General features: G+C 69.4%; 49 protein-coding genes and 1 tRNA gene (1 of these 50 running past the window's edge). 12 read left to right on the top strand and 38 right to left on the bottom strand.

Features of this window, described 5'->3' with window-relative positions; all coding sequences use genetic code 11:
- Nucleotides 1–101: 101 nt before the first annotated feature.
- The 14 genes from K3888_RS11305 to rho all read right to left on the bottom strand — a co-directional run bounded on the left by K3888_RS11305 (nucleotide 102) and on the right by rho (nucleotide 13,798).
- Nucleotides 102–476 (bottom strand): F0F1 ATP synthase subunit epsilon, encoded by a 375-nt coding sequence (locus tag K3888_RS11305; protein WP_230930371.1) that lies wholly within the window; start codon nucleotides 474–476, stop codon nucleotides 102–104.
- A gap of 9 nt (nucleotides 477–485) precedes the next feature.
- A complete protein-coding gene (atpD, locus tag K3888_RS11310) occupies nucleotides 486–1,934 on the bottom strand; it encodes a F0F1 ATP synthase subunit beta (protein ID WP_230930372.1) in 1,449 nt (482 codons plus the stop codon).
- Between the two features lie 3 nt (nucleotides 1,935–1,937).
- The gene (locus tag K3888_RS11315; protein WP_230930373.1) at nucleotides 1,938–2,924 is read right to left on the bottom strand and encodes a F0F1 ATP synthase subunit gamma; all 987 of its coding nucleotides are present in this window, start codon (nucleotides 2,922–2,924) and stop codon (nucleotides 1,938–1,940) included.
- A gap of 55 nt (nucleotides 2,925–2,979) precedes the next feature.
- Nucleotides 2,980–4,617 (bottom strand): F0F1 ATP synthase subunit alpha, encoded by a 1,638-nt coding sequence (gene atpA, locus K3888_RS11320; RefSeq protein WP_230930374.1) that lies wholly within the window; start codon nucleotides 4,615–4,617, stop codon nucleotides 2,980–2,982.
- 104 nt (nucleotides 4,618–4,721) lie between these two features.
- A complete protein-coding gene (locus K3888_RS11325) occupies nucleotides 4,722–5,540 on the bottom strand; it encodes a F0F1 ATP synthase subunit delta (RefSeq protein WP_230930375.1) in 819 nt (272 codons plus the stop codon).
- A gap of 14 nt (nucleotides 5,541–5,554) precedes the next feature.
- Nucleotides 5,555–6,127, bottom strand: a complete 573-nt coding sequence (locus K3888_RS11330) for a F0F1 ATP synthase subunit B (protein WP_230930376.1) — start codon at nucleotides 6,125–6,127, stop codon at nucleotides 5,555–5,557.
- A 31-nt stretch (nucleotides 6,128–6,158) separates the two neighbouring features.
- Nucleotides 6,159–6,404: an ATP synthase F0 subunit C gene (locus K3888_RS11335; protein WP_230930377.1), complete on the bottom strand. Its 246-nt coding sequence runs from the start codon at nucleotides 6,402–6,404 to the stop codon at nucleotides 6,159–6,161.
- A gap of 100 nt (nucleotides 6,405–6,504) precedes the next feature.
- Nucleotides 6,505–7,296, bottom strand: coding sequence for a F0F1 ATP synthase subunit A (gene atpB / locus K3888_RS11340; protein WP_230930484.1), 792 nt, complete (start codon nucleotides 7,294–7,296; stop codon nucleotides 6,505–6,507).
- A gap of 205 nt (nucleotides 7,297–7,501) precedes the next feature.
- Nucleotides 7,502–7,957, bottom strand: a complete 456-nt coding sequence (locus K3888_RS11345; RefSeq protein ID WP_230930378.1) for a Cg1360 family ATP-synthase-associated protein — start codon at nucleotides 7,955–7,957, stop codon at nucleotides 7,502–7,504.
- A gap of 10 nt (nucleotides 7,958–7,967) precedes the next feature.
- Complete coding sequence (locus K3888_RS11350; protein ID WP_230930379.1) at nucleotides 7,968–9,128, bottom strand: glycosyltransferase family 4 protein; 1,161 nt, start codon at nucleotides 9,126–9,128, stop codon at nucleotides 7,968–7,970.
- 2 nt (nucleotides 9,129–9,130) lie between these two features.
- On the bottom strand, nucleotides 9,131–9,784 hold the full coding sequence (locus K3888_RS11355) for an L-threonylcarbamoyladenylate synthase (RefSeq protein ID WP_230930380.1): 654 nt from the start codon (nucleotides 9,782–9,784) through the stop codon (nucleotides 9,131–9,133).
- On the bottom strand, nucleotides 9,781–10,707 hold the full coding sequence (prmC, locus tag K3888_RS11360; RefSeq protein WP_230930381.1) for a peptide chain release factor N(5)-glutamine methyltransferase: 927 nt from the start codon (nucleotides 10,705–10,707) through the stop codon (nucleotides 9,781–9,783). The genes K3888_RS11355 and prmC overlap by 4 nt, the downstream gene beginning before the upstream one ends.
- Nucleotides 10,708–10,712: 5 nt before the next feature.
- A complete protein-coding gene (gene prfA / locus K3888_RS11365; protein ID WP_372459565.1) occupies nucleotides 10,713–11,786 on the bottom strand; it encodes a peptide chain release factor 1 in 1,074 nt (357 codons plus the stop codon).
- A gap of 8 nt (nucleotides 11,787–11,794) precedes the next feature.
- Nucleotides 11,795–13,798: a transcription termination factor Rho gene (gene rho, locus K3888_RS11370; RefSeq protein WP_230930485.1), complete on the bottom strand. Its 2,004-nt coding sequence runs from the start codon at nucleotides 13,796–13,798 to the stop codon at nucleotides 11,795–11,797.
- A gap of 502 nt (nucleotides 13,799–14,300) precedes the next feature.
- Between rho and K3888_RS11375 the strand changes: the two genes are divergently transcribed.
- Complete coding sequence (locus K3888_RS11375; protein ID WP_230930383.1) at nucleotides 14,301–15,956, top strand: AMP-binding protein; 1,656 nt, start codon at nucleotides 14,301–14,303, stop codon at nucleotides 15,954–15,956.
- A 98-nt stretch (nucleotides 15,957–16,054) separates the two neighbouring features.
- Here K3888_RS11375 and thrB read toward each other — a convergent pair whose 3' ends face one another.
- From thrB to argS, 5 genes are read right to left on the bottom strand one after another with little or no spacing between them, the layout of a single operon-like run.
- Nucleotides 16,055–17,017 (bottom strand): homoserine kinase, encoded by a 963-nt coding sequence (gene thrB / locus K3888_RS11380; protein WP_230930384.1) that lies wholly within the window; start codon nucleotides 17,015–17,017, stop codon nucleotides 16,055–16,057.
- A complete protein-coding gene (thrC, locus tag K3888_RS11385; protein WP_230930385.1) occupies nucleotides 17,014–18,096 on the bottom strand; it encodes a threonine synthase in 1,083 nt (360 codons plus the stop codon). The genes thrB and thrC overlap by 4 nt, the downstream gene beginning before the upstream one ends.
- Nucleotides 18,093–19,445 carry a homoserine dehydrogenase gene (locus K3888_RS11390; RefSeq protein WP_230930386.1) on the bottom strand — a complete coding sequence of 451 codons (1,353 nt, stop codon included), beginning with the start codon at nucleotides 19,443–19,445 and terminating at the stop codon, nucleotides 18,093–18,095. The genes thrC and K3888_RS11390 overlap by 4 nt, the downstream gene beginning before the upstream one ends.
- A complete protein-coding gene (gene lysA, locus K3888_RS11395) occupies nucleotides 19,442–20,860 on the bottom strand; it encodes a diaminopimelate decarboxylase (protein ID WP_230930387.1) in 1,419 nt (472 codons plus the stop codon). Before lysA ends, K3888_RS11390 begins: the two co-directional genes overlap by 4 nt.
- The gene (gene argS, locus K3888_RS11400; protein WP_230930388.1) at nucleotides 20,857–22,509 is read right to left on the bottom strand and encodes an arginine--tRNA ligase; all 1,653 of its coding nucleotides are present in this window, start codon (nucleotides 22,507–22,509) and stop codon (nucleotides 20,857–20,859) included. Before argS ends, lysA begins: the two co-directional genes overlap by 4 nt.
- Nucleotides 22,510–22,699: 190 nt before the next feature.
- Between argS and K3888_RS11405 the strand changes: the two genes are divergently transcribed.
- Nucleotides 22,700–22,772, top strand: a tRNA-Arg gene (locus tag K3888_RS11405).
- 80 nt (nucleotides 22,773–22,852) lie between these two features.
- Here K3888_RS11405 and K3888_RS11410 read toward each other — a convergent pair.
- The 5 genes from K3888_RS11410 to K3888_RS11435 all read right to left on the bottom strand — a co-directional run bounded on the left by K3888_RS11410 (nucleotide 22,853) and on the right by K3888_RS11435 (nucleotide 31,033).
- A complete protein-coding gene (locus tag K3888_RS11410; protein ID WP_230930389.1) occupies nucleotides 22,853–23,332 on the bottom strand; it encodes a MarR family winged helix-turn-helix transcriptional regulator in 480 nt (159 codons plus the stop codon).
- 75 nt (nucleotides 23,333–23,407) lie between these two features.
- On the bottom strand, nucleotides 23,408–26,080 hold the full coding sequence (locus K3888_RS17700) for an AAA family ATPase (protein ID WP_269075107.1): 2,673 nt from the start codon (nucleotides 26,078–26,080) through the stop codon (nucleotides 23,408–23,410).
- Nucleotides 26,077–27,264, bottom strand: coding sequence for a metallophosphoesterase family protein (locus K3888_RS11425; RefSeq protein WP_230930390.1), 1,188 nt, complete (start codon nucleotides 27,262–27,264; stop codon nucleotides 26,077–26,079). Before K3888_RS11425 ends, K3888_RS17700 begins: the two co-directional genes overlap by 4 nt.
- A gap of 50 nt (nucleotides 27,265–27,314) precedes the next feature.
- Nucleotides 27,315–28,073: a hypothetical protein gene (locus K3888_RS11430; protein WP_230930391.1), complete on the bottom strand. Its 759-nt coding sequence runs from the start codon at nucleotides 28,071–28,073 to the stop codon at nucleotides 27,315–27,317.
- Nucleotides 28,070–31,033, bottom strand: coding sequence for a DEAD/DEAH box helicase (locus K3888_RS11435; RefSeq protein ID WP_230930392.1), 2,964 nt, complete (start codon nucleotides 31,031–31,033; stop codon nucleotides 28,070–28,072). Before K3888_RS11435 ends, K3888_RS11430 begins: the two co-directional genes overlap by 4 nt.
- 157 nt (nucleotides 31,034–31,190) lie before the next feature.
- On the opposite strand from K3888_RS11435, the gene K3888_RS11440 reads away from it, so the two are divergent.
- Nucleotides 31,191–31,907 carry an HNH endonuclease family protein gene (locus K3888_RS11440; RefSeq protein ID WP_230930393.1) on the top strand — a complete coding sequence of 239 codons (717 nt, stop codon included), beginning with the start codon at nucleotides 31,191–31,193 and terminating at the stop codon, nucleotides 31,905–31,907.
- A gap of 53 nt (nucleotides 31,908–31,960) precedes the next feature.
- Here K3888_RS11440 and K3888_RS11445 read toward each other — a convergent pair whose 3' ends face one another.
- The 5 genes from K3888_RS11445 to K3888_RS11465 are packed head-to-tail and all read right to left on the bottom strand — an operon-like array spanning nucleotide 31,961 to nucleotide 38,475.
- Nucleotides 31,961–34,030, bottom strand: a complete 2,070-nt coding sequence (locus K3888_RS11445) for a DEAD/DEAH box helicase (protein WP_230930394.1) — start codon at nucleotides 34,028–34,030, stop codon at nucleotides 31,961–31,963.
- Between the two features lie 54 nt (nucleotides 34,031–34,084).
- Entirely contained in the window at nucleotides 34,085–35,320 is a 1,236-nt protein-coding gene (locus K3888_RS11450) for an MFS transporter (RefSeq protein WP_230930395.1), read from the bottom strand.
- The gene (locus K3888_RS11455; RefSeq protein ID WP_230930396.1) at nucleotides 35,317–36,651 is read right to left on the bottom strand and encodes a M20/M25/M40 family metallo-hydrolase; all 1,335 of its coding nucleotides are present in this window, start codon (nucleotides 36,649–36,651) and stop codon (nucleotides 35,317–35,319) included. Before K3888_RS11455 ends, K3888_RS11450 begins: the two co-directional genes overlap by 4 nt.
- Entirely contained in the window at nucleotides 36,648–37,820 is a 1,173-nt protein-coding gene (locus K3888_RS11460) for a type III PLP-dependent enzyme domain-containing protein (RefSeq protein WP_230930397.1), read from the bottom strand. Before K3888_RS11460 ends, K3888_RS11455 begins: the two co-directional genes overlap by 4 nt.
- 16 nt (nucleotides 37,821–37,836) lie before the next feature.
- A complete protein-coding gene (locus K3888_RS11465; protein WP_230930398.1) occupies nucleotides 37,837–38,475 on the bottom strand; it encodes a TetR/AcrR family transcriptional regulator in 639 nt (212 codons plus the stop codon).
- A gap of 143 nt (nucleotides 38,476–38,618) precedes the next feature.
- Here K3888_RS11465 and K3888_RS11470 point away from each other — a divergent pair, with 143 nt between their 5' ends.
- From K3888_RS11470 to K3888_RS11480, 3 genes are all read left to right on the top strand, one after another.
- Nucleotides 38,619–39,953 (top strand): D-arabinono-1,4-lactone oxidase, encoded by a 1,335-nt coding sequence (locus K3888_RS11470; RefSeq protein WP_230930399.1) that lies wholly within the window; start codon nucleotides 38,619–38,621, stop codon nucleotides 39,951–39,953.
- 116 nt (nucleotides 39,954–40,069) lie between these two features.
- Entirely contained in the window at nucleotides 40,070–40,765 is a 696-nt protein-coding gene (locus K3888_RS11475) for a hypothetical protein (RefSeq protein ID WP_230930400.1), read from the top strand.
- A 127-nt stretch (nucleotides 40,766–40,892) separates the two neighbouring features.
- The gene (locus K3888_RS11480) at nucleotides 40,893–44,666 is read left to right on the top strand and encodes a multifunctional oxoglutarate decarboxylase/oxoglutarate dehydrogenase thiamine pyrophosphate-binding subunit/dihydrolipoyllysine-residue succinyltransferase subunit (RefSeq protein WP_230930486.1); all 3,774 of its coding nucleotides are present in this window, start codon (nucleotides 40,893–40,895) and stop codon (nucleotides 44,664–44,666) included.
- 114 nt (nucleotides 44,667–44,780) lie between these two features.
- Here the strand turns inward: K3888_RS11480 and K3888_RS11485 are convergent, their stop codons facing one another.
- Nucleotides 44,781–45,695 (bottom strand): glycine betaine ABC transporter substrate-binding protein, encoded by a 915-nt coding sequence (locus K3888_RS11485; protein WP_230930401.1) that lies wholly within the window; start codon nucleotides 45,693–45,695, stop codon nucleotides 44,781–44,783.
- A 142-nt stretch (nucleotides 45,696–45,837) separates the two neighbouring features.
- Between K3888_RS11485 and K3888_RS11490 the strand changes: the two genes are divergently transcribed.
- On the top strand, nucleotides 45,838–46,911 hold the full coding sequence (locus tag K3888_RS11490; RefSeq protein ID WP_230930402.1) for a magnesium and cobalt transport protein CorA: 1,074 nt from the start codon (nucleotides 45,838–45,840) through the stop codon (nucleotides 46,909–46,911).
- 15 nt (nucleotides 46,912–46,926) lie between these two features.
- Here the strand turns inward: K3888_RS11490 and K3888_RS11495 are convergent, their stop codons facing one another.
- Genes K3888_RS11495 through K3888_RS11505 form a run of 3 tightly spaced genes read right to left on the bottom strand, consistent with a single transcriptional unit; the run spans nucleotide 46,927 to nucleotide 49,069 of the window.
- Nucleotides 46,927–47,532, bottom strand: a complete 606-nt coding sequence (locus K3888_RS11495; protein ID WP_230930403.1) for a suppressor of fused domain protein — start codon at nucleotides 47,530–47,532, stop codon at nucleotides 46,927–46,929.
- Nucleotides 47,532–48,038: a YflT domain-containing protein gene (locus K3888_RS11500; RefSeq protein ID WP_230930404.1), complete on the bottom strand. Its 507-nt coding sequence runs from the start codon at nucleotides 48,036–48,038 to the stop codon at nucleotides 47,532–47,534. Before K3888_RS11500 ends, K3888_RS11495 begins: the two co-directional genes overlap by 1 nt.
- 20 nt (nucleotides 48,039–48,058) lie before the next feature.
- Complete coding sequence (locus K3888_RS11505) at nucleotides 48,059–49,069, bottom strand: HpcH/HpaI aldolase/citrate lyase family protein (RefSeq protein ID WP_269075108.1); 1,011 nt, start codon at nucleotides 49,067–49,069, stop codon at nucleotides 48,059–48,061.
- A 69-nt stretch (nucleotides 49,070–49,138) separates the two neighbouring features.
- Between K3888_RS11505 and K3888_RS11510 the strand changes: the two genes are divergently transcribed.
- From K3888_RS11510 to K3888_RS11525, 4 genes are all read left to right on the top strand, one after another.
- On the top strand, nucleotides 49,139–50,455 hold the full coding sequence (locus K3888_RS11510) for a magnesium transporter MgtE N-terminal domain-containing protein (protein WP_230930405.1): 1,317 nt from the start codon (nucleotides 49,139–49,141) through the stop codon (nucleotides 50,453–50,455).
- Nucleotides 50,452–51,003, top strand: a complete 552-nt coding sequence (locus K3888_RS11515) for a DUF1003 domain-containing protein (protein WP_230930406.1) — start codon at nucleotides 50,452–50,454, stop codon at nucleotides 51,001–51,003. Before K3888_RS11510 ends, K3888_RS11515 begins: the two co-directional genes overlap by 4 nt.
- Before the next feature lie 88 nt (nucleotides 51,004–51,091).
- Nucleotides 51,092–52,219 carry a lytic transglycosylase domain-containing protein gene (locus tag K3888_RS11520; protein ID WP_230930407.1) on the top strand — a complete coding sequence of 376 codons (1,128 nt, stop codon included), beginning with the start codon at nucleotides 51,092–51,094 and terminating at the stop codon, nucleotides 52,217–52,219.
- 39 nt (nucleotides 52,220–52,258) lie between these two features.
- Entirely contained in the window at nucleotides 52,259–53,398 is a 1,140-nt protein-coding gene (locus K3888_RS11525; RefSeq protein WP_230930408.1) for an Mrp/NBP35 family ATP-binding protein, read from the top strand.
- A gap of 78 nt (nucleotides 53,399–53,476) precedes the next feature.
- Here K3888_RS11525 and tatB read toward each other — a convergent pair whose 3' ends face one another.
- From tatB to sigE, 4 genes are all read right to left on the bottom strand, one after another.
- Complete coding sequence (tatB, locus tag K3888_RS11530) at nucleotides 53,477–53,971, bottom strand: Sec-independent protein translocase protein TatB (RefSeq protein ID WP_230930409.1); 495 nt, start codon at nucleotides 53,969–53,971, stop codon at nucleotides 53,477–53,479.
- Between the two features lie 66 nt (nucleotides 53,972–54,037).
- Entirely contained in the window at nucleotides 54,038–55,588 is a 1,551-nt protein-coding gene (locus tag K3888_RS11535; RefSeq protein ID WP_230930410.1) for a S1C family serine protease, read from the bottom strand.
- 10 nt (nucleotides 55,589–55,598) lie between these two features.
- The gene (locus K3888_RS17885; protein ID WP_295650443.1) at nucleotides 55,599–56,069 is read right to left on the bottom strand and encodes an anti-sigma factor family protein; all 471 of its coding nucleotides are present in this window, start codon (nucleotides 56,067–56,069) and stop codon (nucleotides 55,599–55,601) included.
- 121 nt (nucleotides 56,070–56,190) lie between these two features.
- A complete protein-coding gene (gene sigE, locus K3888_RS11545) occupies nucleotides 56,191–56,814 on the bottom strand; it encodes an RNA polymerase sigma factor SigE (RefSeq protein ID WP_230930411.1) in 624 nt (207 codons plus the stop codon).
- 196 nt (nucleotides 56,815–57,010) lie between these two features.
- Between sigE and K3888_RS11550 the strand changes: the two genes are divergently transcribed.
- On the top strand, nucleotides 57,011–57,619 hold the full coding sequence (locus K3888_RS11550) for an O-methyltransferase (protein ID WP_230930412.1): 609 nt from the start codon (nucleotides 57,011–57,013) through the stop codon (nucleotides 57,617–57,619).
- A 40-nt stretch (nucleotides 57,620–57,659) separates the two neighbouring features.
- On the opposite strand, the gene glgC is transcribed toward K3888_RS11550, so the two are convergent.
- Nucleotides 57,660–57,671, bottom strand: the 3' end of a protein-coding gene (gene glgC / locus K3888_RS11555) for a glucose-1-phosphate adenylyltransferase (protein WP_230930413.1). Its footprint extends 1,215 nt past the window's final position; the window shows 12 of its 1,227 coding nt (coding positions 1,216–1,227); its start codon lies beyond the right edge, outside the window — the gene reads right to left on this strand; its stop codon occupies nucleotides 57,660–57,662.

Below are 57,671 nucleotides of genomic sequence, written 5' to 3' on the forward strand. Positions count from 1 at the left end.
GAGCAGGACGACGACACCGAGGACAACCTCGATGGGAGCCGTCAATCTGTTCAACTCCTTCCGGTGGTCGCGGCCGTTGTGACGGTCGAGACCTGGTGGGGCTAGGCGCCCGCTTTCTCGATGGCGCGAAGACGGCCCCGAGCAGCGGCTGCGGCGGCGGCGTCGTCGCCCGCATCCGCAAGCGCCTGCTCCGCGGCCGAACGGTCGATCGACTCCGACCAGGCCGCTGCTTCTCCGAGGATACTCACCTTGTTGGCGGTCACCGAGAGGAACCCACCCTCGACGGCGGCGACCTTCTTGCCCTCGTCGGTGTACACGGTCACGGTGCCACCGGTGTCCAGCTCGCCGAGCAGCGGCTCGTGACCGGCCTGGATACCGATCTCGCCCTCGGTGGTCTTGGCGACCACCATGCTCGCGGTCCCCGACCAGAAACGACGCTCGACAGTGACGAACTCGACTTCGATGTCAGCAGCCATGTTCTACGGTCACTTCCCCGCGAGCTTCTTCGCGGCGGCCTCGACGTCGTCGAGCCCGCCGATGCCGTTGAACGCCTGCTCGGGCAGGTGATCGAGCTCGCCCTTGCACAGCTTGTCGAAGGCCTCGATGGTCTCGGACAGCGGAACGACGGAGCCGACCTGACCGGTGAACTTCTCAGCGACGAGGAAGTTCTGACCCAGGAAGCGCTCGAGGCGGCGGGCACGCTGGACGGTGACCTTGTCCTCCTCGGAGAGCTCGTCCATACCGAGGATCGCGATGATGTCCTGGAGCTCCTTGTACTTCTGGAGGATCCGGATGACTTCCTGCGCGACGCGGTAGTGGTGCTCACCCACGATGCCGGGCTCCAGGATCCGCGACGTCGAGGTCAGCGGATCCACGGCCGGGTAGATGCCCTTCGAGGCGATGGAGCGGGAGAGCTCCGTGGTCGCGTCGAGGTGGGCGAACGTGGTCGCTGGCGCCGGGTCGGTGTAGTCGTCCGCGGGGACGTAGATCGCCTGCAGCGACGTGATCGAACGACCACGGGTCGAGGTGATCCGCTCCTGCAGCTGGCCCATCTCGTCCGCCAGGGTCGGCTGGTAACCGACAGCCGAGGGCATGCGACCGAGCAGGGTCGAGACCTCGGAACCGGCCTGCGTGAAGCGGAAGATGTTGTCGACGAAGAGCAGGACGTCCTGGCCCTGCACGTCGCGGAAGTACTCGGCCATCGTCAGCGCCGAGAGGGCGACGCGCATACGGGTCCCCGGCGGCTCGTCCATCTGGCCGAACACAAGGGCCGTGTCCTGGAGCACGCCCATCTCTTCCATCTCGAGGAAGAGGTCGGTGCCCTCACGAGTACGCTCACCGACGCCGGCGAACACCGACGTGCCGGAGAACTCACGCGCGATACGGGTGATCATCTCCTGGATCAGAACGGTCTTGCCGACGCCGGCACCACCGAACAGACCGATCTTGCCGCCCTTGACGTACGGGGTCAGCAGGTCGATGACCTTCACACCGGTCTCGAGGATCTCGGTCTTGCCCTCGAGCTGGTCGAAGGCCGGCGGCTCACGGTGGATGCCCCACTGCTCGCCGTCCCGGCCGGTGCCGGGAGCGTCCAGACAGTCGCCGAGGGCATTGAAGACGTGGCCCTTCACGACGTCACCGACGGGGACGGAGATCGGCTTGCCGGAGTCCACGACCTCGGCACCACGGACGAGACCATCGGTGGACTGCATCGAGATGCAGCGAACCATGTTGTCGCCGAGGTGCTGGGCGACCTCGAACGTGACGGTCTTGGCGACCGCCTCGAGAGTGATCTCCGCGGTGAGGGCGTTGAAGAGGGCCGGGAGGGCGCCACGCGGGAACTCCACGTCGACGACCGCACCCAGGACGCGGGCGACCCGGCCGGTGAGACCGGCCGTGCCCGTCGTGCTCTGATCGGTAACAGCTGTGGTCATTACTTAGTCACTTCCTGCGCTCGCGGCGAGCGCGCCAGCGCCACCGACAATCTCGCTGATTTCCTGGGTGATCTGTGCCTGGCGGGCCTGGTTCGCCTCACGGCTGAGGCCCTCAACCAGTTCTGTCGCGTTGTCCGTGGCGGACTTCATCGCGGTACGACGAGCCGCCGATTCCGACGCCGCCGACTCCAGCAGCGACGCGAACGCCCGGGTCGACATGTACCTCGGGAGGAGGTTGTCGAGCAGGGTGTCGGCGTCGGGCTCAAAGGTGACCTCGGGCTTGAACTCGGTCCTTGACGTATCCAGCATGTCCTCGCCGAGATCCAACTCCTCGATCTCGACCTGGGTCTCGATCGGGGCCAGACGACGAGCCCTCGGCGTCTGGGTGAGCATCGACTTGAACTGGGTGTAGACGATATGGACCTCGTCGACGCCCCTACGGGTGGTGTCGCCCGTGTAGTCCTCGCCGAGGAACTCCGACGCGTCGAAGGTGCCCTCGCCACCGGCCGCGAACGCGGTCGACAGCAGCTGGAAGGCCGGCCGGGCCTCCTGGTAGTCGGGCTTCTGCGAATGGCCGTGCCACGCGCCCGCGATCGCGATCTCACGGAACGTGTAGTACACGATGCCCTTGTTACCCAGCACGTAGATGTCGACCTCGCGGCCCTCACCCTCCAGGAAGGCGATGAGCTCGGAAGCCTCCTTGAGCACGTTGTGGTTGTAACCACCGCACATGCCGCGGTCGGAGGTCACGACGAGGATCGCGGAACGCTTGGCGTTCTCGGGCTCGTTGAGCATCCGGTGCTGCACCGACGACGCGCTCGCGAGGTCGGTCAGGATCGCGGTGATCTGATCCGCGAACGGCTGGGCCTCGGCGACCCGGGCCTGGGCCTTGGAGATCTGCGAGGTCGCGATCAGCTCCTGGGCCTTGGTGATCTTCTTGGTCGAATTGACGGACTTGATCCGGTCGCGAAGTTCACGCATATTCGCCATGGTTTCAGATCACACTCCTCTCGCCCTTGAATCGGATGGCTGTCATCTCGAGGCCTCAGGCCTTCTTCTTGGTGACCGTGAGGGTCTCGCGGTCGATCTCGTCCTCGGAGAGCGCCTCGGCCTCGGGCTCGTTGACCACGCGGGAGCCGTCGGAGGCCACGAAGCCCTCCTTGAACTCGTTGGTCTTGGCCTCGAGAGTCGCCTTGGACTCGTCGGACAGGGCCGCGCCGCCGTCGATCTGGGTGAACACGTCGGCAGCTCCGTGGTGCAGCTGCTCCAGCAGCTCGGCCTCGAAGCGACGGATATCAGCGACCGGGACGCTGTCGTAGAAGCCCTCGCCGGCGAGGTAGATCGAGACGATCTGGTCCTCGACGGAGACAGGCGAGCTCTGGTCCTGCTTCAGGATCTCGACCAGACGCTGACCGCGCTCGAGCTGGGCCTTGGAGGCCGCGTCGAGATCGGACGCGAAGGTCGCGAAGGACTCGAGGTCACGGAACGCGGCGAGATCGAGACGCAGCGAACCGGAGACCTTCTTCATGCCCTTGGTCTGGGCGGCGCCACCGACTCGCGAGACGGAGATACCGACGTTGACCGCGGGGCGCACACCGCGGTTGAACAGATCAGACTCGAGGAAGACCTGGCCGTCGGTGATCGAGATGACGTTGGTCGGGATGAACGCCGAGACGTCGTTCGCCTTGGTCTCGATGATCGGAAGACCGGTCATCGACCCGCCACCCATCTCGTCGGACAGCTTGGCGCACCGCTCCAACAGGCGGGAGTGCAGGTAGAAGACGTCACCCGGGTAGGCCTCGCGACCCGGCGGGCGGCGCAGCAGCAGCGAGATCGCGCGGTAGGCGTCGGCCTGCTTGGACAGGTCGTCGAACACCACCAGAACGTGGGCGCCGCCGTACATCCAGTGCTGCCCGATCGCGGAGCCGGTGAAGGGGGCGAGCCACTTGAAACCAGCGGAATCGGAGGCCGGGGCGGCCACAATGGTGGTGTAGTCCATCGCGCCGTGCTCCTCGAGGGTCGCCTTGACGCCCGCGATGGTGGAGCCCTTCTGACCGATCGCCACGTAGATGCACCGCAGCTGCTTGGTCTTGTCGCCGGACTCCCAGTTGGCCTTCTGGTTGAGGATGGCGTCGATGCAGACCGCGGTCTTACCGGTCTTGCGGTCGCCGATAATCAGCTGACGCTGGCCGCGGCCGATCGGGGTCATGGCGTCGATGGCCTTGATGCCGGTCTGCATCGGCTCCTCGACGGGCTGACGCTCGAGCACCGAGGGCGCCTGGAGCTCGAGGGCGCGGGTGCCCTCGGCCTCGATCTCGCCCAGGCCGTCGATCGGCTGACCGAGCGGGTTGACGACACGGCCGAGGAAGCCGTCGCCGACGGGCACGGAGAGGACGTCACCGGTACGACGAACCTCCTGGCCCTGGGCGATCTCGTCGAAGTTACCGAGGATGACCGCACCGATCTCGCGGTCCTCCAGGTTCAGCGCGACGCCGAGGATCCCGCCGGGGAACTCCAGCAGCTCGTTGGCCATCGCCGAGGGAAGGCCGCTGATGTGCGCGATACCGTCACTGGTATCGACGACAATGCCGACCTCTTCCTTGGTCGCGTCGGTCGAAACAGTTGAGGTGTAGTTCGCAATCGCGCTGCGGATCTCGTCGGAGGAGATCGTCAACTCCGCCATGTCATTCCTGCTCTCAAAGTCGGGATGTGCTTTATAGGTTGTGCGTGAGCCACTACCGCGGGATCACGGCCGAGTCGCAGCTCGTCGTGTGACCGGCGAACCGGTCAGCGGAGGCTTCGCCGGAGTGCGTCGAGCCGGCCCGCCACGCTGCCGTCGATGATCTCGTCACCCACCCGGACGACCACTCCGCCCATCAGGGCCGGGTCGATCTCGTTGTGGACCGCGATCTCGCGACCGTAGATCGACCGGAGTCGACCACCGAGGTCCGTCGTCTGCTGCTCCGAGAGTGCCTCGGCACTGGTGACCACGGCAACGGTGCGGCCACGGAGTTCTGCGGCCTGCCCGGAGATCTCCATGAGATCGTCCGCCGGCATGCCCGTGGGCCGGGCGATCGCCTGGGACGCCAGAACCTCGGTTACCGCGGTCACCTTGCCGTACAGCACCTGCGCGAGCAGGGCCCGCTTGGCGGAAGCCTCGGCGGTGCGATCGGCAAGTGCCTGTTCGAACTCGGTGTCGCCCGCGACGATGCGGCCGAGCCGGAAAAGCTCGTCCTCGACCGTCTGGAGCTGGCCCTGCTCGTCAGCGGAGCGCATGAGCGCCTCGCGGCCGAGCGTGATCAGGCCCTCCCGCAACTCGCGCGGGTTGGACCAGTCCTGAGAGACCGCAGCGAGCAGCAGATCGAGCGTGGCCTGGTCGATCTTCCACCCGAACACCCCGCGAACGAGGTCCTGCCGGGCCTCGACCGACGCCGAGGTATCGGCCACCGCGACCCGCAGGGACCGGTTGTCCTCGAGGACGTCGACGACCTGGAAAAGCTCCTGGCCCACCTTGGCGCCCGTCGCACCCCCGGCCGGGTTGGCGGCCAGAGCGGACTTCAGGGCGTCGCGCGTGCTGTCGAGCGCCTCACGACTCGCTGCGTGCATGGACTCCACTTCCCTTAGTTCTTGCCCACGCCGGGGACCCGGTCGAGGTCTGCCAGAAAGCGGTCGATGGTGCCGGAGCGGCGGACCGAATCAGACAGCTGCTCACCCATGAGCCGCTCGGCGAGGTCGACGGACTGACGCCCGAGGTCAGAGCGCAACTCGGTGATGATCTGCTGGCGCTGGGCCGTGAGCTGCTGCTCACCCGCGGCGACGATGCGCTCGCGCTCGGCCTCGGCCTCTGTCTTCATATCCGAGAGGATCTGCTGGCCCTGCGCACGCGCGTCGTCGCGGATCTTGGCCGCTTCGCTGCGCGCCTCCGCGAGCTGGGCCTTGTACTTGGCCAGCTCTTCCTTCGCCTCGGCCTGGGTCTGCTCGGCACGACGCAGACCGCCCTCGATGCGCTCCTCACGCTCGTCCATTACCTGCTGGAACTTCGGGAGGATGAACTTCCAGAAGAGCCAGAGAATGACCGCGAGCGGGATGAGCGACCAGACGATGTCATACAGCGGAGGAATGAGCGGGTTGACGCTCTCCTCCAGGGGGAGAGTCTCCCCTTCGGCCGCCAAGATGGCGATGACGTTGTTCATGGTGCGTCCCTAGAGGTCGGTGTGTCGTCGATCAGAACAGGAAGCCGGCGACGATACCGATCAGGGCGAGCGCCTCGGTGAAGGCGATGCCGAGGAACATCGTGGTGCGGAGGGTGCCGGCCATCTCGGGCTGGCGGGCCATGCCCTCGACGGTCTTGCCGACGAGGATGCCGATGCCGATGCCGGGGCCGATCGCGGCGAGGCCGTAGCCGATGGCGCCATAGCCCTCGTTCGTGATGGTCTGCTCGGCGGCCTGGGCGAGAGTGACGATGTCCATGGGGTTTCCCTTTCAGATGGCCGGCCCGGGGTGTTCCGAACCGGTCGGACGTGATGTGTCGGGTTGACAGGTGGTCGTGTCAGGCCTCGCGGCCCGGGTTCTAGTGGTTATCAGCGTGCAGCGAGCTGTCGATGTAGACCGCGACCAGCAGGGCGAAGATGTATGCCTGCAGGAAGATCACGAGGAGCTCGAACAGCGTGAACGCGACGGACAGCACCGAGATGCCGGCGGACAGCAGGGTCCAACCATTCAGCTGCCAGAAGAAGAAGTTCGTTGCGCTGAAGAGCAGCACGATGATGAGGTGACCCGCCAGCATGTTGGCCATGAGACGGATGGTCAGCGTGACCGGGCGCAGGATGAACGTCGAGAGGATCTCGATCGGGATCAGCAGGATGTGCAGCGCCGGCGGCACGTTGGGGATGACCACGCTGGCCTTGATGTAACGGAGGAACCCGTACTTCTTGGCACCGGCGTAGATGAAGGTGATATAGCCCAGAGCCGCCAGAACAATCGGAAAGCCGATACGAGCGTTCGGCGAGATGTTGAGCCCTGGCAGCACCGTCGGAAGGTTCATCGCGAGCACCGCGAAGAAGATGGTGGCGATGACCGGCAGGAAGCGACGTCCCTGCTCCTTGCCCAGGATCTCCTCCGCCACGTGGACGCGGACGAAGTCCAGGCAGATCTCGGCGAAGTTCTGCACACCGCTCGGGATGAGCCGCGGATTGCGCATGGCGAACATGAAGAACGCCATGAGAACGACTGCCATGAGGATACGGACGAACATCAGGCGATCCATGACGAAGGCGTCCGCGGCGAAGCCAGTGAACCACTGGTCGACAGGGAAGAACTCTTTGTCGATGTCAGGGGCGTGGAACTCGCCCTTGAAGGCCAGAAGCGTGGTACTCAGTGTGTTCTCCCCTGGTCGTGTAGGGCGGCTGGCGCCCGAGCGCGTGCAGTACGAGCGGCCCGGTGCTCGCGGCCGATTCGGGTCAGCGCGCGAACGTCTGCCGGCCGTGAAGTGGCCTGGCGACGTGCTCGTCTCACCGTCGAAGAGAATAACATCCCGGTCTCGAAAGCCGCATGTCAGGGGGACCCGGTCAGATCACGGTCGGGTCGGCGGGCTCGATGTAGGGCGTCCGGGTCTTGAGGATGCCCCACGTCTCGGCCGCCAGGACGACGACCAGAGCGGCGATGATGGTGACCGCGAACGCCGGGCGTGAGTAGAAGTCGAACCGCTCGATCACCGCCACCACACCGATGGCGACGACGAGCTTGAGCAGCCAGGTGCCGAGAAGAATGGCCGCGGTGGTCTGCGGCGCCGTCCGCGCGGTGGCCATGACCACCACTGCGGTGGTGAGAACGAAGGCCCCTCCGATGCCGGCGCCCATCACCGCGCCCCACAGGCCCGGTACTCCGTCGACCAGGGTCCACGCGATGACGCTGGTCACCGTGAGGACGACGAGTGCGAGCCCGCCGAGTCGGACGGCGGTGCGTAGGCCGGCGTTCTGGGGGCCGGGTCCGGGCTGATCGGGCGTCGCAGGAGTGTCGCTCATGACCAGCAGCCTAGCGGGACGCCCCGTCACCACCCGAGTTGTCCTCGACCCGCGCACTTCGCAGCCGCGGCACGAGCGTGGCGACGAGCACCATGAGGAGGCCGGCCGCCACGAGCGGCACGATCACCTCCGTCGGGAGCATGGTCGCGCCGACCGCGCCGAAGGCGATCAGGGACACCCAGGCGTAGATGACGAGCGCGACCCGGCGGTGCGAGTGGCCCAGCGCCAACAGCCGGTGGTGCAGGTGCATCTTGTCGGGCGCGAACGGGCTACGCCCCGCTCCCACCCGGCGGATGATCGCCATCACGAGATCGAGCATCGGCACGAACATCGCGGCGGCCACGACGATCATCGGAGAGAGCAGGACGATCATCTCCTGCGGCCCGTACAGGCTCTGTGAGATCTTGCCCGAGGCACTCGTGGACGCGGCGGCCAGCACGAGCCCGATGAGCATCGAGCCCGAGTCCCCCATGAAGATCCGGGCGGGCTGGAAATTGTGCGGCAGGAAGCCCAGCAGCGCCCCGGCCAGGACAGCGGTGACGAGCGCGGGCGGATATGCGCCGACGGTGCCGCCCTGGTCGAGCATGATCCCGACCGAGAACACACAGATCGCGAGCGCGGCGATCGTGCCGAGTCCGGCGGCGAGACCGTCCAGGCCGTCGACGAAGTTCATCGCGTTGACGATCGCCAGCGTGAACACGACCGTGAGCAGCCCGGCCTGGAGTTGGTCGAGCACGAGGATGTTGCCGTCTCCGAAAGGCAGGTACACCAGCGTCCACGACACGCCCATCGCCACGAGCACCCCGGCGGCCGCAGCCTGTCCGGCGAGTTTGGTGACCGCGCCGAGGCCGAGGATGTCGTCGACGATGCCGAGTAGGACGATCACCCCGCCGGCGAGGACGGTCGCCTCCACGTCCGGCGCGAACGGCGGGAACGCGCGATTGAGGGCGGGTAACTGCGCGGCGAGATAGACCGCGACCAGCATTCCGGTGAAGATCCCCACGCCACCGAGCCGCGGTGTGGGTACCAGGTGCACATCGCGCTCACGCGGGTAGGCGAGCCCGCCGATAGCGGGCGCCACCCCCCGCACCAGGCCGGTGACGACGAAGGTGACGAGGCCGGCGGTGACCCCGATGAGCAGGAGCTCCCGGAACGGGATCCCGACGCCCACGGCTAGCCGCGCAGCTGCGCCGGGTCGATGTCGAGGACCTCGCCGACGCGCTCGGCGGTCACGGCGCCCTCACGCACGATCCTGGGGCCGGGCCCGGTCAGGTCGACGATGGTCGACGGCCGGCCGATCGAGCACGGCCCGCCGTCGAGGTACACCGCGACCGAGTCGCCGAGCTGCTCGCGCGCCTGGACGACGGTGGTGGCGGGAGGCTGCCCGGAGACGTTGGCGCTGGACACCGCGAGCGGCCCGACCTCACGCAACAGTTCGATCGCCACCGGGTGCAGGGGCATCCGCAGCATGACGGTGCCCTGGGTGTGCCCGAGGTTCCAGCCCAGAGACGGGGCCTGGTGGACTATGAGGCTCAGCCCTCCGGGCCAGAACGCACGGATGAGATCACGCGCGGCGGCCGGGGTGCTCACCACGAGCCCGTCGATGGTCTCCCACGATCCGACCAACACCGGCACCGGCATGTCCGGCCCACGGCGCTTGGCCGACAGCAGCAGGTTGACCGCGTCCGGATCGAAGGCGTCGGCGGCGATGCCGTAGAGCGTGTCCGTGGGGGTCACGACGAGCCGTCCCGCGCGCAGGGCCCCGGACGCGGAGCTCAGGCCGACCTCTCGGCCGGTCTCCTCGGTGCAGTCGTAGGTGATGGTCACCGGGTGATCCCCTTCTGGGCTGTCGGGTCGTAGTCGGCTCCGTCGTGGCGCGTCGCGGTGACGAACCGCGGCCGTCCGGCGAGGTCGGTGTGCTGTTCCACGGTACCGAAGCCGCCGCGGCGCCCGACGACCGCCGCGACCTCGGCGCCGGTCGTGTCGTCGTGCTCGACGGCCAGGTGGCCGCCCGGGGCGAGCAGGCTCGCCGCGAGGTCCACGAGAGGCACGACGACGACGAGGCCGTCCGTCCCCCCGAACAGCGCCGTCGTCGGCTCGTGGCCCAGGACCTCGGCGGGCAGGTCGTCGGTCAGCGGGATGTAGGGCGGATTGGAGACCACGGCGGCCACGCGGCCCCGAAGCCGTGGCAACAGGTGGGGATCCGTGGCGTCGCCGTGATGGATCTCGATCGGCGTGTCCCCCGCGTCTGCGCGGGCGGCGGCGTTGCGGCGTAGCCAGTCCAGCGCCGCCTCGTGCAACTCCACCGCGTGCACCCGGGCGTCGGGGCGGGCGTGGGCGATCTCGAGGGCGATCGTGCCGCTACCCGCGCACAGATCCACCACCACTGGCCCCACTCCCCCGGTCGGCGCCGGGAGACGGGCGAGGATCCATTCCACGAGGAGTTCGGTTTCCGGGCGCGGGATGAACACACCCGGCCCGACGGACAGCTCGAGTCGTCCCGACGGGGCGGTCCCGAGCAGATACTGGAGGGGGACGCCCCGGCCCGCGCGCGCGGCGACGATCCGATCGACTTCTGCGATGGCGGCCTCGTCGAGCCCATCGGCGAGCATGAGCCGCGACCTGTCGACGCCGAGTACGTGTGCACAGATGAGGCGGGCCTCCACCCCGGCGGAGTCGATTCCCGCTCCGGCAAGCGCCGCCGCCGCGGCGCGCACGACACCGGCCACGGGGACCGGCCGCGGGTCCACGGTGGTCAGGCCTCGTCCATCCGACGTCGACGCTCTTCGTCGGCGAGCGCGTCGAGCACCGCGTCCATGTCCCCGTCGAGGACCGAATCGAGGTTATGCGCCTTGAAGCCGACCCGGTGGTCGGCGATCCGGTTCTCCGGGAAGTTGTAGGTGCGGATGCGCTCGGAGCGGTCGACGGTGCGCACCTGTGTCGCGCGCCCCTCGGCGGCCTCGGCCTCGGCGGACTCCTCGGCAGCGGCCTGGAGCCTCGCGGCCAACACCTGCATGGCGCGCTGCTTGTTCTGCAACTGGCTGCGTTCGTTCTGACACGTGACGACGGTGCCGGTGGGCAGGTGCGTGATGCGAACCGCCGAGTCGGTGGTGTTGACGCCCTGCCCGCCCTTGCCGGACGAACGGTAGACGTCGATCCGCAGCTCCGACTCGTCGATCTCGACCGGACCGACATCCTCTGGCTCGGGGAACACCAGCACGCCGGCGGCCGACGTGTGAACCCGCCCCTGGGACTCGGTCACCGGAACACGTTGGACACGGTGCACGCCACCCTCGAACTTCATCCGCGACCACACGCCGTCACGTGACGGCTGCTTGGCGCGGATGGAGAACGAGGCATCCTTGTAGCCCCCGAGATCGGACTCGGTCACGCCCAGTACCTGAACGATCCACCCCTGCTTCTCCGCGTAACGCGTGTACATGCGGGCCAGGTCCGCGGCGAACAGCGCGGACTCCTCGCCGCCCTCCCCCGACTTGATCTCCATGAGCACGTCATCGGCGTCGTGGGGGTCGCGCGGCGCCAGCAGATCCGCGAGCCGGATCTCCAGTTCCGCGGCCTCTGTGTCCAGTCGGTCTGCCTCGTCAGCGAACGAGGAGTCGTCGTCGGCAAGCTCCCGCGCTGCGGCGGCGTCGTCGCGCGTCGAGACCAACGACCGGTAGCACTGGACGACAGGGGTCAGCTCGGCGAACCGTTTACCGACACGGCGAGCGGCCGCGGCGTCCTCGTGCAGTGTCGGATCCGAGAGCTGCGCCTCGAGGCCGCCGTACTCGGAGAGGACGTCATCGATCGACGACGGCGTACGTCCCACGCCATCGCTCACTCCTCGTCCTGGGGCAGCGTCGGCGTGGTCTTGGCCACCTGGAGGAGGAACTCGTAGTTCGTGTTGGTCTTACGCAGCTGCGACATGAGTAGGTCGATGGCCTGGTGCGTGTCCAACCCCGACAGGACGCGGCGGAGCTTGTGCATGATGCCCGCTTCTTCCGGGCTCATCAGCAGCTCCTCCTTGCGGGTGCCCGAGGGGCCCACGTCGACGGCCGGGAAGACGCGCCGCTCGGCGATCCGACGGTCGAGCTTGAGCTCGGCGTTACCGGTGCCCTTGAACTCCTCGAAGATCACCGTGTCGCCGGCGGAGCCGGTCTCGACCATCGCAGTGGCGATGATCGTGAGCGAGCCACCGTTCTCGATGTTCCGGGCCGCGCCGAGGAACCGCTTGGGCGGGTACAGCGCGGTGGAGTCCACACCACCGGACAGGATCCGGCCCGAGGCGGGCGAGGAGTTGTTGTAGGCGCGGCCGAGGCGCGTGATGGAGTCGAGGAGGACGACGACATCCTGCCCCAGCTCGACCAGACGCTTGGCGCGTTCGATCGCCAACTCGGCGACCTGCGTGTGGTCCGACGGCGGGCGGTCGAAGGTCGAGGCGATGACCTCACCCTTCACCGAACGCTGCATGTCGGTGACCTCCTCCGGGCGCTCGTCGACGAGTACCACCATGAGGTGGCATTCCGGGTTGTTGGTCGCGATGGCGTTCGCGATGTTCTGCAGGATCGTGGTCTTACCGGCCTTCGGCGGCGACACGATCAGTGCGCGCTGTCCCTTACCGATCGGCATGATCAGGTCGATCACGCGGGTGGAGATGATGTTCTTCTCGGTCTCCAGGCGCAGCCGCTGGTTGGGGTACAGCGGCGTGAGCTTGGAGAAGTCCACGCGGTTGCGGGCCTGATCGATCGGGCCACCGTTGACGGTGTCGATTCGGACCAACGGATTGAACTTCTGGCGGTTCTTGCCGCCTCCCTGGTTTCCACCCTGGTTTCCCCCCTGGCCGTCGTTCTGGCCGTCGCGCGGCATCTTGACCGCACCGGTGATCGCATCGCCGCGGCGCAGACCGTGCCGACGGATCATGTTCATGGAGACGTAGACGTCGTTCGTCCCGGCGAGGTAACCGGACGTGCGGACGAACGCGTAGTTGTCCAGCACGTCCAGGATGCCCGCGACCGGCTGGAGGACGTCGTCCTCCCGCACCTCGGTGTCGCCGTCGTTCTGCCGGTTCCCACCGCGGTTCCGCTCGCGCCGGCGCCGGCTACGACGCCCGCGGCCGCCACCGTCGTCGTCGCGGTTGTTGCCGTCTCCCCGGGGGCCGTTGCCGTCGCCCTGGTTACCCGAGCCCTGGCTGTTCGCAGCCTGCTGGTCGCGGTCGTCGTTGTCCCGGTTACGGCCGCCCTGCTGATCCCGGTTACGGCCGCCCTGGTCGCCGCCCTGCTGATCACGGTTACGGCCGCCCTGGTCGCCGCCCTGCTGATCACGGTTGCGACCGCCCTGCTGGTCGCCGCCCTGCTGATCACGGTTGCGACCGCCCTGCTGATCGCGACTCTGCTGGCCCGGGCCCTGGTCGTCCCGGCCCTGACCGCCGCGACGCTGACGTCCGCCCTGGTCGCGCCCCTGGCGCTGGCCGCCGTGGTTACCGTCCTCGCTGCGCGAACGATCGGAGTCCTTTCCCGAGTCGCCGTGGGTCGACGCCTCCGCCGACCGGCGGTCCCCGTCGCCTTCAACGGAGCGCTGCTGCTGCGGGTCTGACGTCTGCGACGACGCCGCGGGCGGGGTCGCCTCGGTCGTGTCCCCGCCGCGGGAGTCGGCGCCGCCACCGGAGGATTCGGCTGTACCGGACGTCCCGGTCGACGCCTTGGCAGGGGCCGCGGCCTGAGCCTTGGCCGGGCCGGGCCTACGTGCGCCCTCGATCATGGCGACGAGTTCGCCCTTGCGCTTGCCCGACAGGCCCTTGAGGCCCATCTGCTGCGCGAGTCCCTTGAGGTCGGCGAGGCGCATCGCGGACAGCGAGGCGCCCTGAGGCGGTGTGGAGGTGGTTTCCGTCGAGGTCACGGGGATCCTTTCTGGGCCCGGAGCCGGGGCGGTGTGGACCGCCTCGCATCGAGCAGGTGTCCGGGATCCGGAGTCGGCGTCCCGGGTGGCCGCGTGGGCCTCTCCGCACTTGCGGCAGAGCCACATACGGAGTGTTCGTCTGAGGGGGATCCTCGTGGGGGACGAGCCGCCCACGCGGGAGGATCCCTGATCGCCATATCGCCATTCGGCCGTTGCCTACCGGGAGCCACCCTGTGACACCCGAGCGAAGACGGACGACTGTGCAGGATCCCGGGACGCGGGAACGACCGAGCGTCCGTGGCTGACAGACAGCATACTACCTGCGGGCACACACGTACATGTCCCCCTCCGCGCGTCACGACCGCCACCCCCTCGAGTCGGAGCCGGGCGGTAACGTACAGCACACCGATAACGCGTCCGGCAGGAACCGATCAGCAGGAGGTGGCCCGTGTTCGGAACGATGCTCGACACCCCACTTCTCGTCTCACGGATCCTCGAGCACGCGGCGGAACGCCACGGCGGCTCCACCATCACGGGGTTCGGGAGCCGGCTGGAACCCCACCCTGTCAGGTTCGATGTGGTGGCTGCCCGCGCCGCCGCCACCGCGCACGCGCTGTCCGCCCTCGGGGTCGGGATCGGTGACGTGGTGGGGATCCTCTCGGAGAGCCGTACGGAGTACGTCGAAGCCGTCTTCGCGCTCCCCGCGATGGGTGCGGTGGCGATGCCGGTCAACACCCTCCGCTCAGCGGATTTTAAGATCTCCGCGCTCGGGGAGAACAGGGTGTCGGTGATCCTCGTGGACCCGGAGATCCTCTCCCCTGTCCTCGAGATCGTGTCGGGTGTGGCGAGCCTGCGCCACGTCGTCGTCATGGACAGTCACGTACCCTCCGACCTCCCCGGCACGCACCTCGAGGTCCACGCACTCGAAGCCCTCCTCGACGGGCGACCCACGGCCTACCCGTGGCCTGATCTCGACGAGCGGACCGCGGCGGCCATCGCGTACACCTCCGGCACCACCGGCAACTCCAAGGGTGTCGCGTACACGCACCGGTCGATCTGGCTCCACTCCATGCAGATCTGCATGGCCGAGAGCGCCGCGCTCCGCAGCGGCGACACCGTGCTGAGCACGGTCCCCATGCATCACGTCATGTCATGGGGGATGCCGTACGCCGCATTCATGTCCGGGGCCAGCCTGATCACCGCTCGGCCGCGACCCGGCGAGGCGCTGCACACGGGTGCCGACCTCGCCAACCTCCTGGGCACGCATCGCCCCAACAAAGTCGTCACCACCCCGGCCGCGCTCCAGCAACTTCTCGGCAGGCTGGAGACTCATCCGCAATCGCTCTCCCACCTGACCGAGATCGTCGTGGGCGGGTCCGGCGTACCGGAGGCGTTGATCGATGCCTTTGTCGAGCGTCACGGTGTCCCCCTGATCCAGGCCTACGGGCTCACCGAGACCAGCCCCATCGCCGCCTTCGCCCGGCCCGACCCCCACTCCTCGGCCACCCACCGGCGCGCCCAGATTCTCGGGCAGGGCCGCTTCTCTGCGGGCGTGCAGTCCCGCGTGGTCGACGGGGACCGGGTACAACCCAACGACGGGTGGTCCGTCGGCGAACTCCAACTCCGCGGCCCGTGGGTGACCGCCCGTTATCTCGACGACGCGGCCCCTGAGCGGTTCGTCGACGGGTGGCTGCGGACCGGCGACATGGCCAGCATCTCGCCCAAGGGGTACCTCGCCGTGGTGGACCGGGTCGACGACACGATCGCCTCGGGCGGGGAACTGATCTCCAGCATCGAACTCGAGCACGCGGTGCTCCGGGACGAACGGGTGGCGGACGCCGCGGTGATCGGTGTGCCCGACGAGCGCTGGGGCAGCCGGCCCCTCGTTCTGGTGCGTCTCAAACCCGGGGTGACGGCTCGCGCGCGCTCGCTCTGGGAGGGGCTCGAGGGCGTGCTCGAGATGTGGAAGCGGCCGGATCGGTGGGCGTTTGTCGATGACATCCCCAGGACCACGGTCGGAAAGTACGACAAGATCCGGATCCGCGCGCGGCACGCGTCCGGCGATTACGAGATCACCAGGATCACGCCCGGGTCCACGCGGTGAGGACGACGCCCGCCCGGGATCACCCGGCGGGGCGTACGTACATCACTGTCCTCGGTGCCGAAGCACCCGGGCCGTCTCGTCATTCCGACCCGGCGCTCTCACTCGGCGGCGACCACCCGGGCGCCGTCGGCGATCCGTAGATCGAGTACCCGCCACCCCTGCGCCTCGGCGAGGTCGCGTAGATCCGAAGGGAGGCCGGACGTGCCGAGCACCAGCACGGTGGGGCCTGCGCCGGACACCGTCGCGGCGAATCCCCGCTCGCGAAGCCGCGTCACCCACTCCGTGGTCGCGACCAGCGCCGGCGCGCGGTACGACTGGTGAAGTCGGTCCTCGGTCGCCGCCACGAGGAACTCGGGGTGGGACGCGAGCGCCACGGACATCAGCGCGGCGCGGCTGGCGTTGAACGCCGCGTCCTCGTGCGGCACCGTCGCCGGGAGCAGTCCCCGGGTCTGGGCGGTCGACGACGTCTCTGACGGCACCAGCACCGTCGCGACGATCGACGGATCGACCTCCATGCGAACCGCACGATAGGTCACCGCGGTGGCCGAACGCTCGGTCCACGAGACCACGACGCCGCCGAGCACGCTGGCCGCGGCGTTGTCCGGATGTCCCTCGAACTCGCTGGACAACTGGACCAGGTGCTCGGCCGTGAGGGCGCCGTCCATGAGGCCGTTGGCGGCGACCAGGCCACCGACCGCGGCGGACGCCGACGACCCCAGCCCCCGGGAATGCGGGATGGCGTTGTGGCACGAGATCCGCACGCCCGGCACCCCCACGCCCCCGGCCCGCAGTCCCGCCTCGACGGCCTTGGCGACCAGATGAGACGCGTCCTCGGGAACCTCCCCGGCCCCCTCGCCGGTGACCTCGAGCTCCAGGCCCGACTCGATCGTGGTGACCGTGATCGTGTCGTAGAGCCCCAGGGCCACACCGAGCGCGTCGAAGCCGGGGCCGAGATTGGCACTCGACGCCGGCACCTCGACGGTGACGGACCGGCCGACCGGCAGGATGCGGCCGCCCGAGCTGCCGAAGACCTCCGGGCCCGGACCGTTCATGTCGCTCATTCCAGACCGAGGGCGCCGGCGACTGCCGAGGGGTCGACCGGGACCGGCTCGACCTCAGGCATGCCCAACAGTGCCGTGTCCGGGTCCTTGAGCCCGTTGCCGGTCACCGTGCACACGATCGTCTGGCCGGCCTCGAGCTCGCCGCCCGCGTGGGCGTCGAGCAGACCGGCCACCGACGCCGCCGAGGCGGGCTCCACGTAGACGCCGTCCTTGCCCGCGACCATGCGGTACGCCTCGAGGATCTGCTCGTCGGTGCGCTTGCGGAAGGTGCCGCCGGACTCTTCGCGGGCGTTCACCGCGCCATCCCACGACGCCGGGGCGCCGATGCGGATCGCGGTGGCGATGGTCTCGGGGTTCTTCACCGGCGCGCCGTCGACGAGCGGGGCTGCGCCGGCGGCCTGAACACCCATCATGCGGGGACGGTTCGGGATGATCCCGTCCGCGTGGTACTCGGAGTAGCCACGCCAGTACGCGGTGATGTTGCCCGCGTTGCCGACGGGCAGGAAGTGCAGGTCCGGGGCACGCCCGAGAACGTCCACGATCTCGAACGCGGCGGTCTTCTGACCCTCGATGCGGACCGGGTTGACCGAGTTGACCAGACCGATCTCCGCGTAGGTCGCCGTGGTCTTGCGGGCCAGCTCGAGACAGTCGTCGAAGTTGCCGTCGACCTGGATGATGGTCGCGCCCATCATCACGGCCTGCGCGAGCTTGCCGGCGGCGATCTTGCCCTGCGGGATGAGGACCGCGCACTCCATACCGGCGCGCGTGGCGTACGCGGCTGCCGAGGCCGAGGTGTTGCCGGTGGACGCGCACAACACGGCGCGCTGGCCGCGGGCCTTCGCGTCGGTGACGGCCATCGTCATACCGCGGTCCTTGAACGACCCGGTGGGGTTGAGGCCCTCCACCTTGAGGTAGACCTCGCACCCGGTGACCGCCGAGAGATGGGTCGCCCGGATGAGCGGCGTGCCGCCCTCGTAGAGGGTCACCGGCTCCCAGTTCTCACCGATAGGGAGACGGTCGCGGTAGGCCTCGATCAGGCCGGGCCAGCGGCTGTGCACGGGCTGGTGGGTGTTGCTCATTCGGTGTCCACTCCCTCGAGACGGATGACGCTGGTGATGTCCGTGACGGCGTCCTGATCGGAGAGCGCGGCCACCGTGTCGGCGAGCGCGCGCTCGGAGGCGCGATGAGTCAGCACCGTTAGCTCAGCGCTGGCCGGCGCATCGTCGCCTTCTCCCACGGCGGCCTGGACCTCGGTCTGACGGCACTGGGCGATCGAGACCCCGTGGTTCGAGAACTCCGCGGCCACGAGCGCGAGCACACCGGGCTTGTCCGCCACACGCATGCGCACGTGGTAGCGCGTGAGGATCTCATCCATCGAGGCCACCGGGAGGGCGGCGTACGTGGACTCGCCGGGGGCACGGCCCGCGCCGACCTTGTTGCGGGCGGCCGCGACCATGTCGCCGAGCACCGCCGACGCGGTCGGCGCACCACCGGCACCCTGGCCGTAGAACATGAGCCGACCGGCCGCCTCCGCCTCGACTACGACCGCGTTGAACGCGCCGTTCACCGCGGCGAGCGGGTGGCTGTTGGGCAGCAGGGCGGGATAGACGCGGGCGGAGACCGCCTCGGTGCCGTCGGCGCGGCGCAGCTTCTCACAGATGGCGAGCAGCTTGATGGTGCAGTCCATGTCGCGCGCCGACTCGAAGTCGTCCGGGGAGATCCGAGAGATCCCCTCGCGGTAGACGTCCCCGGCGGTCACCCGGCTGTGGAAGGCGATCGAGGCGAGGATGGCCGCCTTGGCGGCCGCGTCGTAGCCCTCGACGTCCGCGGTGGGGTCGGCCTCGGCGTATCCCAGTCGCGAGGCCTCGGCCAGCGTCTCGGAGTAGTCGGCGCCGGTGGAGCCCATCTCGGACAGGATGTAGTTCGTCGTCCCGTTGACGATGCCGACCACGCGCTCGACCTGGTCACCCGCCATCGAACGGCGAAGCGGGCCGATCACGGGGATCGCGCCGGCCACAGCTGCCTCGAAGTACAGGTCGGTGCCGGTGGCGTCGACCACCTCGGCCAGCTCGTCGGTGTACTCGGCCAGCAACGCCTTGTTGGCGGTGACGACGGACTTGCCGTGGCGCAACGCCTCGAGGAGGAGGGGACGTGGGACGTCGATGCCACCCATGAGTTCGACGACGACGTCGACGTCGTCCCTCGACACGAGCGTGGACGGGTCCGCGGTGAGCAGCTCGGGGTCCACCCCGCGATCCTTCGTCAGGTCACGGACAGCGACCCCCCGAAGCTCCAGCGGCGCACCGATCCGCGCGGCCAGTGCCTCCGCGTTCTCGGTCATGAAGCGGATGACCTCGCTGCCGACGGTGCCCATCCCGAGCACCGCCACCCCTACGGGTCGCACGCCTGACGCTGTTGCGTCGCTCACTGTCCCACCTCCAGGCTCGTCAGATCGTCAAGAGTCTCACGGCGCAGCACGAGTCGTGCCCGCCCGTCGCGAACCGCCACCACTGCGGGGCGTCCGATGAGGTTGTACCGGCTCGACATGGAATAGCAATAGGCCCCGGTCGCCGCGACGGCGACGAGGTCGCCGGCCCCGACGTCCTCGGGCATCCACAGGTCGCGAACCACCACGTCACCGCTCTCGCAGTGCTTGCCCACCAGACGGGAGACCACCGGTGTCGCGGTCGACTTCCGACCCACGAGCCGGGCGTCGTACTCGGCGTCGTACAGGGCGGTGCGGATGTTGTCGCTCATCCCCCCGTCGACGCTGACGTAGCGCCGACTCTCGCCGCCGGCGAGTTGGACGTCCTTGGTCACGCCGACCTCGTACAGCGTGACCGTGCCCGGGCCGGCGATCGCTCGTCCCGGCTCGACGACCAGCGTCGGCGGGGTCAGGTCTGCCTCCCGGGCGAACGACTCGACGATCTCGGTCAGCGACGCGGCCAGCTGGGCGACGGGCGGCGGATCGTCTGACGGGACATAGCTGATCCCCAGGCCGCCTCCGAGATCGAGGTGATCGAGCTGCCTGGTCCGCTCGGCACCGAACTCGTCGACGATGTCCCGGAGCAGCCCGATCACGCGGCGGGCGGCGAGTTCGAATCCGTCGATCTCGAAGATCTGCGAGCCGATGTGGCTGTGCAGTCCGGTCAACCGGATGTTCTGTGCCGCGAACACGGCCCGGACGGCCTCCATCGCGGCGCCGCCGGAGAGGGAGAAGCCGAACTTCTGGTCCTCGTGGGCGGTCGCGATGAACTCGTGGGTATGTGCCTCGACTCCGACGGTCACGCGGATGAAGACATCCTGGACGACCCCTTCCTCAGCCGCGATGCGGTCGAGGAGCGCGATCTCTGACATCGCATCGATCACGACATGGCCGACACCGTTGCGCACGGACATGCGGAGTTCGTCACCGGACTTGTTGTTGCCGTGGACCGTGATCCGCTCAGCCGGGAAACCGGCGCGAAGTGCGATGGCGAGCTCGCCGCCCGAGGCCACGTCCAGACTCAGGCCTTCCTCGGCGACCCAGCGGGCGACCTCGGTGCACAGGAACGCCTTGGAGGCGTAGTGCACGTGGTCCGCTCCCCCGAACGCCGCGGCCATCTCCCGGCAGCGGGACCGGAAATCGTCCTCATCGATCACGAACAGCGGTGTGCCGTACTCGGCCGCGAGCTCCGATGCGGCGACTCCGGCGAACTCCACGACCCCGTCCTCGCGACGCCGGGCGCCCCGGGGCCAGACCGCCGGGGCGAGGTTCATGAGCGCGTCGGCGTCACCGGGCCGCTCGCCGATGGCCGGTGCGTGCGGGTACTCGTGCCGCGAGCCCGCGGGGTGCGCGCTCACATCTTCTCCGGTGCGTTGACACCGATCAGGTGCAGGCCGTTGGCCAGAGTCTGTCGGGTGGCCGCACTCAGGGCCAGGCGGGCGGCGTGCAGCGGGCCGGGTTCCTCGTCCCCCATCGGCAGCACCCGGCAGGTGTCGTAGAACCGGTGGTAGGCAGCTGCCAACTCCTCGAGATACCGGGCCACCCGGTGGGGCTCGCGGAGGTCCGCGGCACTGGCCACCACGCGCGGGAACTCGCCGATGGTGCGGATGAGCGCGCCCTCACGGTCCTCGACCAGCAGCGCCATGTCGGCGCCCTCGACGGTGACGCCGAGGTCGGCCGCGTTGCGGGCCAACGAGCACAGGCGCGCGTGCGCGTACTGGACGTAGAACACCGGGTTGTCGTTCGTGGCCGAGGCCCACAGCTGCAGGTCGATGTCCATCGTCTGGTCGACCGAGGAGCGGATGAGCGCGTATCGGGCGGCGTCCACACCGATGGCGTCGACGAGATCGTCCAGGGTGATGACGGTGCCGGCACGCTTGCTCATCTTGACCGGGGCGCCGTCACGGACGAGGTTGACCATCTGTCCGATGAGGACCTCGATCGTGGCCGGATCGTCGCCGAGGGCGGCGGCGGCGGCCTTGAGGCGGGCGATGTAGCCGTGGTGGTCCGCCCCCAGCATGTAGATGCAGAGGTCGAAGCCGCGCTCCCGCTTGTCGAGGAAGTACGCGATGTCACCGGCGATGTACGCGGCATTCCCGTCGGACTTCAGGACCACCCGGTCCTTGTCGTCCCCGAACGAGGTGGAACGCAGCCACCAGGCCCCGTCCGACTCGTAGAGATTGCCGTTGCCCTTGAGAGTCTCCACGGCACGATCGACCGCGCCGGAGGTGAACATCGAGTTCTCGTGCGTGTAGACATCGAACACCGTGCCGAAATCCGCGAGTGAGGACTTGATGTGGCTGAACATCATGTCGACGCCCACGGAACGGAAGATCTCCAGCGACTCCGCTTCGGGCTTGTCCAGCACATCCGGGTGCTCGGCGACGATCCGGGCCGCGATGTCCTCGATGTAGGCACCGGCGTAGCCGTCCGCAGGGGTGGGCTCCCCCTTGGCCGCGGCAGCGAGCGACGTGCTGAACCGGTCGATCTGGGCGCCGTGGTCGTTGAAGTAGTACTCGCGGGTGACCTCGGCGCCGGATGCCTCGAGGACCCGGCCCAGCGCGTCACCGACAGCAGCCCACCGGGTTCCGCCGAGGTGGATGGGCCCGGTCGGGTTGGCCGAGACGAACTCGAGGTTCACCCGGCGGCCAGACATCGCATCCCCCGCCCCGTAGTCGACGCCCTTGGCGAGCACGGTGGACACCAGGGATCCCTGCGCACCGGAGTCGAGGCGGATATTGAGGAAACCCGGCCCGGCGATCTCAGCCGATTCGATTCCCGCGTCCGCCACCAGCGCGGTCGCGAGATCACCTGCGAGGTCACGCGGCGCGACGCCGACCTTCTTGCCCAGCTGCAGCGCGATGTTGGTCGCGTAGTCACCGTGTTCCGGATTGCGCGGTCGTTCGACCGTCACCGTCTCCGGAACGAGCGAGATATCGGCCCCGCGATCGGTGAGGACGGTGATGAGGGCGGCACGGATGACGGCGGCGAGATCAGCGGGAGTCACGTCTTCATATCCTAGGTGTCGGCACGTCGTCGGGGGAATCGGCGTCACGGTCACCGCTCCCGGGTCCAGCCGGGCGTGCCCGATGCGGCCGCTCTCCGGGACCGGTGCTACGATCAGTCTCGCTGTTCGAGAGGTGCCACCCACGTGGTGGGGCCCGAGAGCCGCCTCCGGTCTCCACGGCCGGTATCCCGCCCTCGTAGCTCAGGGGATAGAGCGTTGGTTTCCGGTACCAAAGGTCAGGGGTTCGATTCCCTTCGGGGGCACAACCGAAATAGCGGGAGGGCCCGGGCAGATGCCCGGGCCCTCCCGCTATTTCGGGCCCATCGGGTCCACTCGGTTGGTTTCAGCTGGGCAGCGTGATCCCGTCGACCTGGTCGATACGCGCGACGACCCGCTCATAGATGTCGGTCAGCATCCGCACCTCATCGTCGCTGATCACGTCGACGAACAGTTCCCGGACCTTCTCCACGTGCTTGGGCGCGACGGAACCAATCGCCTCGGCCCCCTGTTCGGTCAGCGTGACGATGGTGCCGCGTCCGTCCTCGGCGCACTCGGTCTTGGCGACCAGTCCGCGACCCTCCATTCGCCTGACCTGATGGGACACGCGGCTACGGTCCCAGCCGAGGGCCGCGCCGAGGTCACGGGCACGGAGTCCACCGCGTTCGGACTCGCTGAGGCTCACCAGCACGGCGTAATCCGACTGCGACATCGAAGCATCCCGCTGTAGCTGGCGCTCGACTGCGAGGTCCAGCAGCTGATTCATGTCCCGGTACCTCCGCCACATGCGCTGCTCGTCATCGTTCAACCAGCGTGTCTCGCTCATACGACCATTCAAGCACGGGCGGGGGCCGGTCCCGGCGTCAGGCATCGCCGCGCCGACGCGGTTTGATAGCGGTGTTCACTCCGGACTCTGGCCGGATCGACGCATCACATGGGTACGCGCGCCACCGATCCCTGCGAACCTCGCCCGGTCACAGGTGAGCACGATGACCTGGGAGGTCGTCGCTGCGGCGGCGATGACGGCCCCCATGGTCAGTCGGCGTGTGGGGTCGGTGTAACCCATCGTGTCGTCTAGGAACACCGGCACCCCGTCCGTGCCGACGAGGCGGGCACAAGCGATCCGGACGATGACCGCCAACTGTTCCCTGGCGCCGCCGGACAGCGAGTCGTAGTTCACGGTGACGCCGCCGATCCTGCGCGAGAGGATCGTCAGGTCATCGCCGAGCAGCACGTCGAACTCCCGGCCGTACACCAGAGCACCGAGCTCTACGACCGCTCGATGAAAGGGCTCCTGGTAGGCGCGCATCGCCTCGGAACGGCGCGTGGTCAGGGTGCGGTGCAGCAGGTCGGCTGCGCGGGCGCGACGCCACAGTGCGCCGTTCTCGCGCTCCGCCTCGTCGAGCTCCCGCTCGGCGGCCGAGACATCGCCCAGACGTCCCTGATCACCGATCGCGTTCACCCGCCCCAGCGCGGTGGCCACCGCGCCGGCGGACTCGCGCTCCTCATTCCGCAGTGTCGCAAGCGACGCCCGGGCGTTCTCCAGCAACTCCGGAGGAGCGTCGGACAGCGCCTCATCGAGAGATGCGCGAGCCACCCGCGCGGATTCCCGGGCCTCCTCGAGCCTGGCTCGGGTCAGCTCCTCGGCTCCGGCCAGCTCCGCGTCCGCCGTGACCGCGCGGGCCGCGTCGAGGACCCGGGCCCGTTCTTCGAGCCGCGACTCCCCCTCCTCGGCCAGCGCGATTCGCGTGGCGTACGCCGTGCGGATGGTCTCCGCCTCGGTCGCCGCTGCGCGATCCTCCGCCCGCCGCGAGGACAGGGTGTCTTCCGCCTGAGCCGCCACGACCACGGGGTCGGACTCCGGACCTTCGTCCGCAGCCGCGCCGGATCCGATGTCCGGCGACGTCCCCTCCGCCGCCCGGTCCGCCACTACTTCGGGGTCTTCCGCGGCCTCGTCCGCGCCGAGCCGCTCTCGTAGAGCGTCCCTTCGGGCACCGAGATCGTCGAGAGTCTCCCCGCTGAGCAGGTCCGCCCGCCTCCGGCGCAACGCCTCGACCTGGGCGCGCAGTGCGTCGGCGCGTCGAGCGCGGTCCTCCGCCTCCTCCCGATCCGCCACCGCGTGCTTCCCGAGTTGCGCGGCCAGACGCGCCCGCGCCGAGGCCTCCTCGCGGCGCACGGTGTCCGTATCGCCGGCCGGCACCACGGTCAGCGAGAGATCTCCCACCTCGAAGACGGTGTCCTCGACGATGCGTTGGGACCATCCGGGGCCAGCGTCTCGCGTCTCGCCGGAGACGACGACCTCGCCACTGCCCGCGACTTCGACAGTCGGAGCGCTTGCATTGCTGCGCACGACGGCTTCCCGCAGCGTCTCATCCGCAGACCGGATCTCGTTGACCGCGTCGGCCGAGATCTCCATCTCGGAAAGCTGCGTCACGGTGACCGCCAGGTCGTCGCCGACGGACGTGGCGGTCTCGATGAGCTGCTCGAGTCGCGTGAGCTCTCTGCGGCGGTGCTCGCGGTCCCGGGCCGCGCGGGCCTCGTCGAGGTGCGCCCGCGCTCGTGTGAGATCCGCCTCGGCCGCCTCCAATGCCGACCGTGCCGCCTTGGCACGCTCCTCGGCCGGTGCCAGGCGCTCTCCCTCGGTGTCGACGGCGGCGCGAGCATCTGCGGCTCTGCGGCGTTCCCGCCCGACCTCCTCGACAAGCGTCGCTCGTTCCCGGCTGCCGCGCACAGCCGCATCGTGGTCGGCGGCCGCCCGATCGACCTCGGTGTCCGCGGCGGAACTGATCTGCCTCCGATCGGCCACCACCAGCCCGGCTGCCTCCAGCCGCGACACCTCCGACTCCACGGTCCTCAGGGACTCGGTGTGGGCCCGGTGCACCGCCGCCTGCGCGGCATGATCGTCAACAGCCGCGTCCAGCTCGGCGTGGCCGGCCCGGGCGGCGGACAGCGCCGCGCGTGCCTCAGCCAGCCGGGCCTCCGACCTGGCCAGCTCGCCGGTCGGCTCCCCTCGCCGCGTCGTGAGATAGCGATTGCGTTCCTCCGCGACCCGCGAGATCAGGTTGTCGTCCCCCGTCGGGTCCTCACCACCGGCCGCCGCGTCGAGAGCCCGACGCAAGGAGTCCATTCCCCTGGCCGCGTCAACCTGCCCGATCGGCTCGTCCTGGGCGATGCGCAGCGCCCGCCAGAGCGAGCGATCGACTCGTCGTTCCAGCAGATCCCGTACGTGATCGTGCGCGTCGTCTCCCGACATTGCCTGCCGGGCCGACCCGGGGAACTCCAGGGACGTCCGCTTACCCCGGACGAACTCCTTGCGATAGAGCATCCGTTGGTCGTCGATCGTGAACTCGGCCTCGACCACCACCGGAACATCCCTGCCCACCGGACTGGACGCCTTGACGTCCGCCCGACCGGACGAGGCCTTGTGCTCGAGAAGCATGTCGAGCGCATCCATGAGGCTGGTCTTTCCCGACTCGTTGGGCCCCTCGACCACGAGGACCCCGCGGTTCGGGACCTCGACCTCCTCGCGGGTCACGCCCCGGAAGTCCTCGAGCATCAACCGGTGCAGGATCATCGCGTCCCCCCGTCCACGAATCGGTACAGCAGGCTGAGTGCATGCCCGGCGTCCTCGGCCTCCGACCCACCGGCCGAGGCCATCTCCATCAGGTCCGCCACCGCCCGCCCCGCGTACCCGTCGACGAGGTCGGTGAGATCGGTGTCGTCCGCACGCACGACCAGGTGGGTGCGCGTCTCGCGGAGGTAGGCGCATGCGAACAGCGCCGACCACCGGTCCACCTCCTCGTCGATCCGCGCACGCAGGGCGACACCGACGGTGCCGGTCAGCCCCAGCTTCAGCACCGTGCGGGGCTTGTCCTCGATCGCCTCGATCCGCGTGGCGAGCGCATCCAGGTCCGCGTCCGTGTCGATCTGCGCGTTGAGCGCGAGGAATGACCAACGACCGGTCCGCAGGGGTGTCACCGTGGAACCGCCACGCCGGCCACCCGGGAGCGCGCGCTCGAGCTCGACGAGCAGGGCGTGGCCGGAATCCTTCTCCACATCGTCGAAGTCCGTCGTCTCGGGGCTTCCCGAGAACCAGACCCGCTCCCCCGAGCCCACGCGGGTGACCGAATGGCGATCACCGAGGGCCACATAGTCGAGCCGCCCGGAGTCGACGGCCTGCTCGAGCGCGGACACGGCGATCGCCTCCACCGAGGGCGAGTGCCCGCCGAAGACCTCGTCGGTTCCACCGTGTGCCACCAGCACGCGCAGCGCCGCGGACGGCTCGAGGGATTCCAGCAACGTGGGCAGGCGGGAGGGATCAGGCCGCTTGGAGGTCCACGGGATGCCGACCACCTCGACTCCCGGGAGAACCTCGACCGGGCCGGATCCGTCGAGAACGACGACGGCGCCGCCCTCGACCGCCGACGAGAAGTCCCGACACCGCAGGACCGACGACACATCCAGCGGATCGTGATTGCCCGGCAGCACGAGGACGGGGACGGGGAACGACGCCAACACCTCGGCCGCGCGGAGCACCACGGACCTGGGGACTGCGTTGTCCTCGAACGCATCACCGGCCACGACGATGAACTGCGCACCGTACTCCGTGGCGAGACCACCGAGCGATTCAACCGCGGCCAGCCGGTCCGCGGTATAGACGGCCTGCGACTCGTCCCCCAGGAACCTCCTGGTCATGCCGAGCTGCCAGTCGGCCGAGTGGAGGAATCGAACGGTGTGGCCGTCCCGTGGGGTGGTCATGGTCGCATCGTAGGTCGCGGGTACGACAGCGGTCCCGGACGGCTCTGCCGTCAGCGCGATCGGTAGTCGCCGAACGCGTCGAGGAAGTCCTCGAGATCGGCGACCACGCGCAACTGCTCGAGCGGGTCGTTGGTCGCGGCGGCGGCCATTCTTCTGGTGACCGGGGCGTCCAGCAGATCCTCGAGCCCGGCCGGTGCGGGCGAGGGCACCGTCGGCAGTAGCGGGTCACTGCCCCACAGACTCTCCTCAACATCGACGCCCACCGTGTCGCCCTCGCCGCCGGGGCCCCTCAGTACCGCTCCCAACTGGTGGGCGCCCAGTCCACGCAACTCGAACATCACCTGGGGCGAGGCGTCCCACCACTCGACCATGATGTACGCCGCCGCCAGGACGTGCCGACAGGGCCCGGGCTGCACAGGGCAGTGGCACGAGTAGGAGGTGGCGCCGTGGAGCGCGGGCAGCAGTAGGAAGCCGATCGTGTCCGAGAATTCCCCGGCCAACGCGCCGAGCACCCCGTTCTCCTCCTGCCGAAGGGCCGTGCGGAGAGCCTCCGAGTCCGTCTCGTCCAGGGGTGCGAACGTGAACTCGACCGTGAAGGGCTCGGGTCTCGAGCTCTCGACATCGCAGCGGACCGTCCGGCCCGAGTGTCCCAGGGACAGGACCTTGTCCTTGCGCGCGTCGGTCCGGGCGAGGTGCGCTGCCCCGCGGGAGACCAGGGATTCGAGATCGCTGACCCACCGCCTGGCCCACATGTGCGCGCCGAACTGCCCGGCACGGGAGCGTGCCTCGATTCCCCGTCCGCTCTTCACGGTTCTTCCACCCCCTCATCGGTGAGGGCGACCAGCGCGCCCAGCTCCGCGTCGTCCAGCTCGGTCAACGCTCCGGCCATCGGCCCCAGGGTCAGCTCCGCCAGATCCCGCTTGGCCTCCAGGAGTTCGTCGATGCGATCCTCCACCGTCCCGGGGGCGACCAACGTCCGTACCTGGACCACCCGGGACTGGCCGATGCGGTGCACGCGGTCCGTGGCCTGGTTCTCCACCGCCGGGTTCCACCACCGGTCCAGGTGCACGACGTGGTTGGCCTCGGTCAGGGTCAGACCTGTGCCGCCGGCGCGCAGCGACGCGAGCATCACCGGGGGGCCACCAGGACTCTGGAACCCGCGGACCATCTCGGTCCGGGCCGCGGCGGTGACGCCGCCGTGCAGAAACGGCACCGCCGCGGCGGCCCGACGCTCCAGCATCGGGAGGATGAGGTCCCCGAAAGCCCGGTACTGGGTGAACAGCAGGACCTTCTCGTCGCTGGCGAGGATCTCGGTCAGCACCTCGTCGAGCGCGGCGAGTTTTCCCGACCTGTGTCGCCCTCCGCGAAGGAGGGCCGAACCGTCGCCGAGATAGTGGGCGGGATGGTTGCAGACCTGCTTGAGCGCCGTGAGCCCGGACAGGATGGCACCTTTCCGAGCGGCGCCCTCCGACTCCTTGACCTGTTCCAGCATGTCCTCGACCACCGCGCGGTACAGGGTCGCCTGCTCGCGCGTCAGGGGGGCGTCCACCCGGATGTGCTGCTTCTCCGGCAGATCGGAGACCACCCGCGGATCCGACTTGAGCCTGCGAAGGACGAACGGCCCCGCGAGCGCCCGGAGCCGGGACGCCGCGGCCTCGTCGCGATGGGATTCGATCGGCACCGCGAACCGCGCACGAAAGGTGCTCGCCGATCCCAGGGCCCCGGGGTTGGCGAACTCCAGGACCGCGCGGAGCTCATCGAGTCGGTTCTCGACCGGGGTGCCGGTGAGCGCGATCCGGTGCTCGGCGGGGATCGCCATGAGCGCCCGCGATACGCCGGTCGACGGATTCTTGATGGTCTGCGCCTCGTCCGCCACGAGCCGGCGCCACGGCACCTCGGACAGCATGTCGACGTCCCGGGCAGCCGTGCCGTACGAGGTCAGCACCAGATCGGCTGCTGCGAGCCGCTCGGCCGCCCCCTCGTCACGATCGCGCTCAGGTCCGTGATGGGTCGTCACCGACAGCTCCGGCGCGAACGTCGACGCCTCTCTGGCCCACGTGGACAGCAGGGTCAGTGGCGCGACGACCAGGGTCGGGCCGACCCGACAGGTCGGCTCGCCGGTCGGGTCCACGGCGCCCACCTCGGAGGCGGCGAGGGCGAGCACCTGCATCGTCTTGCCCAGCCCCATGTCGTCCGCGAGGACCGCACCGGTATCGGCGCGCGAGAGCGCGGTGAGCCAGCGCAACCCCTCGAGTTGGTACGGGCGTAGAGTCGCCCGGAACCAGTCGGGAAGATCGACCACGATCGACGACGACGAGGGGATCCAATCCAGGGTCGGGGGCGCGTTCACCTCGACGCCCTCGGCCTCTTCCGACATCAGCGCCGCCGCGAGCGCGGGGGCGGTCATCCGGCCGCCCCTGCGCGCGGCGAGGAAACGGGCCGCACGACGCAGTGCTCCGGAGTCCGCCCGTACCCACTGCCCGCGGAGTCTGACCAGATCCGACGCGGTGTCCAGGAGCATCTGCACCTCGGTGGGGTCCAGCGGCTCGTCGTCGACGATCATCTCCCAGTTGACATCGCTGAGCTGGTCCACACCGAGCCGCCTACCCGAGTCGACGGTCTCGGTCCCCGGCTCCGACACCACGACACGCACCGCGGTGCGGACCCGCGTCCATGCCCGCGGGAGCAGGACCTCGACGCCCCGGCCCCGCAGGGTCTCCACACCCTCGTCGACCAGCTCCACCACGAGCTCGGTGGGAAGGAGCAGATCCGGTCCGCCCCGCGCCGGGATCGCCCGTCCCAGCGGGGGCCACGACCGGACGGCCCTCTCGACGACGTCGCCCACCGCATCCGTGACCACCGAGGGATCCGGCAGCTCGGCGTAGGGGCGGAGCGAATCGGTGCCGGTCCGCACGAGGACCTCGAGGCGCCACAGGACCTCACCCCCGCCCTCGCCCGTGGAGGGGTCGTCGGAGGTCTCCCCCGCATCGTCGCCGAACCGGGGCTCGACGATGCGGAACACCACTTCCACGTCCCGGGCCGCGGCCGCCCGACCGAACTCCGCCACGGCGCCGGCCAGCGCCTGGCCGCCGGAGGGCACGTCCGCGCCGGTGATCAGTGCCGTGCCCAGCGCGCTGCGGCGATCCCTGGCAAGTGGCGCGAGCGCCATGCGCGCATGCTGGTCCGTGAGCGCGTCGAGCAGTCGATCCAACTCTTCGCGGCTCGTGACCAGTCCATGACACCGGGACAGGCACTCCGCGGCCCATGCACTCACGACCGGTGACGCCGCCAGCGACCATCCGGCCACCCAGCCGCCCTCGAAACGACTGAGTTCCGGAACGAGATGCCCCGACCGGACGAAGGCACCGACCCCGGCCGACAGCGCGGCCAGGGCCCGTAGCGCCGCGCCCGCCCAGAGCGCTCCGCCCTCTCCAACCCGGGTACCACCGGGGCGCCCGGCGCCCACGGGGGGTTCACCGGCCTCGAGGAGCCGACACAGATCGATGGCGGCGCCGACCGAGATGCGGATCCCCGGGACCCGCGCCTCGCGGACCCTACCCTCGACGGGAACGCGCACACCGATCTTGTGGGTGAGCGAATACCGCTCGAGGAACTCGACGACCGCCGCGGGTGCCCCGGCCCGCCCCACCGCCGTCACCGATCCGGCCGGCGCAACGGAACCCGGCCGCCGCAACCCCGTCTCACACCAAAGACCGACGGACCCCGACTGCCACACGGCGTGCAGGCGCGGTTCGGGTGTCTGGGTCACGCCCACATGTAAGCACGCAGGTCCGACATCGGGTCGGCGAGGACCCCGGCGACCCGTCGTCGTCGTCCTTTCCACAGGCCCGGCCACCTCCACAGGCCCCGCCCTCTCCGCCCCTCGACGCGCAGGTCGGGCGCGACCGCGCACGCATACTCACCCCGTGGCAGGAAAGTTCCCTCCGATCCCCCGACGAGCACTGGTGGTGTTCGTGCTCACGACAGGCGTGCTCGCGCTCGTCGTGGTGCTCGGTCAGCCCCGCGGGTCCGCCCCCGGGAGCCCGGCGCGGGACCGTGTCGTCCCGCTCCTCGACGCGGTCTCCGTGGTCCCTGAACGACCCGCGGTACCCGGATACGAACGGGGCTGCTCCGGCGACTCCGCCTGTGTGTTCGGGCCCGCCTGGAGCGACATGACCGGGGCGCCCGGCGGCGGTAACGGGTGTCCTACCAGGCAGGACGTCCTCGCCCGTGACATCCATGCCGGCGCCGGCGCCACGACGGGCGCGTGCGCGGCTCCCTCCGGGGTGTTGGTCGACCCGTACACCGGTCACACGGTCGATGTGGGGAGGTCAGGCGTGAGGGGAATCCATGTCGACCACGTCTTCCCGCTGTCGGCCGCCTGGGACCTCGGTGCGTGGGAATGGACCGCACGACGCCGCGCGGAGTTCGCGAACGACATCGACCACAACCTCCTGGCCGTCACCGGAGGCGTCAACACCCGCAAGAGCGACTCCACCCCCGCCGACTGGCTACCACCCGATCCCGCGCGACATTGCTTCTACGCCGCCCGCTACCTCACGGCCGCGATCGCCTACGGGCTGCCCGTGACCGATGCCGACCATGACGCGCTCTCGCGCGCGGTCAGCAGATGCCCGGAGTAACGCCGCCGCCCCGGCCCGTGAACGGGCCGGGGCGTCACCGGGGGTCGAAGTTGTCAGTAGCGCTCGCGGCTGCCACCGGAGCGACCGCGGAACCCGCCGCCACCACCACGGCGGTCGTCGTCCCGGCGCGGACCGCCCCCGCGGCGGTCATCGCCACCCCGGTATCCACCACGGTCGTCGCGTCGGTCATCGAACCTGCCGCCTCGGCGGTCACCTCCCCGGTCGTCGCGGTCCCCACGCTGGCCGCGGAATCCACCACCACGGGGCTTGCCGCCCCGGTCATCACGGTACGAGCCCGGTCGGCCCGACGGGGGCCCGGAGTCCGGACGGATGTCGATCTCGGCGCCGCCGACGACGATCCCCTTCATCGACTCGATCTGATCGGCCGGCAGATCCGCCGGGAGTTCGACGACGGAGTGATCGAAACGGATCGAGATGCGACCGATGTCCCCGCCGCGGAGTCCCGCCTCGTTCGCGAGCGCACCCATGATCGAACCGGGCTTGACGTTGTTCCGCTTGCCCACCGCGATCCGGTACTGCGCCATGTCCTTGCCCGACCGCGACGGACGCGGGCCGTCGGAGAAGTCCCGTGCCGGACGATCCCGACGATCATCGCGTCGTCCGTCCCGGTGATCATCGTGACGCTCACGGCGCTGCGGCCGCTCGGGCTCACGCATGAGGAACTCGTCCGAGTTGCGGGACTGGGTGGCGAGCGCTGCCGCGATATCCGCCATCGACACCGAATGCTCGGACGCGTAGTCCTCGACGAGCCGACGGAAGAGCGCGAGATTGGAGTCGTCCAGGCTCTCGGTGATCGACTGGGCGAACTTGGCCATCCGCATCTCGTTGACGTCGTCCACGCTCGGCAGCTGGATCTCGGTCAACGGCTGGCGGGTCGCGCGCTCGATCTGCGAGAGCAGACGCCGTTCGCGCGGGGTGACGAACAGCAACGCGTGACCGCTGCGGCCCGCGCGGCCGGTCCGGCCGATCCGGTGGACGTACGACTCGGTGTCGTGCGGGATGTCGTAGTTGACGACGTGGCTGATCCGCGGGACGTCGAGGCCGCGAGCGGCGACGTCGGTCGCCACGAGGATGTCCGTGCGGCCGTCCTTGAGCGCCTCGATCGTCCGCTCACGCAGGTTCTGCGGGATGTCGCCGTTGATCGGAGCGGCGGAGAAGCCACGTGCCCGCAGTCGCTCGGCGAGTTCCTCGGTGGCGGACTTGGTGCGCACGAACATGATCATCGCGTCGAAGTCCTCGACCTCGAGGATCCGGGTCAGCGCATCGAGCTTGTCGCGGTGGTGGACCAGCACATAGCGCTGCTGGATGTTCGGCGCGGTCGAGGTCTTGGACGCGACCTTCACCTCGGCCGGGTTGGTGAGGTAGCGCTGCGAGATCCGGCGGATCGCAGCCGGCATGGTGGCGGAGAAGAGCGCGACCTGCGTCGACTCAGGCGTATCGGAGAGGATCCGCTCGACGTCCTCCTGGAAGCCCATCGCGAGCATCTCGTCCGCCTCGTCCAGGACGAGGTGACGCAGGCCCGACAGATCGAGCGTGCCCTTCTTGAGGTGATCGATGACACGGCCGGGGGTGCCGACGATGATCTGCGCGCCTCGCCGCAGGCCCGAGAGTTGGATGCCGTACGCCTGCCCTCCGTAGATCGGCAGCACATTGACCTGCGGCATGTTCGCCGAATAGGTGACACAGGCCTCGGCGACCTGCAGGGCCAGCTCACGCGTCGGGGCGAGGACGAGTGCCTGCGGGCTCTTCACCGCGGGGTCGATGAGCGAGAGGATCGGCAGCGCGAAGGCCGCGGTCTTACCCGTGCCCGTCTGGGCCAGTCCGACGACGTCCCGCCCCTCGAGGACCAGTGGAATCGTCGCTTCCTGGATGGCCGAGGGAACCTCGTACCCCACATCCTGGACGGCCTTGGCCACGGCGGGCGCGAGGCCCATGTCGGCGAAGGTGACGCCGGGGGCGTCGCCGCCACCGGCTGGGATTGCTTCGGTGGACTCGGCCTCGGGGGACCCGGCCGGGGCTGACTCGGAAGATTCGGGCGTGCTGGCGTCGGTGTCGACCTCGTCGCCGGCAGTGGCGGTACGGTCCTCGTCGTTGTTGTTCATGAGGCCTTCCATGCTACGGCGTCGGTGGTCCGATTAGCGAGACGACGGCGCAGGTCACTCCCCCGTCACGGCAGTGGCCGGGGCTCGGGGTGCCCCTCTCGTGAACAGCCAGGGTATGACCGCGGCCAACAACAGGGCGCCTGATACGGCGAAACCAATCGTGTACCCCAGAGCGTCGACCACGAGCCCCACCACGATCGGTCCGAGGATCGCTCCGGAGTCGCTGGCCATCTGGAACGTGGCCAGAACCTTTCCGCCTGCCCGGTCCGAACCGATCACGTCGGCGACAGAGGCCTGCTGCGAGGGGTTGAGGATGCCCGCGCCGATCCCGGCGATCACCGACGCCGCCACGAGGAGGGGCACTGTGTCGCACCACCCCATCACCGCGGTCGAGCCGCCGGAGATCACCAGGCCAGCGATCACCAGCGGCCGACGGCCGTAGCGGTCCGACAGCCAGCCCGCGATGGAGATCACCGACGCGGTGCCGACGGCGAACGACGCCAGTGCCGTTCCCGCGATGCCCGGACCCGCGTCGAAGTTCGCCGCCGCGAACAGCGGGACGATCGCGACGCGCACACCGAACGACGCCCATCCGTTCACGAAGCTCGAGATGAGCGCGGCACGATAGCGAGCGTCTGTCAGAGCTTCCCTGACCGGCAACGGCGTCTGTTCCGGGGTCTGGTCGTCAGCGGAACGCCGCCGCCCACCCCGGAGGAAGACCGCCACCACGCCCGTGGCCACTAGCAGAGAGGCGGCGTAGACGAAGAACGGGACGCGCATGCCGAACTCCGCCAGCAGACCACCGAGGACTGGGCCGCCGATATTGCCGATCAGGAAGGCGGTGGCGTAGAGCCCCATGATCCGGCCCCGTGCGCCCGGCGGGGCGAGACGGGTGAGCAGCGCCATGGCCGAGATCGTGAACATCGTCGAGCCGAGCCCGCCCAGGCCGCGGAAGACCAGGAGCTGCACGTACGACTGGGCCAGTCCGGTCGCGAGGGTCGACACCGCCACGATGAGCAGGCCCGTCATGTACACGCGGCGTTCCCCCAGCCGGTCCACGAGGAGGCCGCCGGCGGGGGCGAAGACGAGGCGGAAGAAGGCGAAGGCGCTCACCACGACCGACGCGGCGGTCACTGAGACGTTGAAGCTCGTGGCGAACTGCGGGAGAACCGGAGCGACGAGGCCGTATCCGAGCGCCACCGCGAACGCGGCGGCCACGAGGACCCAGACGTCCGCCGGCAGCCGTGTGCGCCGGGCCGGATCCGAGTCGCTGCCGGGAGCGTCCCTCACGCCGATCGGAGGACGGTGGCCAGCACATCCGCCCCGAAGTGCAGCGCGTCGACCGGCACCCGCTCATCGACGGCGTGGAAGTGTCCGAACACGTCGAAATCGTCCGGCACGCGCAACGGGACGAAGCCGTACCCGGAGATTCCCAGCCGCGCCAGATGCTTGTTGTCCGTACTCGCCGGCAGAAGATAAGGCACCACCAGGGCCTCCGGGTCCGCCGCGCGGACGGCCTCACGGATCACCTCGACGATCCCGGCGTCCGCGGGGGCGGCGATCGGCGGCTCCCAGGTCCACTCGACCTCGACGTCCGGGCCGAGTTCGGTCTCGATCTCGTCGCGGAAGGTGTCCTCACCGCCCGGCAACACGCGGCAATCGATCTCCGCATACGCCTCGGTGGGAATGACGTTGGTCTTGTACCCCGCGGACAACACCGTCGGCGACGCGGTGTGCGCGAGCGAGGCCGCGACGAGGGGACCGAAGTGCCCGAGTACGTCGAGCCGCTCGGGGAGTTCCGCGACCTCTCCGCTGCCTCCGGCCAACTGTCCGACGGCCGCGGCGAGCGCGGTGTTGGCTTCGGTCGGTTCGACCGGGAACTCGCGGGAGGCGACGCGGCTTACCGCGCCGGCGACCGCGGCGACGGCGTTGTCGGCGGTCGGACGGGAGGCGTGTGCGGCGGTCCCGTGTGCGGTGACCCTGGCCCACGCGACGCCCTTCTCGGCGACGGCGATCGGGTACAGGCGGCGCCCCCGCACCGGAACAGACCAACCGCCGACCTCACTCAGTGCCTCGGTCATGCCGTCGAAGATCTCCGGACGTTCCCGGACGACCCATTTGGCCCCCATGATCCCGGCGGCCTCCTCGTCGGCGAAGAAGGCAAGCAGCAGCGTACGTCGGGGGACGATGCCCTCACGGCGGTAGTGCCGGATCACCGCGAGTGTCATACCGAGCATGTTCTTCATGTCGACGGTCCCCCGGCCGTAGAGCCAGCCGTCCCGGATCTCACCGGCGAACGGCGGCACGGTCCAGTCCTCGGCGACCGCGGGAACCACGTCGACGTGTCCGTGCACGACCAGGCCCCCGGCTTCCGGGTCGGAGCCCTCGAACCGTGCGAACAGACTGCCGCGGCCGGGCACGGATTCCACCAGTTCACTGGTGATCCCGACCTCGTCGAGGTATTCGGCGATCCGACGGCACACGCGCGTCTCACCGTCGCCGATCGTGGCGGGATCGCCGGTGTTCGTCGAATCGATCGAGACCAGGTCCGCGGTGATGGACACCGCCTCCGAGTACAGCCGCTCGCGGACCTCCTCGGACATCGACTGGCCGACGCTCATCCGAAACACTTCCCTTCGCCACGGTAGGTGGGCCAGCTCTCCACCACGGCGGGCCCCTCAGCAGTGTCGTCCACGACGTGCAGTGTGTCGAACCGCTCGCACAGTTCACCCGCCTTCGCGTGCCGCCACCACGCCCGCTCGCCGATGGCCACCTCGCCCCGCATCGGGGTCTGTACCTCGCCGGCCCCCTCGCGACCGAGGAAACGGAGCCCGGACGGCGCCGCGGGCACCGGGAGTCGATCCCACCCGGGCACCCCGGAGGCCACATACCCGCCGTAGAGGAAAGTGGTGAGCCCCCGCGCCGGGGTCCGCACCGCCGGCAGCGCGAAGAACAATGAGGGACGGGGCGTGAAGGTCCGGTAGTGGTCGAACAGACCCGGGACGTACAGACCGGAACCCGCCGTGACCTCGGTGACCGCAGGTGCCCCGGCGCTCTGCGCGACGGAACCGGAGCCCCCGGAGTTGATGATCTCGGGCGCCGAGCCGGTGAGTCTCTCGATCGTCTCCGCCACGGCCACGCGGATCGCCACCAGACGGCGCATCGACAGTCGCTTGACCGGGCCGATCCCGCGAACGTTGTCCGGTACCCCGGCGACCTGCGCCTCGTAGAACATCGCGCCCACGACGCGAAAGCCCATGCCCACCGCCTGCCGGACCAGCGGGTCTACGTCTGTGGAGTCCCGCAGCGGCGACCGGTGCACGCCGAGGTGCACGGGGCCCAGGCGGAGCGAACAGTCCACGTCGACGCACACCCGGGCACCGGTCGCACCGGCGTCACGGGCGATCTCGAGCTGTCGGACGTCGTCCACCATCAGGGTGACCGCCGCCAGCGCCGCCTCGTCGGCCGCCAACGCCGTGAGCGCCGCGCGGTCCACCGTCGGATAGCCCAGAAGGACGTCGTCGCAGCCGGATTCGACCAGCCACAACGCCTCGGACAGCGAGTAGGCCATGACCCCGCGCACCGTGCCGTCGCCCCGTAGGCCCTCCCCGAGCGTCTCTCGTAACACTCCCCGCGACCGCACCGATTTGCTCGCGATCCGGATGCGGGTCCCTGCGGCCCGTCGACGGAGATCCGCGAGGTTCGCCCGCAGGCTCGGCAGATGTAGTGCCGCCAGCGGCGCGTCGAGCTCCGAGGTGGCCGCCTCGAGCGCGGCCGTCACGTCCGACATCGGCGTCACCCCCGGATCACGCGCCGTCCAGGGCCAGCGCGTCGCGCACGACCAGGTCGACGGCATGGTGCAGGAGGGTGTTCGCCTCGTCGTCGTCGCGATAGATCTGCCACCTCTGACCGATACCGACGACGATCGCCAGCACCACCCGGGTGATCTCGTCCAGGCCCATCCCCCACCGCATGCCCGCGGAGGCGGCAGTGCGTTCGAGCACCGAGCGCACGATCGCCTCGTTGGATTCCTGCTGGTCACGCGCCAGCCCCACCTCGGGCAATCCATAGGTACGCAGGGAATAGGACACGATCTCGTAGGTGAGGAGCTGCCGGTCCGGCGAGGCGGTGATGACCGCCCAGACCAGATCGATGGCCTCGTACAGACGCTGCCGCAGCCCGTCCACACCGGTCACCCCGGAATCGAAGTCCACGCTGACGAACGCGGTGGCCGCCTGGTGGACTTCGGAGTTCACCGCCCCGATCAGTTCCCGGAGAAGTTCTTCCTTATCGGTGTAGCAGTAGTGGACCACGCCGAGCGACACACCGGCGCGCTCGGCGACACCCCGGACGGTCACAGCCCCCAGCCCGTCGTGTTCGGCGATCTCCAGGGCGGCCCGGAGAAGTTGCGCACGGCGCTGATCGGCAGGAAGTCGTCTGGTCACCCGTTCATCGTACGACGCCGACGACGACGCTGACAGTGTTAACCGGGACGCCGGACCTTTCGGTCACCACCGTATAGCCGCGGGTCAGGTCCGGCGTTCGGTATCACCTACAGCCGCCCCACCGGCGGGTAACCTCAGCACCCATGACGACCCCGGCAGCCCCTTGGACGAACTGGACCGGCAACGTGGTGGCCGACCCGATACGGCGCACCGCCCCCACGACCGTCGCCGAGGTCACCGACGCGGTGATCTCCGCGGCGGAATCGGGAACCCGCGTCAAGTGTGTCGGAGCCGGACACTCGTTCACCCCGGCCGCGGCGACGGACGGGGTCCTCATCTCCCTCGACGACCTCACCGGAATCGAGTCCATCGTCCCCACCCGGGGCACCGACGGCCGGGTGAGCGGCGCGGACGTCACCGTCTGGGCCGGGACGCGGCTGCATCGCCTCGGTCCGCTGCTGTGGGATCTCGGGCTCGCCCAGCCCAACCTCGGTGACTTCGCCGAACAGTCCCTCGCGGGCGCGGTCTCGACCGGCACCCACGGCACCGGGTGCCGGGCCCCCGGCCTCCCGGCGACCGTGGTGGGGCTCCAACTCGTCACCGCCGACGGGACCGTGATCTCCTGCTCGCGCGATTCCCACCCCGATGTGTTCGCGGCCGCCCGGCTCGGGATCGGCGCCCTGGGGATCATCACCAAGATGACGATCCGGTGTGTGCCGGCGTTCGCCCTCCACGCCGACGAACGTCCGTGGACACTCTCCGCCGTCCTCCAGGACATGGAGGGGTTCGCACGCTCGGCCGACCACGCCGAGTTCTACTGGTTCCCCCACACCGACGCGATCAACGTCAAACGCAACACCCGCCTGCCGGGGGACGCGGACCTCAAGCCGGTGAGTCGGCTGAAGTCGGCGATCAGCGATGAGTTCCTCTCCAACGAGGGTTTCGAGGCGGTCTGCCGGGCTGCGACGCGGCGCCCGTCGATCACCCCGCGACTGAACCGCTTCACCGCGCGCGCCCTCTCCGCACGCACCTACACGGATCGCAGCTACCGTGTGTTCGCCTCGCCGCGTCGCGTGCGCTTCCGCGAGATGGAGTACGCGCTGCCGATCGCCGCGGCCGGCGCGGTGCTCGGCGACATCCGTGACATGGTCGACCGCTCGGGCGTGCTGACCCCGTTCCCGATGGAGGTGCGCTTCGCCGCCGCCGACGACGTATGGCTGTCAACGGCCCACGGCCGCGAGGTCTGCTACATCGCGGTGCATCAGTACCACCGGATGGACCACACGGAACTGTTCCGGCTCGCCGAGGAGATCTTCCTCGCCGCGGACGGCCGCCCCCACTGGGGCAAGATGCACACCCGCACCGCCGACGACCTCTCCTCGATGGTCGAGCACTTCGACGACTTCGTCGAAGTGCGTGACCGCCTCGACCCGGACCGTGTGTTCGGCAACACCTACACCGAGCGCGTCCTGCCCTGACCACCTGCCCGCACGATTATTTTGCGGGTACGTAGCCTGGTTCCCGTAGCGGGACCCGAACCCGGGCCCCGCGGCGCCACCCGCCAGCTCGTACCTCGAGAGAAGAAGGTGAGCCCGTGTCCGACGACGACACTTCCCGGCCCGACGTCTCCGGCCCCGCCGCGGGGGTGGTCACCGCCGCGCTGCGACGAGCGATCAGGCTCCAGTCCGGCGCCGCACGCCGGTACGTGCACAAACTCCGCGAGGACCACCCGGACGAGAGCCCGGCACAGATTCGTTCGCGGCTCGATTCGTTGTTCCTGGGCGCCGTCACCGCCTCGGGCGCGGCCGTGGGCGGAACCGCCGCCGTCCCCGGTATCGGCACCATCATCGCCTTCGGCGCGATCGGCGCCGAATCGCTCGTCTTCCTCGAGGCGGCCGCGTTCTACACCCTCGCGGTCGCCGAGGTTCACGGCGTGGACGTCCGCGAAGGCGAGCACGAGGAACTGCTGGTCATGACCGTCATGCTCGGCGCCTCCGGCACCGCCGTCCTGGCCAACGCCGTCGGCTCCGGGGCAGGCTCGGCCTCCCGGGCGTCGCTGGCGAGCAGGGTGCTGCGCGTACCCGGCCTCAAGGAGATCAACTCCAGGATGATGCATCGTTTCGTCCGCAAGTTCGCGGTGAAGCGGGCCGGGTTGGCGTTGGGCAAACTCGCCCCGGCCGGCCTGGGCGCGGCCATCGGCGGCTGGGGCAACCGCAAGCTCGGACGGACCGTGGTGGACACCGCCGACGCCACGTTCGGCGCTCCCCCACTTTCCTGGCCGGCCGGGTGAACCCCGGGTGACCGAGGCGTGGCATCCCCCTGTCAGGTGAGATCGAAAGGCCCCCTGCGGGCAGAACGTCTAGCCTGGGTGTCATCGACGTGTGAAACCCACCACAGAACCAGAGAGGCACCACAAGATCGTGAGCAACACCGTCTCACAATTCGGACAGAATCAGTGGCTCGTGGACGAGATGTACGAGCGCTTCGCCAAGGACCCCTCCTCTGTGGATGAGTCCTGGCACGAGTTCTTCAAGGCCAACCCGCAGGCCGCCTCCGCCTCCGGCAGGAACTCGTCCAACGGCACCGCCGCGGCGTCCCCCGGGGGCGACGCGAAGAAGGCGGCTGAGAAGAGCTCGGACCTGACAGTCGACGACGTCACCCCGACCGCCTCAGCCAGGGACGTGGCCGCCAAACCCGATTCCGACGCCGCTCCGGCCCGCAAGGCCCGCGGCGAGGGCGTACCGGCGCCGGTACGCACCCCGGAGACACGGAACAAGCCCGACGTCCCGGCCCCCACCAAGTCGACGACCCCCGCGTATTCGCCGCCGGAGGAGCCCGAGACCAAGGTGCTGCGCGGTCCGGCGGGCGCGATCGTCAAGAACATGAACGCCTCGCTGACGCTGCCCACGGCGACATCTGTCCGCGCCGTGCCGGCCAAGCTGATGATCGACAACCGGGTGGTCATCAACAACCACCTCAAGCGCACCCGCGGCGGCAAGATCTCGTTCACCCACCTCATCGGGTACGCCATGGTGCAGGCCATCAAGGCCTACCCGAACATGAACAACCATTTCGAGGAGATCGACGGTAAGCCGAACACCGTCACCCCGACCGGGATCAACCTCGGTCTGGCGATCGATATGAAGACCAAGAACGGCCGCAGCCTCGTCGTGGCCGCGATCAAGAACTGCGAGAAGCTCGACTTCCGCGAATTCCTCGACGCCTACGAGGACATCGTCTCGCGGGCTCGCGTCGGCAAGCTGACGATGGACGACTTCTCCGGTGTCACCATTTCGCTGACCAACCCGGGAGGCATCGGCACCGTGCACTCGGTGCCGCGTCTGACCGTCGGTCAGGGCGCCATCCTCGGCGTGGGTGCGATGGAGTACCCGGCCGAGTTCCAGGGCGCCAGCGAGGAGCAGCTCGCCAATTCCGCGATCGGCAAGATCACCACGCTCACCTCGACCTACGACCACCGCGTCATCCAGGGCGCCGAATCGGGCGAGTTCCTCCGTGAGATCCACCGCCTGCTCATCGACGACGGTTTCTACGACGAGATCTTCGGCGCTCTCGGCATCCCCTACGAGCCGGTCCGCTGGCGCAAGGACATCACCGATCCGCGCGTGGACAAGGACGCCCGCGTCCTCGAGCTGATCGCCGCCTACCGCAACCGCGGTCACCTCATGGCGGACATCGACCCGCTGGACGGCATGCACGCCCAGCGTCGTCGCACGTTCCACCCCGACCTGGACGTGAACTCGCACGAGCTCACCCTGTGGGACCTGGACCGCAAGTTCTCTGTCGGCGGGTTCGTCGGCAAGGACCGGATGCGGCTGCGCGACGTGCTGTCCGCGCTCCGGGCCGCCTACTGCCGCAAGATCGGTATCGAGTACACCCACATCCTGGAGAACGAACAGCGCGGCTGGCTCCAGGACCGCATCGAGGGTGTCGACGACAAGCCGACGGTCGCCGAGCAGAAGTACATCCTGTCCAAGGTCAACGCCGCCGAGGCGTTCGAGACCTTCCTGCAGACCAAGTACGTCGGCCAGAAGCGCTTCTCCCTCGAGGGCGCCGAGTCCGTCATCCCGATGATGGACGCGGTCATCGACGAGGCCGCCGAGTTCGGTCTGGACGAGGTCGTCATCGGCATGCCGCACCGCGGTCGTCTCAACGTGCTGGCCAACATCGTGGGCAAGCCGTACCGGCAGATCTTCACCGAGTTCGAGGGCAACATGGACCCCTCGGCCGCCCACGGCTCGGGCGATGTGAAGTACCACCTCGGCGCCGAGGGCATCCAGTACCAGATGTTCGGCGACAACGAGATCAAGGTCTCTCTGACCGCCAACCCGTCCCATCTAGAGGCCGTCGACCCGGTCCTCGAGGGCATCGTCCGCGCCAAGCACGACCTCATCGAGGACGCCGAGTGGCGTGCCGAGTACCCCGTCGTGCCGCTGATGCTGCACGGCGACGCCGCGTTCGCCGGCCAGGGTGTGGTCGCCGAGACCCTCAACCTCTCGCTCATCGAGGGGTACCGGACCGGCGGCACGATCCACATCGTGGTGAACAACCAGATCGGCTTCACGACCGCCCCCGGGGCCGGTCGCTCCAGCCAGTACTGCACTGACGTGGCCAAGATGGTCGGCGCACCGATCTTCCACGTCAACGGTGACGATCCGGAGGCGTGTGTCCGCGTCGCCCGCCTGGCGATGGACTTCCGTCAGGAGTTCAAGAAGGACGTTGTCATCGACCTCGTCTGCTACCGCCGTCGCGGCCACAACGAGGCCGACGACCCGTCGATGACGCAGCCGCGGATGTACGAGGTGATCGACGGCAAGAAGAGCGTCCGTCAGTCGTACACCGAGGATCTCGTCGGACGTGGCGACATCACCGAGAAGGAGGCGGAGAACGCTCTCCGCGACTTCCAGGGACAGCTCGAGCGGGTCTTCAACGAGGTCCGCGAACTCGAGAAGCACCCCGTGACGGCGTCGCAGTCCATCGAGCCCGACCAGCCGCTTCCGCGCGTGGTCACCGCGATCGACGAGTCCGTCGTCCACGCCATCGGTGACTCCTTCGGCAACCTGCCGGAGGGTTTCCACATCCACCCGCGCGTCAAGCCCGTCTACGAGGCCCGCCAGAAGATGGCCTACAACGGCAACATCGACTGGGCGTTCGCGGAGCTGCTCGCCATCGGCTCCCTCACGCTGGAGGGCCGCACGGTCCGTCTCGCCGGCCAGGACTCGCAGCGCGGTACCTTCACCCAGCGGCACGTCATGATCGTCGACAAGACGACCGCCGAGACGTACTCCCCCCTCCAGCATCTGGACGGGGCCGAGGGCCGCTTCGAGGTGTGGAACTCCGCCCTCACCGAGTACGCGGGTCTCGGATTCGAGTACGGCTACTCGGTGGGCGACCCCGAGGCGCTCGTCATGTGGGAGGCCCAGTTCGGAGATTTCGTCAACGGCGCCCAGACCATCATCGACGAGTACATCTCCTCGGGCGAGGCCAAGTGGGGCCAGAAGTCCTCGGTCACGCTGCTGCTGCCGCACGGTCACGAGGGCATGGGGCCGGACCACACGTCCGGACGCATCGAGCGGTTCCTGCAGCTGTGTGCTGAGGGCTCCATGACGGTGGCCCAGCCCTCGACCCCGGCGAACTACTTCCACCTCATGCGCCGCCATGCCACCGGCATCAAGCGCCCGCAGGTCGTGTTCACGCCCAAGTCGATGCTGCGCAACAAGAAGGCCGTCAGCGCGGTCGAGGACTTCACCACGGGCAAGTTCCGCTCGGTGCTGGACGACCCGGCGTTCATCGACGGCAACGCCGACGCGAGCAAGGTCACCACGATGCTGCTGGTGTCCGGAAAGCTCTACTACGAGCTGGCCGCGCGTCGCGACAAGGACGAGCGTGACGACGTCGCGATCGTTCGCCTCGAACAGCTCCACCCGATCCCGCACCGTCGCCTGCGGGAGGCTCTGGACCGCTACCCGAACCTCTCCGAGGTCCGGTGGGTCCAGGAGGAGCCGGCCAACCAGGGCGCCTGGAGCTTCCTCGCCCTCGAGCTGCCGGAGCGGATCGAGAACTTCCCGCGCCTCAAGCGGGTCTCGCGTCGGCCCATGGCCGCCACCTCGACCGGCCTGAGCAAGGTCCACGCCGTCGAGCAGAAGGCTCTGGTAGACGAAGCATTCGAGTGACCCGTAGCTGAACACTACGAAGGGCCCGTCCGTGCGGACGGGCCCTTCGTAGTCTCGCGGGGTGATCGGGACGGCGGAGCTGGCCCCGGCCGGATCGCCCGGAATCGATCCGGGTCAGTAGCCGTGTTCGTTCAGCCAGAAGTCGGCCAGCGCGACCGCCGAAGCCGACCCGAACTCGATCCCCAGCAGGAGTTCGCGCACATCGTCCGTGGTCAGTTCACCGCTGATCCGGTTCACCAGAGCGAGTTGGTCCTCCGTGAGCGAGCCCTTGCGGAACACCGGAACCAGATGTTGCGCGGTGATGGCGTTGTCGTCGTCGTCCAACATCACCATGTCCCCCTCGTGAAGAACCGGATCGGACGAGCGCATCCCACCGATCCCGATCTGACCGGAACGCAGGGCATCGAGCACGACCCGCGGGTTCGGGCCGAGCGCCACCTGGCGGGCGAACACGCAATCGTAGGTCTGCGAGATCTCCGTGAACAGCTCGCGGTCGGCGAGCATCTCCGCCCGGGCCCCCATCGTGAACTCACCGCACCGCCCCGCCAGATCCGACATCGTGCTGAGCCCGTGCGTCTCGGAGGTGTTGCGCGAGACCACCAGCGCGGGCTTGTCCTCCGCCGGCGCCGGATCGCCCGCGGTGACGCCCTCCGGGAGGGCCGCCATCATCGCCGGGTAGACCTCATCGGCCGCCACCGCGGGCGAGCCGGGATCGAACTGACGTAGCAGACTCCCGGTGAACCCGACCGTGAACGTGGCCTCGCCGTTCGCCACGGACTCCACGACCTCAGCCCCGGTGCCGGATTGTGGGCGGGGCTGCACACGCCAGCCCTCGCGGGTGAGGGCGTTGCCGTAGATGTACCCGATGACCTCGGCCTCAGCGAACGACGCGGTCTCGATCACCACCACCGGGGCGTCCTCGTGCGCCGGGACGATCGACGACTGCGCCTGGCATCCGGACACCGCGACGCTCGCGACAACCGCCAGCGCAGCCGTCCGCCACCCGGCTCGTCCCCACGTCCGCCGCATCCGACCACGCCCTTTCTCGCGCCGTCCCCGCGTCGGTGCGGGGCGCCTTCGACAGTCCAGTCTCCCAGCCCGAACTCGGCCACGTCACGCCGAGTCCCCGGCGTGCCGATAATGTCGAGGTCGACCAGCAGAAGGAGGGCCGGTGCCCGCACTCCCCCGTCGTCGCCGTCGCGCGTCCGTTCCCCACGTGACGTCGTCACAGCTCCACACCCGCACAGATCACGCCGTTGTCGACTGCGGGGTCTACGTGGACGGGGCCCGCACTCCCGGTGAGGTCACCTACCTGGATGCGATCCGCCGGGTCCGGTCCGAGGGCCGAGGGTTCGTCTGGCTCGGTCTGCTCGCGCCGGACGCCCACCAGATGGCCTCCCTGGCGAGCGAGTTCGGGATTCACGAGCTCATCACCGAAGACGCCACCAACGGCGCGCAACGGCCGAAACTGGAGGCCTACGACGACACTCTCGTCCTCAATCTCGCGGCCGTGAAGTACCTGGCGCACGACACGCTGAACGACGTCAGTGCCATCGTCTCCACCGGTGAGGCGATGGTGATCCTGGGCCGCGATTTCGTGGTGACCGTCCGACACGGCGAGTTCGGGGAGCTGGCCGGGATCCGGAGCGAACTGGAGAAGTCGCCGGACAGACTCGCCCAGGGACCCGCGAGCGTCATGCATGCCGTCGCCGACCGGATGATCGACAGCTACCTCGAGGTCGCGGACGAGATCCGACAGGATGTCGACGAGCTCGAGACCGCGCTCTTCCAACCCCGGGCCGACGTCGATATCGAACAGATCTATCTACTCAAACGCGAGCTACTCGAGCTCAAGCACAACATCTCCCCGCTGACGCGCCCGCTGCAGCGGCTCTCGCTGGATCATCTCGAACTCGTCCCGCGGGAGATCCGGCACTACTTCCGCGATGTGCAGGACCACCACGCGCGGGCGGTGGCCGAGGTGGCGGTCCTCGACGAGCAGATGACCTCGCTGGTGGGTGCCGCGGTGGCCATGGTCGGGGTCCGCCAGAACACCGATATGCGCCGGATCTCGGCGTGGGTGGCGATCGCCGCCGTGCCCACCATGATCGCCGGTGTCTATGGCATGAACTTCGAGAACATGCCGGAGCTGAACGTCAGCTACGCCTATTTCCTCGTCCTGGCGATCATGGCCGGGATCTGCATCGGACTGTTCTGGATATTCCGGAAGAACGACTGGCTCTGATCCCGCGCCGTAGCGTTAGCGGGACATCCCCGGGTTCACCGCCGAGCGCGCCGGATCGGTGACGTCGATCCCGGCCTCCGCCCAGGCCTCCTCCAACTCGGCCGCGCCCTTCATCCGGACCCAGGCAGCCTCCGTATGGGTGACGGGGACCGCGCGGAACACGGCGACCGACGCCGTCTCACCGGGCAGCTCGACATCCGGGATCTCGGGGGCACGGAGGATCACCGCCGTGAATGCCGCGCCCGGCCAGAGGGGCTCCCCGAGATCGATGAGCGCGCCCTCCGACAACACCAGCCCCTCGACCGCGGGCGCCGCAGCGAGCACGGACAGCGCACGGACCAGTCCGTCGACGCCGCCCTGCAGGACCAGACTCAGTTCCGCGCGGGGCGCGGTCGGGTCCGGCACCAGCGCCGAGGGGTCACCCATCGGCTCGGCGGAGCACCCGAGCGAGACGTAGCGGACCAGCCCGGTCTCCACCTCCACGAACCGCAGGATGCGGATCGGGGGCGCGCCGAGGAACGTCACCGACGCCTCCTGTGGCTCCGGGCCGTAATGCTGCTCGAGATGCGAACGGACCGACTCCAGGACGCCCGGGGAACCGGGCGGGAAACCACCCGTCATCACTTCATCCCGAACCGCGCGAGTTCATCGCGAACCCGCTCCGCATTGGCGGGTTCGCACAGGACGTCGTACCGGCCGGCGACCAGTTGCTGTGTCGACGCGAAATCGCGCTTACCCCTGGTCGCCGCATACGACAGGGAGGCCGAGACGATACCGAACACCGACCCGCCCACGAGACCGGTCAGCACGACCCCCCACATCGGCTGGGTGAATATCCCGAGCAGCAGGCCCACGAAGAGTCCGAGCCAGGCACCGGTGGCCAGGCCGCCCAGCAGGACCTTGGGCCACGTCAGACGACCGGTCACGCGCTCGACCTGCATCAGATCGACACCGACGATGGTGACCTCGTGGACCGGGAACTCTTCGTCCGCCAGATGGTCGACGGCAGCCTGGGCCTGCTCGTAGGTCGGGTACGAGGCGACCACCCAGCCGGTCGGCGGGGTGGGCAGCCCCGGGGTCCGCCCGCCCCGCGTACCGCCGGTCGTCATGTTCACGCGAGAGGTCATGGAATCTGTCCTTCCGGGGGTCACCCGTTCGAGGTGGCCTCGTCCGAGACGGTCATCCCGGCCGCGCGGCCGCGCGCGGAGACCACCAGTGCCATCTTACGGCTGGCCTCGTCGAGCATCTCGTCGCCGAACATCACCGCACCGCGGGCACCCCCCTCTTCGGACGTCGAATGCGCATAGGCCGCGAGGATCCCCTCGGCCTTATCGAACTCCTCCTGGCGCGGGCTGAAGACCTCGTTGCCCGCGTCCACCTGCGCCGGGTGGAGCACCCACTTGCCGTCGAAACCCAGGGCCGCGGTCCGTGCGGCCGCGCGACGGAATCCGTCCTCGTCTCGCACCTTGAGGAACGGGCCGTCGATCGCCTGCAGCCCGTGTGCCCGCGCCGCGACGAGAATCGACATCAACACGTGGTGGTAGGCGTCGCCCGGGGCATAGCCGTCCGGCTGCTCGCCGACCGTCAGGGTCCGCATCCCGACCGATGCCATGAAGTCCGCCGGGCCGAACACCAACGTCAGCACCCGAGGGCTTGCCGTGGCGATCTCGTTGATGTTGGTCAGCCCCAGTGCGTCCTCGATCTGGGGCTCGATCCCGATGTGGCCGACCGGCAGGCCCGCCGCCTTCTCCACCTGCGAGAGCACCAGGTCGAGGGCGACGACCTCCGACGCGGTACGGACCTTCGGCAGCAGGAGCGCATCGATGTGAGCGCCGGCCCGCCCCACCACGTCGGTGACATCGCGCACCGTGAACTCGGTGTCCCAGGCGTTCACCCGGACCACGACGGTGGGCGCCGCGAATCCCCCCGCCAGCAGCGCCTCCACGACGTTGCCGCGGGCCTCCTCCTTGGCGGGCCCGGCGACGGCGTCCTCGAGATCGAGGAACACCTCGTCGACCTGCAGACCCCTGGCCTTGCCGATCATCTTGACGCTGCTACCCGGGACGGCCAGGACGGTCCGTCGCGGCCGCGAGCGGAGGTCGGCGATGGCGGCCGCCGGATCAGAGGGAACTGGCGTCCTGTGCGAGGCGTCTCTCATCGTGGGTGGCTCTCCCTCAGGTCAGGTTCGGCGTACGGCTGCCGCCGTTCGATGACTAGCCTGGTCCGCATGGCGAACCTCAACAAGGCCTTCGTCGCCAGGCTAGCCGGGCTTCCGGTGATCGGACCTGACGGGGATGACATCGGACGCATTCGTGACGTCGTGGTGACGATGCGATCCGGGCCCAGACCTCCCAGGGTCATCGGACTCGTGGTCGAACTGCCGACCCGGCGCAGGATCTTCGTCCCCATGCTCCGGGTCGCCTCCATCGATCCCCGGTCCGTGACGCTGGTGTCCGGAACCATCAACCTGCACCGCTTCCAGTCCCGCCCGGGCGAGAACGTGGTACTGGGTTCCCTCGTCGACTCGATCATCAACGTGGAGACCGACCAGGCGGGTCCGGGGTCGGCCGACGGTTCCGCAGGGTCCGTAAGGCACCAGGTCGTCGATGTGGAGATCGAGCGTCAACGCTCGAGGGACTGGCTGGTCTCCCGGGTGGCCGCCCGGGTCCGCCGAGGTCGCACACCACTGAGCCGTCGGGGCCCCGTGTCGATCTATCCGTGGAACCGGATCAGCGGGATGGACGACACGGCTATCGGTGCTCCCGGCCATGGCGCCGAGAGCCTGGTCGAGCAGTTCGCCGACATGCGTCCGGCCGACGTGGCCAACGCACTACGCGAACTGCCGGAGGTCCGACGGCTCGAGGTCGCCCGCACACTCGATGACGAGCGGCTGGCCGACATCCTCCAGGAGTTGCCCCACGACGAGCAGACCGAGATCGTGACCCGTCTCGAACTCGAGCGCGCGGCGGACGTTCTCGAGGCCATGGATCCGGAGGACGCCGCGGACCTCCTCGGCGAGCTCCCCGAGAAGGACGCGGAGTCCTTCCTCGAACGGATGAACCCCGAGGACTCCGCACCGGTCCGGATGCTGTTGACGTACGACGCCGACACGGCAGGCGGCCTGATGACGCCGGAGCCGATCGTCCTCACGCCGCAGACGACCGTGGCCGAGGCGCTCGCACACTGCCGCAATCCCGATCTCAGTCCGGCGGTGGCCAGTCTCGTCTTCGTCGTCCGACCACCCACCGCCACGCCGACGGGAAAGTACCTGGGCTGTGTGCACATCCAGGCGCTGCTGCGGGAACTGCCGTCGACGATGGTCGCGGAAACCGTCGACACGAGCCTGTCCTCGCTGCGCCCCACGGATTCGGTGGACGCGGTGACCCGCTTCTTCGCCACCTACAACCTCGTGTGCGGGCCCGTCGTGGACGACGAGGGGCATCTTCTCGGCGCGGTGGCAGTGGACGACCTGCTGGATCACCTCCTGCCCGAGGACTGGCGCGACATGGACCTCCACGACGACGGGGAGAAGGATCAGAAGTGACCGAACCATCATCGCGCTCACCGCTGTCCACGCCGGTCACCTCCCGCCGCCCCCGCATCAGCTTCGACTCCGATGCGGTGGGGCGCTACAGCGAGGCCGTCGCCCGGTTCTTCGGCACCGGCACGTACCTGCTCATCCAGACCGTTGTGGTGATCGTGTGGATCATCATCAACGTCGCCGTGGTGGCGCTTCGTTTCGACCCCTACCCGTTCATCCTGCTCAACCTGGCGTTCTCGACGCAGGCCGCGTACGCCGCCCCGCTCATCCTGCTCGCGCAGAACCGTCAGGAGGACCGGGACAAGTCGGCGCTCAAGGAGGACCGGCTCCGGGCCACCCAGACGAAGGCCGATACGGAATTCCTCGCCCGCGAGCTGGCGTCGGTCCGATTGTCGGTCGGCGAGAACGTGACCCGCGACTATCTCCGCCGTGAACTCGACGATCTGCGCGATTCGGTCGAGAGGATCGAGACTCTGCTCGCCGGACTAAACAGTGGCGCAGGTAACACTGTTGACGGTAGAAACGATTCTGACACCAGGGGCCGGGAGTAACGTCGGCCCGGCCGGATGCGCCCGAGGGGGCGAGCATCGTGGGGCGTACAAGTCGCTTGCCGCATCCGCTGAGCAGTAGGGGGAAGTCTTGCGCAAAGTCGCGCAGAACGCTGATCGCAAGGTGGTGACCAGTGCCGCGGTGACCGCGACGGCGATCGCGGTCCTGGCCTCCGTCGGACTGTCGATGGACAACAGCCCACCGGAGGCCCCGGACATCACCCCCCTCGCGGAGTCCGCCCCGCACACCGCCGTCGTCGCGAAGAGCCCGGTCACCTCGGAGAACGAGCCGGCCCCCTCCGATGAGCCCGCTCCCGCCCCGGACGACCCCGGCGCCGCACACATCCAGCCGGCGACGATCCCGGACGGCCCCCTCGGCATCCCGGGGATCGCGCTCGACGCCTACCACCGCGCTACCGACCGGTTGAGCGCCGAGCAGCCTGCGTGCGAGATGGACTGGACGGTCCTCGCCGGCATCGGCCAGGTCGAGTCCAACCAGGGCCGCGGAAAGTTCGACGTCCACGGGAACACGGTCGGCCGTATCGTCGGACCCCGCCTCGACGGTTCCATTCCGGGCACAGCCGTCATCACCGACACCGACGGCGGCCGTTTCGACGGCGACGCCGACTTCGATCGGGCTGTCGGTCCGGTGCAGTTCATCCCGTCGACCTGGGCGCTCCTGGGCCGCGATGGGAACGACGACGGGGTGGCCGACCCCAACAACATCTATGACGGGGCCCTGGCCGCGGCCACCCTGCTGTGCAATCAGGGCGGCTCCATGGCGGACCCGGCAGCACGGACCCGGGCCATCCTGGCCTACAACAACTCGCTGGCCTACGTCGCCAACGTCAACGCCTGGGCCCACGGTTACGCCGTCAACGCGTTCCCGCTCCCGTCCGACCTACCGCCGATCCACCAGCCCAAGCCGACGCACGAGGAGCCCAGACCCCCGGAGAAGTGCCCCGAGGGCTGGGAAGGCACCCCGACCGCAGCCCCCGAGCCGGCAGAGCCGGGCCAGCCGGAGCGGCCGGTCCCCGGATGCTCCGAGGTGCCGGGGTCGTCCACACCTCCGCCGCCGGAGCCGCCGCCGTCGACCCCGGAGCCGTCTGCTCCGCCCGTCGTCGAGGTGCCGGCTCCTCCGGCACCGCCTGCGCCGTTCGAGCTTCCCGGGATCGAGTTGCCCTGTATCGCGCCGTTCTGCCCTCCTCCCCCGGCCTGAATCGTCACGGCGTGCCATGACGCCTAGACTCGGGTCATCATGAGTGCACCCAGCGAAGAATCGATCCGCGCCGCGTTGGCCAAGGTCGATGATCCGGAGATCCGTAAGCCGCTCACCGAGCTCGGCATGGTCAAGGGCGTGGAGGTGGATCCCGCCACCGGCAGAGTCGACGTCGGGATCTACCTGACCGTCGCGACGTGTCCGATGCGGGACACCATCACCGACCGCGTCCGGGCCGCGGTGTCCGACGTCCCCGGTGTGGGTGAAGTGGGCGTCGAGCTCGACGTGATGAGCGACGAACAGCGAACGGAGCTGCGTAAGCACCTTCGCGGTGACGCCGCCGAGCCCGTCATCCCGTTCGCCCAACCCGGCAACCTCACCCGCGTCTACGCGGTCGCCTCCGGCAAGGGCGGCGTGGGCAAGTCCACCGCGACGGTCAACCTCGCCACGGCCCTCGCCGAGCGTGGACTGTCGGTCGGCGTCCTCGACGCGGACATCTACGGCCACTCGATCCCCCGGATGCTGGGGACGGACGCCCGCCCGACCCAGGTCGAGCAGATGATCCTGCCGCCGGTCGCACATGATGTGAAGGTCATCTCGATCGCCCAGTTCACCAAGGGCAACACCCCGGTGGTCTGGCGCGGCCCCATGCTCCACCGCGCGCTCCAGCAGTTCCTGGCCGACGTCTACTGGGGAGACCTGGACGTCCTGCTCATGGACCTGCCGCCCGGCACCGGTGACGTGGCGATCTCCATCGCACAGTTGATCCCGTCCGCGGAGATCCTCGTCGTGACGACCCCGCAGCAGGCGGCCGCCGAGGTCGCCGAGCGGGCCGGGTCGATCGCGCTGCAGACCCGTCAGCGAATCGCCGGCGTCATCGAGAACATGTCCTGGCTCGAGCTCCCGGACGGGACCCGGATGGATGTCTTCGGCAGCGGTGGCGGCGCGGAGGTGGCGGCCAATCTGTCCCGCTCCGTCGGCGCGACGGTCAAGCTGCTCGGCCAGGTTCCCCTGGAACAGGCCGTGCGCGAGCACGGCGACGAGGGCACCCCGATCGTTCTCGCCGCGCCGGACTCCCCCGCGGGCAAGGCCTACCTGGAGATCGCCGACGGCCTCGCGGTGCGCCCCCGCGGCCTCGCCGGCATGAACCTCGGGATCGACACCACCCGCCACCTCTGACATCCGAGGCCGGGGCGGTCCGCCGAGAGCGGCCCGCCCCGGGGGCCGGACCGCAGCGGAGTCAGTGCGACCCCTGGGTCAGGTCGCGTCGTCCCAGTTCGTCGCGCCGCTCGGCGACGACGGAGCGGGTGCTGCCGCAGAACTCGTACCGGAAGCCGACTGCGGCTTGGTGTGCCGCTGCGCCGTTCCCGAGGCCGAGCCGGAGGCCGAAGGGCCGGTGGTGGCGGGGCCGGTGACCGCAGGGCCGGTCGCGGCCGCGCCCCCGGCGGGCGCCGCGGCGTCGAAATTGCCGGAGAACAACGAATCGTCGCCATCGAGCAGGTGCTTGGTGACCATCGCCCGCGGGCTCAGTCCACGCAGTTCGTTGAGCTGCTGGAGTGGCTCCTTGAACTCGTCGAAATCCGCTCCGTAGTCGTCCTTGAGCTGCTGCTGGGCGTTGCCAGCGAACTCCTTGACCTTGCGGATCGCGGAGGCGAGCCACCGGGCGGCCTCAGGCAGCCGTTCGGGCCCCAGGACCACCAGCGCGACAACGCCGAGTACCAGAAGCTCGGACCACCCCACGTTCGTGAACATATCGCTGTCGAGGATACGTCGTCCGGCGCGTCCACGGGAGTGAGACGTCGCCCACGGGGGAGGCGGTCAGCCCAGTACCGGACGGACGGTCAGTTCGACGCGGCTCCCGTTACGGACGACCTCGACCGGGACGTCGTCGTCCGCCCCGGCGCGCCGCACCGCGACCACCAGCTCGTCGGACGATCGCACCGGGCGGTCACCGACCTTGGTCACCACGTCGCCCTCCCTGAGGCCGCCCTCCTGGGCGGCCGAGCCGTCGCGGACGTTCACGATCTCGGCGCCCTCGACAGATCCGTTGTCGGCCTTACGCGCGTTGACCCCGATCGTGGCGTGCTGGACGGCGCCCTCCGTCATCAAGGAGGTCGCGATGTCGCGGACGTCGTTGACGGGAATGGCGAAGCCGAGTCCGATGGACCCGCCCGACTGCGTGAAGATCGAGGTGTTGATGCCGATGACGGCGCCGGTTCCGTCGATGAGCGGACCGCCGGAGTTGCCCGGGTTGATGGCCGCGTCGGTCTGGATGGCGTCGATCACCACGTCGCCGTCCGAGGTGGACTCGCCGAGCGCGATCGGTCGCTGGGTGGCCGAGACGATGCCCTCGGTGACCGTCCGCACCAATCCGAGCGGGGAGCCGATCGCGATCACCTGTTCGCCCACCTCGACGCTGTCCGAGTCGCCCAGGGCCGCGACGGTGAGGTTCTCCACCCCCTCGACCTTGAGGACGGCCAGGTCGGTGGCGGGGTCACGACCCACCATCTCGGCGGGGGCGCGGGAGCCGTCGGAGAACACGACGTCGATGTCCGCGCGGTCGGTCGCCCCGTCCATGGTGACGACGTGGTTGTTGGTGACTATGTAGCCCTGCGGGTCGATCACGATGCCGGACCCCTCGCCCCGCGCGGACGGGGAGGAGACCTGGATGTTCACCACCGCCGGCTGAACCCGCTGGGCCACCTCGCCGACGGTGTTGGCGGGCCCCGCGACGGTGTCCGGGGCGTCGGCGATGCGCACCGTGGAGGTGGTGAGGACACGCGCGGAGTCCGCGACGACGGCGCCGACGGCACCGCCGACAAGGGCGACGACGGCGACGAGGGCAGCCGCACCGGCCAGTGCCTGCCGGCTCAGTCGACGCTGGAAAAGCGCCTCGGACAGAGTGAGACGGGGTGCCGGGGCGGTGTTCGTACGGGTGAGGTCCACGGGCGCGGGGTCCCGTTCCTCCTGCACGGCCGGCGCACCGAAGCCCACCGGTGCGTTCGGATCCCTCCACGGGTCCGGCTGCGGGGGCGGCGGCGAGGCGGCCTCGTCCTGCCAGGACGGGTGGCGTTCGATGCCCCGCCCGGCCCCTGGCGTCGGGCCGAAAGCCTGTGCCAGTGCCGGATCCTCCACACGCGGAGCAGCGGCCTCTGTCGGCACCTCCGGGCCGGACCCACCGCCGGATCCGGCCGCCCCGCTGCCCGGACGCCCGGGAGCGAATCCCCCGGCGACGCCGACGGGGCGGGAGAAACGCGCGGCGACGTCGTCGTCGACTCTCGGACGATCGATAGGGGCGGGCTCGCGCAGGGGACGGTCGGGGTCCTCGCCTCGTCCCGCGCTCCCGGGCACGCCAGTCAGATCCTCCACCCGGCCCACCCTAGTGGCCGGGGCGGCGGAGTCGGCGCAGCAGCCTCGCCCACGGCCCGCCGCGATCGGGCTCGACTGACGCCGCCGCCGGGTGCCCCGGCGCCCGCTGCGGTGTCATCTCGCCCCGGCGGTCGGCCTCCGCCCGGCGGCCCTCGTCCTCCAGAGACCTGAGGCGGTCACGGAGGTCGCTGGGCATGCGGATGGGCCCGGATCCGCGCAGGGCACGACGGGCTTCACGCTGATCGTCGACCTCGCGCCGGCACTGGTCGCACAGCGCGAGGTGGGCGTCGGCACGGTTCTGGCCGGCCTGCGGCAGCCGGCCGTCGACGTACGCTGCGGCGGCCTCCGTGGACAGATGGTCGGTGGACAGGAAAGTCCGGCGGGGCCGCGGCGGACCGGTGCGGTCGGCCACCCGCCGGGCCGCCTCCTCGGAGAGCGTGAACTCGGGAGCGGGCTGCCGTCCGGAATGCCGTTCGTCCACCGGTCACCCTCCTGCCACGTTGTCACTCCGGGGCCGCCGTGACCCCGTCGGAAAGACCAACGTCCGGGGCCCCCTCGGGGTTCCCCGGACAGATCGAGCCGACGGCGTCGCGGCCGCGACCTCAGTCGATCCGGCTGTGCACCCCGGTGACCCCGGCCGCCTCGAGCTCGGCGCGGAGCGCAGCTCGACCACGGTGGATCCGGCTGCGTACGGTCCCCATCTTCACGCCGAGGATCCTGCCCACCTCCTCGTAGCTGAGATCCTCGATGTCGCTGAGGACGACCGCGGCGCGGAACTCCGGCGACAGATTCGCCAGCGCCGTCTGCAGTACCGGATCGAACGACTCCTCCGACAGGACCTGCTCCGGACTGCGTTCCCGGCCCGGCACCCGCTCCGCGTCCTCGGGCAGCGCCTCGAAACGGATCCGACCGCGCCGCCGCGCGAGGTCCAGGAACAGATTGGTGACGATCCGGTGCATCCAGCCCTCGAACGTGCCGGGCTTGTAGTTGTCCAGCGACCGGAAGACCCGGATGAACGCCTCCTGGGTGATGTCCTCGGCGTCGTGCGCGTTGCCGCACAGACGGAAGGCGAGGCGGTACACGCGATCGCCGTGCTGCGCCACGAGCTCGGACCAGGACGGCATGTCCGCCGCGTCGCCGGTGCTGTCGAACCGTGCCGTGCCCACGATCGCGTCTCGCTCCGCCTCGGGGGCGATCGCTGTCCCGTGGACGGTTCGTGAGTACATTCGGCCACCTTCCGGCGCAGGCCCGGTGCATCCCGCGCGGTGTTCGACGCACCCTCGTGGTGCGACGGTGCCCACCCTCCCTCATAGAGCTGTCCTGACGGTATACCCGCACTGAGATGTGGCTGAGAGTCTCATACCGATCCGATCACCGCGCGTTGCACGCCGTTCGTCACCGCTCGCCGGATACGCTGCTCACGTGTCCGATTCAGCTGATGTCCCCGCCGCCGACCGTTCCGGACTCGACGGAATCGCGCGCCGCGGCGCCGATCTCGTCGACGACTCCCTCTACGCTCCCGCCCGCGCCGAGGCGGACGAGCTGGGCGCCGTGTCACCGGACGCGTTGACGGCCGAGACCATCCGGCTCGTGGCCCGTCTGACCGGCGCCCGTGCCGCGGTGTGCCTCTCCCCCGCGCCCGGCGTACCCGCGCTGGCGATCCTCGCCGCGGCGGGTCCCCGTGGCGGCACGGTGGTCACGTGCATCACCGACGACCCCCATCACCTCGACGCCGCCCGGTCGGCGGTCCGTTCGGCGGGCCACCCGTCGTCCGCGGCGAGGTATATCGCGGCCCGCCCGCTCGAAGTCGCCGACAAACTGGCCGACGGCGCCTACGACCTGGTCGTCGCGGATGTCCCCCAGCACTCGGTGTCGCGCGTGGTCTCGCGCTCCCATCAGCTCCTACGCGCGGGCGGGGCGCTGGTGTTGATCGGTGAGCACGCGCCACTTCCCGAGGACGCCGAGCTGCCGGAGCACGCCCACGTCACGGTTCTGCCGGTGGGTACCGGGCTGACCGTCGTCACACTCTGACCCGACCCGCGGGGCGGCACAGCGCCCATCGTCGGTACAGCTAATCCTCCAG

It is taken from the genome of Dietzia aurantiaca, from assembly GCF_021033825.1.
GTDB classification, from domain to species: domain Bacteria; phylum Actinomycetota; class Actinomycetes; order Mycobacteriales; family Mycobacteriaceae; genus Dietzia; species Dietzia aurantiaca.

Coding starts and splice junctions, on each gene's coding strand:
- K3888_RS11305 (WP_230930371.1), bottom strand. CDS start 476: ATGGCTGCTGACATCGAAGTCGAGTTCGTCACTGTCGAGCGTCGTTTC.
- atpD (WP_230930372.1), bottom strand. CDS start 1,934: ATGACCACAGCTGTTACCGATCAGAGCACGACGGGCACGGCCGGTCTC.
- K3888_RS11315 (WP_230930373.1), bottom strand. CDS start 2,924: ATGGCGAATATGCGTGAACTTCGCGACCGGATCAAGTCCGTCAATTCG.
- atpA (WP_230930374.1), bottom strand. CDS start 4,617: ATGGCGGAGTTGACGATCTCCTCCGACGAGATCCGCAGCGCGATTGCG.
- K3888_RS11325 (WP_230930375.1), bottom strand. CDS start 5,540: ATGCACGCAGCGAGTCGTGAGGCGCTCGACAGCACGCGCGACGCCCTG.
- K3888_RS11330 (WP_230930376.1), bottom strand. CDS start 6,127: ATGAACAACGTCATCGCCATCTTGGCGGCCGAAGGGGAGACTCTCCCC.
- K3888_RS11335 (WP_230930377.1), bottom strand. CDS start 6,404: ATGGACATCGTCACTCTCGCCCAGGCCGCCGAGCAGACCATCACGAAC.
- K3888_RS11345 (WP_230930378.1), bottom strand. CDS start 7,957: ATGAGCGACACTCCTGCGACGCCCGATCAGCCCGGACCCGGCCCCCAG.
- rho (WP_230930485.1), bottom strand. CDS start 13,798: ATGCGCCTCGCCGACCTCAAGGGACTCGCGCAGCAGATGGGCCTCAAG.
- thrB (WP_230930384.1), bottom strand. CDS start 17,017: ATGAGCGACATGAACGGTCCGGGCCCGGAGGTCTTCGGCAGCTCGGGC.
- thrC (WP_230930385.1), bottom strand. CDS start 18,096: ATGAGCAACACCCACCAGCCCGTGCACAGCCGCTGGCCCGGCCTGATC.
- K3888_RS11410 (WP_230930389.1), bottom strand. CDS start 23,332: ATGAGCGAGACACGCTGGTTGAACGATGACGAGCAGCGCATGTGGCGG.
- K3888_RS17700 (WP_269075107.1), bottom strand. CDS start 26,080: ATGATCCTGCACCGGTTGATGCTCGAGGACTTCCGGGGCGTGACCCGC.
- K3888_RS11425 (WP_230930390.1), bottom strand. CDS start 27,264: ATGACCACCCCACGGGACGGCCACACCGTTCGATTCCTCCACTCGGCC.
- K3888_RS11445 (WP_230930394.1), bottom strand. CDS start 34,030: ATGAACAACAACGACGAGGACCGTACCGCCACTGCCGGCGACGAGGTC.
- K3888_RS11455 (WP_230930396.1), bottom strand. CDS start 36,651: ATGAGCGTCGGCCAGTCGATGTCCGAGGAGGTCCGCGAGCGGCTGTAC.
- K3888_RS11460 (WP_230930397.1), bottom strand. CDS start 37,820: ATGTCGGACGTGACGGCCGCGCTCGAGGCGGCCACCTCGGAGCTCGAC.
- K3888_RS11470 (WP_230930399.1), top strand. CDS start 38,619: ATGACGACCCCGGCAGCCCCTTGGACGAACTGGACCGGCAACGTGGTG.
- K3888_RS11485 (WP_230930401.1), bottom strand. CDS start 45,695: ATGCGGCGGACGTGGGGACGAGCCGGGTGGCGGACGGCTGCGCTGGCG.
- K3888_RS11495 (WP_230930403.1), bottom strand. CDS start 47,532: ATGACGGGTGGTTTCCCGCCCGGTTCCCCGGGCGTCCTGGAGTCGGTC.
- K3888_RS11500 (WP_230930404.1), bottom strand. CDS start 48,038: ATGACCTCTCGCGTGAACATGACGACCGGCGGTACGCGGGGCGGGCGG.
- K3888_RS11505 (WP_269075108.1), bottom strand. CDS start 49,069: ATGAGAGACGCCTCGCACAGGACGCCAGTTCCCTCTGATCCGGCGGCC.
- K3888_RS11510 (WP_230930405.1), top strand. CDS start 49,139: ATGGCGAACCTCAACAAGGCCTTCGTCGCCAGGCTAGCCGGGCTTCCG.
- K3888_RS11525 (WP_230930408.1), top strand. CDS start 52,259: ATGAGTGCACCCAGCGAAGAATCGATCCGCGCCGCGTTGGCCAAGGTC.
- tatB (WP_230930409.1), bottom strand. CDS start 53,971: ATGTTCACGAACGTGGGGTGGTCCGAGCTTCTGGTACTCGGCGTTGTC.
- sigE (WP_230930411.1), bottom strand. CDS start 56,814: ATGTACTCACGAACCGTCCACGGGACAGCGATCGCCCCCGAGGCGGAG.